The 56,536-nt window shown below is 67.8% G+C and carries 44 protein-coding genes and 2 pseudogenes; 22 read left to right on the top strand and 24 right to left on the bottom strand.

What is annotated here, in order from left to right; genetic code table 11:
- Window positions 1–227, top strand: a pseudogene (locus RBT54_RS14045) (phosphomethylpyrimidine synthase ThiC); the annotation flags it as partial.
- A 187-nt stretch (window positions 228–414) separates the two neighbouring features.
- Window positions 415–1,512: an NAD(P)-dependent alcohol dehydrogenase gene (locus tag RBT54_RS14040; RefSeq protein WP_320367695.1), complete on the top strand. Its 1,098-nt coding sequence runs from the start codon at window positions 415–417 to the stop codon at window positions 1,510–1,512.
- Between the two features lie 71 nt (window positions 1,513–1,583).
- Here RBT54_RS14040 and RBT54_RS14035 read toward each other — a convergent pair whose 3' ends face one another.
- From RBT54_RS14035 to RBT54_RS14015, 5 genes are all read right to left on the bottom strand, one after another.
- Complete coding sequence (locus RBT54_RS14035; RefSeq protein ID WP_320367694.1) at window positions 1,584–3,617, bottom strand: sigma-54-dependent Fis family transcriptional regulator; 2,034 nt, start codon at window positions 3,615–3,617, stop codon at window positions 1,584–1,586.
- Window positions 3,618–4,002: 385 nt separating this feature from the next.
- Window positions 4,003–6,015 carry an AMP-binding protein gene (locus RBT54_RS14030; protein WP_320367693.1) on the bottom strand — a complete coding sequence of 671 codons (2,013 nt, stop codon included), beginning with the start codon at window positions 6,013–6,015 and terminating at the stop codon, window positions 4,003–4,005.
- A 208-nt stretch (window positions 6,016–6,223) separates the two neighbouring features.
- The gene (locus RBT54_RS14025) at window positions 6,224–6,727 is read right to left on the bottom strand and encodes an acetone carboxylase subunit gamma (RefSeq protein ID WP_320367692.1); all 504 of its coding nucleotides are present in this window, start codon (window positions 6,725–6,727) and stop codon (window positions 6,224–6,226) included.
- A 23-nt stretch (window positions 6,728–6,750) separates the two neighbouring features.
- Window positions 6,751–9,075, bottom strand: a complete 2,325-nt coding sequence (locus RBT54_RS14020; protein WP_320367691.1) for a hydantoinase B/oxoprolinase family protein — start codon at window positions 9,073–9,075, stop codon at window positions 6,751–6,753.
- Between the two features lie 11 nt (window positions 9,076–9,086).
- Window positions 9,087–11,237: a hydantoinase/oxoprolinase family protein gene (locus RBT54_RS14015; protein ID WP_320367690.1), complete on the bottom strand. Its 2,151-nt coding sequence runs from the start codon at window positions 11,235–11,237 to the stop codon at window positions 9,087–9,089.
- A 335-nt stretch (window positions 11,238–11,572) separates the two neighbouring features.
- Between RBT54_RS14015 and RBT54_RS14010 the strand changes: the two genes are divergently transcribed.
- Window positions 11,573–14,875, top strand: coding sequence for a DEAD/DEAH box helicase (locus RBT54_RS14010; RefSeq protein WP_320367689.1), 3,303 nt, complete (start codon window positions 11,573–11,575; stop codon window positions 14,873–14,875).
- 108 nt (window positions 14,876–14,983) lie between these two features.
- On the opposite strand, the gene RBT54_RS14005 is transcribed toward RBT54_RS14010, so the two are convergent.
- Window positions 14,984–15,649: an OmpA family protein gene (locus RBT54_RS14005; protein WP_320367688.1), complete on the bottom strand. Its 666-nt coding sequence runs from the start codon at window positions 15,647–15,649 to the stop codon at window positions 14,984–14,986.
- A 123-nt stretch (window positions 15,650–15,772) separates the two neighbouring features.
- On the bottom strand, window positions 15,773–16,156 hold the full coding sequence (gene crcB, locus RBT54_RS14000) for a fluoride efflux transporter CrcB (RefSeq protein WP_320367697.1): 384 nt from the start codon (window positions 16,154–16,156) through the stop codon (window positions 15,773–15,775).
- A gap of 172 nt (window positions 16,157–16,328) precedes the next feature.
- On the opposite strand from crcB, the gene RBT54_RS13995 reads away from it, so the two are divergent.
- The 12 genes from RBT54_RS13995 (at window position 16,329) to mnhG (ending at window position 28,802) form a co-directional block, all read left to right on the top strand.
- Window positions 16,329–18,068 (top strand): glutamine--tRNA ligase/YqeY domain fusion protein, encoded by a 1,740-nt coding sequence (locus tag RBT54_RS13995; RefSeq protein WP_320367687.1) that lies wholly within the window; start codon window positions 16,329–16,331, stop codon window positions 18,066–18,068.
- An 18-nt stretch (window positions 18,069–18,086) separates the two neighbouring features.
- Entirely contained in the window at window positions 18,087–19,232 is a 1,146-nt protein-coding gene (locus RBT54_RS13990) for an efflux RND transporter periplasmic adaptor subunit (RefSeq protein WP_320367686.1), read from the top strand.
- Window positions 19,233–19,259: 27 nt separating this feature from the next.
- Window positions 19,260–19,955, top strand: a complete 696-nt coding sequence (locus RBT54_RS13985; protein WP_320367685.1) for an ABC transporter ATP-binding protein — start codon at window positions 19,260–19,262, stop codon at window positions 19,953–19,955.
- The gene (locus RBT54_RS13980; protein WP_320367684.1) at window positions 19,952–21,160 is read left to right on the top strand and encodes an ABC transporter permease; all 1,209 of its coding nucleotides are present in this window, start codon (window positions 19,952–19,954) and stop codon (window positions 21,158–21,160) included. Before RBT54_RS13985 ends, RBT54_RS13980 begins: the two co-directional genes overlap by 4 nt.
- A gap of 4 nt (window positions 21,161–21,164) precedes the next feature.
- Complete coding sequence (locus RBT54_RS13975; RefSeq protein WP_320367683.1) at window positions 21,165–22,364, top strand: ABC transporter permease; 1,200 nt, start codon at window positions 21,165–21,167, stop codon at window positions 22,362–22,364.
- A 204-nt stretch (window positions 22,365–22,568) separates the two neighbouring features.
- Window positions 22,569–22,784, top strand: a complete 216-nt coding sequence (locus tag RBT54_RS13970) for a hypothetical protein (RefSeq protein WP_320367682.1) — start codon at window positions 22,569–22,571, stop codon at window positions 22,782–22,784.
- Between the two features lie 179 nt (window positions 22,785–22,963).
- Window positions 22,964–25,690: a hydrogen gas-evolving membrane-bound hydrogenase subunit E gene (gene mbhE, locus RBT54_RS13965; RefSeq protein WP_320367681.1), complete on the top strand. Its 2,727-nt coding sequence runs from the start codon at window positions 22,964–22,966 to the stop codon at window positions 25,688–25,690.
- Window positions 25,691–25,692: 2 nt separating this feature from the next.
- Window positions 25,693–26,079 (top strand): sodium:proton antiporter, encoded by a 387-nt coding sequence (locus RBT54_RS13960; protein WP_320367680.1) that lies wholly within the window; start codon window positions 25,693–25,695, stop codon window positions 26,077–26,079.
- Window positions 26,076–27,569 (top strand): proton-conducting transporter membrane subunit, encoded by a 1,494-nt coding sequence (locus RBT54_RS13955; protein ID WP_320367679.1) that lies wholly within the window; start codon window positions 26,076–26,078, stop codon window positions 27,567–27,569. Before RBT54_RS13960 ends, RBT54_RS13955 begins: the two co-directional genes overlap by 4 nt.
- Before the next feature lie 2 nt (window positions 27,570–27,571).
- A complete protein-coding gene (locus RBT54_RS13950; protein WP_320367678.1) occupies window positions 27,572–28,084 on the top strand; it encodes a Na+/H+ antiporter subunit E in 513 nt (170 codons plus the stop codon).
- Complete coding sequence (locus tag RBT54_RS13945; RefSeq protein ID WP_320367677.1) at window positions 28,081–28,452, top strand: monovalent cation/H+ antiporter complex subunit F; 372 nt, start codon at window positions 28,081–28,083, stop codon at window positions 28,450–28,452. Before RBT54_RS13950 ends, RBT54_RS13945 begins: the two co-directional genes overlap by 4 nt.
- Window positions 28,449–28,802, top strand: coding sequence for a monovalent cation/H(+) antiporter subunit G (mnhG, locus tag RBT54_RS13940; RefSeq protein ID WP_320367676.1), 354 nt, complete (start codon window positions 28,449–28,451; stop codon window positions 28,800–28,802). Before RBT54_RS13945 ends, mnhG begins: the two co-directional genes overlap by 4 nt.
- A gap of 9 nt (window positions 28,803–28,811) precedes the next feature.
- Here the strand turns inward: mnhG and RBT54_RS13935 are convergent, their stop codons facing one another.
- The 7 genes and pseudogenes from RBT54_RS13935 to RBT54_RS13905 form a co-directional block, all read right to left on the bottom strand.
- Window positions 28,812–30,062, bottom strand: coding sequence for a pseudouridine synthase (locus tag RBT54_RS13935; RefSeq protein WP_320367675.1), 1,251 nt, complete (start codon window positions 30,060–30,062; stop codon window positions 28,812–28,814).
- Window positions 30,063–30,230: 168 nt separating this feature from the next.
- The gene (locus RBT54_RS13930) at window positions 30,231–30,638 is read right to left on the bottom strand and encodes a Na+/H+ antiporter subunit G (protein WP_320367674.1); all 408 of its coding nucleotides are present in this window, start codon (window positions 30,636–30,638) and stop codon (window positions 30,231–30,233) included.
- Between the two features lie 13 nt (window positions 30,639–30,651).
- Entirely contained in the window at window positions 30,652–30,921 is a 270-nt protein-coding gene (locus tag RBT54_RS13925) for a K+/H+ antiporter subunit F (protein WP_320367673.1), read from the bottom strand.
- A complete protein-coding gene (locus RBT54_RS13920) occupies window positions 30,918–31,445 on the bottom strand; it encodes a Na+/H+ antiporter subunit E (RefSeq protein ID WP_320367672.1) in 528 nt (175 codons plus the stop codon). Before RBT54_RS13920 ends, RBT54_RS13925 begins: the two co-directional genes overlap by 4 nt.
- Window positions 31,445–32,965: a monovalent cation/H+ antiporter subunit D gene (locus tag RBT54_RS13915; RefSeq protein WP_320367671.1), complete on the bottom strand. Its 1,521-nt coding sequence runs from the start codon at window positions 32,963–32,965 to the stop codon at window positions 31,445–31,447. The genes RBT54_RS13920 and RBT54_RS13915 overlap by 1 nt, the downstream gene beginning before the upstream one ends.
- Window positions 32,966–33,066: 101 nt before the next feature.
- Window positions 33,067–33,378, bottom strand: a pseudogene (locus RBT54_RS13910) (Na+/H+ antiporter subunit C); the annotation flags it as partial.
- The gene (locus RBT54_RS13905; RefSeq protein ID WP_320367669.1) at window positions 33,378–36,239 is read right to left on the bottom strand and encodes a monovalent cation/H+ antiporter subunit A; all 2,862 of its coding nucleotides are present in this window, start codon (window positions 36,237–36,239) and stop codon (window positions 33,378–33,380) included. The gene RBT54_RS13905 and the pseudogene RBT54_RS13910, both read right to left, overlap by 1 nt.
- A 260-nt stretch (window positions 36,240–36,499) precedes the next feature.
- Between RBT54_RS13905 and RBT54_RS13900 the strand changes: the two genes are divergently transcribed.
- A complete protein-coding gene (locus RBT54_RS13900; protein WP_320367668.1) occupies window positions 36,500–37,300 on the top strand; it encodes an IclR family transcriptional regulator in 801 nt (266 codons plus the stop codon).
- Window positions 37,301–37,336: 36 nt separating this feature from the next.
- Here the strand turns inward: RBT54_RS13900 and RBT54_RS13895 are convergent, their stop codons facing one another.
- The 5 genes from RBT54_RS13895 to RBT54_RS13875 all read right to left on the bottom strand — a co-directional run bounded on the left by RBT54_RS13895 (window position 37,337) and on the right by RBT54_RS13875 (window position 44,832).
- The gene (locus RBT54_RS13895; RefSeq protein ID WP_320367667.1) at window positions 37,337–37,945 is read right to left on the bottom strand and encodes an indolepyruvate oxidoreductase subunit beta; all 609 of its coding nucleotides are present in this window, start codon (window positions 37,943–37,945) and stop codon (window positions 37,337–37,339) included.
- 11 nt (window positions 37,946–37,956) lie between these two features.
- A complete protein-coding gene (locus RBT54_RS13890; protein WP_320367666.1) occupies window positions 37,957–39,834 on the bottom strand; it encodes a thiamine pyrophosphate-dependent enzyme in 1,878 nt (625 codons plus the stop codon).
- Window positions 39,835–40,036: 202 nt separating this feature from the next.
- A complete protein-coding gene (pbpG, locus tag RBT54_RS13885) occupies window positions 40,037–41,167 on the bottom strand; it encodes a D-alanyl-D-alanine endopeptidase (protein WP_320367665.1) in 1,131 nt (376 codons plus the stop codon).
- Between the two features lie 169 nt (window positions 41,168–41,336).
- Window positions 41,337–42,476 carry a patatin-like phospholipase family protein gene (locus RBT54_RS13880; RefSeq protein ID WP_320367664.1) on the bottom strand — a complete coding sequence of 380 codons (1,140 nt, stop codon included), beginning with the start codon at window positions 42,474–42,476 and terminating at the stop codon, window positions 41,337–41,339.
- Between the two features lie 82 nt (window positions 42,477–42,558).
- Window positions 42,559–44,832: an NADP-dependent malic enzyme gene (locus RBT54_RS13875; protein ID WP_320367663.1), complete on the bottom strand. Its 2,274-nt coding sequence runs from the start codon at window positions 44,830–44,832 to the stop codon at window positions 42,559–42,561.
- 359 nt (window positions 44,833–45,191) lie between these two features.
- Here RBT54_RS13875 and RBT54_RS13870 point away from each other — a divergent pair, with 359 nt between their 5' ends.
- Entirely contained in the window at window positions 45,192–47,039 is a 1,848-nt protein-coding gene (locus RBT54_RS13870) for a phosphoenolpyruvate carboxykinase (GTP) (protein ID WP_320367662.1), read from the top strand.
- Between the two features lie 173 nt (window positions 47,040–47,212).
- Complete coding sequence (locus RBT54_RS13865; RefSeq protein ID WP_320367661.1) at window positions 47,213–48,388, top strand: pyridoxal phosphate-dependent aminotransferase; 1,176 nt, start codon at window positions 47,213–47,215, stop codon at window positions 48,386–48,388.
- 90 nt (window positions 48,389–48,478) lie between these two features.
- Here RBT54_RS13865 and RBT54_RS13860 read toward each other — a convergent pair whose 3' ends face one another.
- Both RBT54_RS13860 and ampD read right to left on the bottom strand, forming a co-directional pair.
- On the bottom strand, window positions 48,479–49,351 hold the full coding sequence (locus tag RBT54_RS13860; RefSeq protein WP_320367660.1) for a transglycosylase SLT domain-containing protein: 873 nt from the start codon (window positions 49,349–49,351) through the stop codon (window positions 48,479–48,481).
- 304 nt (window positions 49,352–49,655) lie between these two features.
- Window positions 49,656–50,210 (bottom strand): 1,6-anhydro-N-acetylmuramyl-L-alanine amidase AmpD, encoded by a 555-nt coding sequence (ampD, locus tag RBT54_RS13855; protein WP_320367659.1) that lies wholly within the window; start codon window positions 50,208–50,210, stop codon window positions 49,656–49,658.
- Window positions 50,211–50,414: 204 nt separating this feature from the next.
- Here ampD and RBT54_RS13850 point away from each other — a divergent pair, with 204 nt between their 5' ends.
- Together RBT54_RS13850 and RBT54_RS13845 are read left to right on the top strand one after the other, a co-directional pair.
- Window positions 50,415–51,698, top strand: coding sequence for an OprD family porin (locus RBT54_RS13850; RefSeq protein WP_320367658.1), 1,284 nt, complete (start codon window positions 50,415–50,417; stop codon window positions 51,696–51,698).
- A 637-nt stretch (window positions 51,699–52,335) separates the two neighbouring features.
- Window positions 52,336–52,719, top strand: coding sequence for a hypothetical protein (locus RBT54_RS13845; RefSeq protein ID WP_320367657.1), 384 nt, complete (start codon window positions 52,336–52,338; stop codon window positions 52,717–52,719).
- A 14-nt stretch (window positions 52,720–52,733) separates the two neighbouring features.
- Here RBT54_RS13845 and RBT54_RS13840 read toward each other — a convergent pair whose 3' ends face one another.
- Window positions 52,734–53,603: an REP-associated tyrosine transposase gene (locus RBT54_RS13840; protein WP_320367656.1), complete on the bottom strand. Its 870-nt coding sequence runs from the start codon at window positions 53,601–53,603 to the stop codon at window positions 52,734–52,736.
- Between the two features lie 182 nt (window positions 53,604–53,785).
- Here RBT54_RS13840 and RBT54_RS13835 point away from each other — a divergent pair, with 182 nt between their 5' ends.
- Window positions 53,786–54,106, top strand: coding sequence for a type II toxin-antitoxin system PrlF family antitoxin (locus RBT54_RS13835; RefSeq protein ID WP_320367655.1), 321 nt, complete (start codon window positions 53,786–53,788; stop codon window positions 54,104–54,106).
- Window positions 54,106–54,558: a type II toxin-antitoxin system YhaV family toxin gene (locus RBT54_RS13830; protein ID WP_320367696.1), complete on the top strand. Its 453-nt coding sequence runs from the start codon at window positions 54,106–54,108 to the stop codon at window positions 54,556–54,558. Before RBT54_RS13835 ends, RBT54_RS13830 begins: the two co-directional genes overlap by 1 nt.
- A 75-nt stretch (window positions 54,559–54,633) precedes the next feature.
- Here RBT54_RS13830 and RBT54_RS13825 read toward each other — a convergent pair whose 3' ends face one another.
- Both RBT54_RS13825 and RBT54_RS13820 read right to left on the bottom strand, forming a co-directional pair.
- A complete protein-coding gene (locus tag RBT54_RS13825; protein WP_320367654.1) occupies window positions 54,634–54,945 on the bottom strand; it encodes a hypothetical protein in 312 nt (103 codons plus the stop codon).
- A 330-nt stretch (window positions 54,946–55,275) separates the two neighbouring features.
- Complete coding sequence (locus tag RBT54_RS13820) at window positions 55,276–56,388, bottom strand: porin (protein WP_320367653.1); 1,113 nt, start codon at window positions 56,386–56,388, stop codon at window positions 55,276–55,278.
- Between the last annotated feature and the right edge of the window lie 148 nt (window positions 56,389–56,536).

Below are 56,536 nucleotides of genomic sequence, written 5' to 3'. Positions count from 1 at the left end.
ACAAGGCGAAGGAATTCCACGACGAGACCCTGCCCAAGGACTCGGCCAAGGTGGCGCACTTCTGCTCGATGTGCGGCCCGCACTTCTGCTCGATGAAGATCACCCAGGACGTGCGCGACTTCGCCGCGCAGCAGGGCATCGACGAAGCCGAGGCGCTGAAGAAGGGCATGGAGGTGAAGGCGGTGGAGTTCGTCAAGAGCGGCGCCGAGGTGTACCGCAACGTGTAAGCCTCATCGGGCACCACATCCGAAAAAACGGGCCCGAGGGGCCCGTTCTCATTGAACGGTCCCACCCCGAAGCAAAGCGCAAGGTGTTGACCTCGATCTGTTGACCTCGATCACTCGAATGTCGGCGTCGCGGGCTAGACTATCCAGGTAGTGAAGTCGTCCTCAGGTTTCCCAATGGAGAGTCGCCATGCCCATGATGAAAGCCACCGTCTTCGTCGCCCCAGGTCGCATCGAACTGGTCGACAAGCCCATCCCCGAGATCGGCCCGAACGACGCGCTGATCCGGATCACCACGACCACGATCTGTGGCACCGACGTTCATATCCTGAAGGGCGAATACCCGGTCAAAGCCGGCCTGACCATCGGCCATGAGCCGGTCGGCGTGATCGAGAAGCTCGGCAGCGCAGTGCAAGGCTACACCGAGGGCCAGCGCGTCATCGCCGGCGCGATCTGCCCGAACTTCAACTCCTACGCCGCACAGGACGGCGCGCCCTCACAGGACGGCAGCTACCTGATCCCGTCCGGCCAGTGCGGCGGCCACGGCTACAAGGCCACCGCCGGCTGGCGCTTCGGCAACCTGATCGACGGCACCCAGGCCGAATACGTGCTGGTACCCGACGCTCAGGCCAACCTCGCACCGATTCCCGACGGTCTCACCGACGAACAGGTCCTGATGTGCCCGGACATCATGTCCACCGGCTTCAAGGGCGCGGAGAACGCCAACATCCGCCTCGGCGACACCGTGGCGGTTTTCGCCCAGGGTCCGATCGGCCTGTGCGCCACCGCCGGCGCGCGGCTGATGGGGGCGACCACGGTGATCGCGGTCGATGGCAATCCGCACCGCCTCGGCATCTCGAAGGTGATGGGCGCGGACGTCACGCTCAATTTCCACGACTGCGATGTCGTCGAGGAAATCATGAAGCTCACCGGCGGCCGCGGCGTCGATTCCGCGATCGAGGCGCTGGGCACGCAGGGCACCTTCGAGTCGGCATTACGCGTCCTGAAGCCGGGCGGCACGCTGTCCAGCCTCGGCGTGTATTCGTCCGACCTGACGATTCCGGTGTCGGCCTTCGCGGCCGGCCTCGGCGACCACCGCATCAACACCGCGCTCTGTCCGGGCGGCAAGGAACGCATGCGCCGGCTGATGAACGTGGTCGCGTCGAGCCGAGTCGATCTCGGCGTGCTGGTCACCCACACCTACAAGCTCGACGACATCGTCGCCGCCTACGACTTGTTCGCCAACCAGCGCGATGGCGTGCTGAAGGTGGCAATCAAGCCAAACTGAACGCCCGCCTCCGAATGGGCGAAGCAGCGGTCGGGCGGGGTGCCCGACCGCTTTTCCTCCCGCGCAGCCTGCTAGCCGCTTCGGATCCGGCTGATGTCGGACTCCAGACCGTACTGCTTCACCTTCTGATACAAGGTGCTCTTGGCGATGTCGAGTTCGCGCGCGGCCTGTGTCAGATTGCCCCGGGTGGCAGCGATGGCGCAACGGATCAGTTCCACCTCGCCGGTAGCGATGCTGCGCACGGCAGGTGCGGCCCCGGCAGACTGCGCCGGACCTGGGCCCGGTACGCCCTGCGCCATCGCCAGCTCGGGCGGCAGGGCATCGAGGCCCAGGCAATCGCCCTCACCCATCAGCACCATGCTCTCGATCACGTTGCGCAGTTCGCGCACGTTGCCCGGCCAGGCGTAGGCATCCAGGGCCGCCAGCAGCGCATTGTCGAGCCTGCGCGGGCCAAGGCCATGGCGGTCGCGGAACAACTCGACAAAGTGCGCGGCGAGCAAGCGCACGTCGCCGCGGCGCTCGCGCAGCGAAGGGATGCGAATCGAGGTCACCGCCACGCGATAATAGAAATCCATGCGGAAGCGGCCGGCCGCCACCTCCTGCCGCAGGTCGCGGTGGGTGGCCGCGATCAGGCGGAAATTGACCTTGCGCGGCGTGTTTTCGCCGAGTCGGTAGATCTCGCCTTGCTCCAGCACGCGAAGGAGGTGCGGCTGCAGGTCGAGCGGCATCTCGCCGATCTCGTCGAGGAACAGCGTGCCGCCATCCGCGGCCTCGATCTTGCCGACCAGGCCGCCCTTGCGCGCACCGGTGAACGCGCCCTCGACATAGCCAAACAGCTCACTCGCCAGCAGCTCGCGCGACAGGCCACCGCAGTTCAACGCCACATAGGGGCCGTCGTGAAAAGGGCTGGCCTTGTGGATGCCCTGCGCGAACTCCTCCTTCCCGACGCCGGTTTCGCCCAGCAGCAGCACCGGTACGCGCGAGCGCGCGAGCTGGTCGGCCTTACGCAGCGCGTCGCACAGGCCCGCATCCGCGGTGACGATCGAGGCGAAGCCGGCCGGCACCTCGGCCGAGCGCAGGCCAGGCGCGACCGCTGGCGCGCCAGCCAGGTCACGCACCGGCTCGCCTGCCCGCGCACGGCCGAGCCGCGGCAAGGGCACGATCAGCAGGGTGCCCAGACGCTCACCGCGGCTACTCACCGGCACCAGCCAGTCGGCGCGCAGCCAGGGCGGCGGGGGCTGGCCCTCGCCATCCAGGGCGAGGGCCGCGATGCGGCGTGGCGCGGCAAGATCGAGATCGGCGCCGAAGGCGGCAATGGCGGCCTGCGCGTTCTCGTTGGCCTTGATCGGATAGCCGCGGCGGTCGAACAGCACGATGCCGTCAGTGCCGCCGGCCCAGTACGGCAGCGCCGCCTCGAGCAGGCGGTAGCGGCGCTCCATCTCGAGCATGGTCAGCCGGCTCTCGATGCGGCTCGCGGTGGTGACGACCAGCGCCAGGCTCTGCCGACTGTAGGTTTCCGACAGGCCGGACACATCCACCACGCCGAGGATCTCGCCGTCGTGGGGATGGCGGATCACGGTCGCCGAGCAGGTCCAGCGCTTGATGCCGGCGCAGTAGTGCTCGGCGGAATGGATCTGCACCGGCTGGCCGACCGCCAGCGCGGTACCTATGGCATTGGTGCCGCAGATGCGCTCGCTCCAGGACACGCCTGGCAGCAGGTGGATGGACTCGGCCGAGCCCAGCGTGGGGTTGTCGCCCTCCATCGTCAGGATGGTCGAGCTGGTATCGGCCAGCGCCATCACCGTGCCGGTTTGGGCGAGGAAATCGCGCGCACAGGCCATGATGGGCGCGCTCGCCTGCAGCAGTTCGCTATGGCGCAGCTTCATCGACGCCAGCGTGGCCTCGGCCACGGGCGGTGGTGCGCGGCGCTTTTCGGGATCGACGTTGAGCTGCTGGCAGCGCTGCCATGAACCGTCGATCAGGCCGCGCAGCGCATCGGACGCCCCTCCTCCGCCATCGAGAAATCGCTCCCATGCGGCCATGACTTCGGCATCATTGCCGGGATCGGAAAACATCTGCCCGTCGGGCGTATGTGATGCGTTCAAGTCTCTCCTCCTCGCGAAACGCGACACGGCGGGTCGCTGTGTGCGACCGGAGGGTTGAGCCCCTGTCAGTTCTGCCGCATCGGTTCCGATGTGCTGCTGTCGCCACGAATGAGGCGACAGTCCGGCGCGATACCTTGCCAGACCGCGGCGGACCCATCGCACCTCGACTTGAAGCATAGCAAAGGGAATGCCAAGAACCCCACTGGGCTCAGGGGGTCGGCAAGACAGTCGCCACAGCCGGCAGACTCGGGCCCTGCGGAGGCATCGCCGTGTGGCCGAGCCGGAAGATGAGCACGGGCGGACGAGCGCCCAGCCGACGACCGTCCGATTTTCGTACGGCCGCCGCGCGGACGGCGTTCGAAAACCGGACGGCTCACCCGACGATTCAGACGACGGCCCCAGCCGGCTCCACGCAGGCATGGATGGCATCCAGCGCGGCGGGGTCCTCCAGCGCGCTGAGGTCGCCCAGGGGTGCGCCGAGGTAGGCGGCGCGCACCAGGCGGCGCAGGATCTTGCCGTTGCGCGTGCGCGGCAGCGCCGTCGTGTAATGCACCCGTGCCGGCGCCAACGCCTTGCCCAGGCACTCGGCGACATGCTCGCGCAGTACGCGCTCGCGCTCTGCCCACGCCTCGGGGCGTGCGCCCCCTGCCGCGGCCGCCAGCGTAACGAAGCACACCGCCGCCTCCCCCTTCACCGGGTCCGGCACGCCGATCGCGACCGCCTCCCTGACCAGCGGATGGCCGACCAGTGCCGACTCGTACTCGGCCGGGCCGACGCGCTTGCCGGCGATCTTGAGCGTGTCGTCGCTGCGCCCCTCGATGAACCAGTGGCCGTCCGCATCCACCCGCGCCCAGTCGCCATGCACCCAGATGCCCTCAAAGCGCGACCAGTAGGTGTCGAGGTAGCGTGCGTCGTCCTGCCAGAAGCCGGCGGCCATGCCCGGCCACGGCGCCCGCAGCACGAGCTCACCGACCTGCGTGGCAGCGCCACGGTCGGTGACCGGACCGGCACGCAGGCTGCGTCCGGCGGCGTCGACCACGTCGGCCGCCATGCCTGGAATCGGCCCGGCAAAGCCGCAAGGCTTCTGCGGCAGGCCGGGAAAGCAGGCGAGAATGCCGCCGCCAATCTCGGTGCCGCCCGAGTAGTTGATGATCGGCGTCCGCCCCTCGCCGACGTGCTCGAACAGCCAGCGCCACGGCGCCTCGTTCCACGGCTCGCCCGTGGAGCCGAACACGCGCAGGCTGGCGAGCGCGCCCGCTGCCGGCAGCCCCGCCTCGCCCTCGCCCATCAGCAGGCGCGCAAGCGTGGGCGACAGTCCGAGGTGGGTGAGGCGATGGCGCTCGACGAGTTGCCACAGCCGATCGGGCCGCGGGTGGTCGGGCGTACCCTCGAACAGCATCAGTGCCGCCCCGCGCAGCAGCGCGCCGAACACCAGCCAGGGCCCCATCATCCAGCCCATATCGGTGATCCAGCCGATGCGCTCGCCGGCCTTCACGTCGAAGGCCATCATCATGTCCTGCGCCGCCTTCAGCGGAAAGCCGGCGTGGGTGTGGACCACGCCTTTCGGTCGCCCGGTGGTGCCCGAGGTGTAGAGGATCAACAGCGGCGCATCGGCCCCATGCGCGGCGGCGCCAGCCTGGGGCGCACTGCGCGCGACGAGACGCCGGTAGTCGATCTCGCTCATGCGGGCTGCGGCGCCGGGCGACGCCGGCTGCACACCGCCGTCGCGTGCCACCACCAACACCTGCGCGATCGAGGCACTGCGCGCGGCCGCAAGCCGCGCCTCGGCGAGCATGTCCACGCGCCGGCCGCGGCGCAGGTAGGCGTCGGCGCACACCAGCAGCTTCGCGCCCGCATCCTGCAGCCGGCTCGCCACCGCGTCGGCCCCGTAGCCCGAGAACAGCGGCATGGCGATGGCGCCGAGGCGGGCGCAGGCGAGCAGCACGACCGCCGCTTCCGGCACCATCGGCAGGTAGATCGCGACCCGGTCGCCATGCCCGATACCCAGGCCGGCGAGCCCGGTGGCGAGCCGGCGCGCCTCATCATCGAGTTCGGCATAGCGGTAGCACCGCGTGCTGCCGTCATCGCCCTCCCACGACAGCGCCGAGCGCTCGGGGTCTTCGCGCGCGACGCGCCCGACGAGGTTGTCATACAGATCGAGCTCGCCGCCGTCGAACCAGCGCGGCCACGCTGGGCCGGCGCTGCGGTCGAGCACCCGGCGGTAGGGCCGCGTCCAGCTCAGCTCGAGGGCCTCGGCGACCTCGGCCCAGAAGCGCTCCGGCTCCTCGGTGGCGCAGGCATGGAGGCCGGCGAGATCGACGTGACCGTAATCGCGGATGAAGCGGGCGAGCGCGGTGTCTTCCCAGCGGCAGCCGCTGGCGAGGACGTGTTCCGACATGTCTGTCCCCTCCCGCGGCTCAGGCCGCCTCCACAATGAGTTCGATCGCCTGCGCGCACGCGGCGCCGGCCTTGCCTTTCCATGCCATGCGGCCAGGCCCCTGATGGACGAGCGCCTTCATCATCTTGTCTTCTCCGTAAAAAATGCCCCCGGGCCCGGGGGTTGAACAGCGGGCCGCGGTAGCCCACGACCCGGGGGGAAGCCTGCCTCAGTCGGCGCGCTCCGGCACCGGCAGGCCAACCCATTCCTTGTAGAAGGCCTCGATGTCTGGCTCGAAGTCATGGATCACCGGGTACCACGGCGTGGGCGCCTCGACATCGTGCATCGTGCCGCAGGTGGGGCAGTAGTACTCGCGGTACACCTGCCACTGCGTGTCCGGCGCCATCAGCTTCGGATACACCTCGGTCATCGCCTCCTCGGTGTCGCGCACGTAAAGGGCGGCGTGCAGCTTCCAGTTCTCGCGGTAGTCGCCGAACACGTGGCCGCAGTCGCACTGGGTGACCCACTGCTTCCGCGCGTTCTGCACGATGTAGAGGTGTGGCCCGAGCGGCAGCACGATGCGCTCCTTGAAGCTCACTTTGGCCTGCAGCGCCGCCAGGTACTGCTCGAAGCGGCTGTTGTCCTTGGGCATGGAGAGCATGCGGAAGGTGGTGTCCCAGTCGAGGCTGCCTTCCACGAGGTGGGCGACCTGCTCATTGGTGTAGGTGCTCATGGTCTGTCTCCTTGATTCCTTGATTACTCTTCGACCTGGACGACGGTGGTCACGTCGGGCAGCAGCGAGAGGTCCATGCGGTGCTTGGCGCCGTAGGACGGCACGCCCAGCTCTTCTTCCAGCAGCTGCCAGTCGTCCGGCAGGCTCCAGAAGTCCTTGAACTGACGGGTGAACTTCTCGGACAGGGCGAAGCTGGTGGCGAACATGTGGCGTACCTGGACGGCGGCGTGCTTGTTGAGGATGCGTTCGCGCTCCTCCTTCATCCATTCGCGCGTTGGCAGGGCACGGGCCAGGCGCTCCTTGCGCACCTCGGCGCGGCGGGCCTGGGTCTTCGCCGCATCCACGGTGAATACGCCCTTGGCGTCCTGGGTGAAGACCGCGCCGTAGACCTTCTGCGCGTATTCCGGCAGCAGGAACTTCTGGTTGAGGTCGTTCTCGATCGCCTTCGGCTCGCGGTCGAGCGGATCGCCGAAGCCGGGGCCGCCGCGCAGGTAGTTCAGGTACAGGTCGTGGTTGGCGTAGCAGTCCTCGGTGGTGATGCACTGCTTGTCGCGCTTGACCACCGCGGTGGCGTCGATGTGGCGTTCGTAGTCCGGAGCGGACGGATCGAGATCACCGCCCAGCGGCAGCGAGTCGCCGATCGCGATGCGCTTCTCGAGCCCGGTCTTGTGGGCCTCGAAGCGATAGCCGGTGGCCGACGGGTAGCCGCCCATCATGCCCCAGTCGCTGTTCATGAAGCCGTTGCCCATGAAGAACATCGTCCAGTCCTGGGCGTTCCAGACCATGCGCAGGGTCTCGAAGCCGCAGCCGCCGCGGTACTTGCCGTAGCCGCCGGAGTTGGCCTTGACGTTGCGGCCCAGATACAGGAGCGGCTCGGCCATCTCCCAGATCTCGATGTCGCCCATGTCGCCTTCGGGGTTCCAGATCGCCGCGGCGTGGTTCAGGCCGTCCTTCACCGCGCAGGCGCCGGTGCCACAGCTCGATGCCTCGAAGCTGTTCACCGCGTGGATCTCGCCGTCCTGGTTGATGCCTCCGCCCTGCAGCCAGTTGGAGGTGTTGGCGTTGCCGGCATTGACCTCTTCCAGGTAGCCGCGGCTGAAGTAGGACTGGGAGAGGCCACGCCACAGCGCCGCCCAGCCCGAGACGAGGAAGTGCCAGGCGTAGGCGTGGCCGGTGCGGCGGTCGTCCGGGTTGCACCAGGTGCCCTTGGGCAGACGGAACTCGGTGGCAAAATAGGCGCCGTCGTTGATGCGCTGGGTGGGCACCAGGGTCTGGCACATCATCACCCAGATGCCGGAGGTAAAGGCGACCTGGTGGGCGTTGAAGGTGTGCCAGCCCCAGCGGCTCGCGCCTTCGAAGTCCAGCCGCCACTTGCCGTCCGGGCGGATCGTCATCTCGCACGGCGAGTGCATGATCGAGTCGAGCTTGGCGAAAGCGTTGGACACCTGTACGTCCTCGTGCTTGTAGGGCACATCGACGAAGGACACCTTGCGGTACTTGCCCGGCAGCGTCATCGCCTTGATGCGGCTCATCAGGCCGCGGCGGCCTTCCTCGATGACTTCGAAGGCGAACTTCTCGTAGGCCTCGATGCCGTCGGCACGGATCACTTCCTCGACCAGTTCGCGGATCATGTGGCAGCCGGCGATGCGGGTCTTCTCGTCGAGGATCCAGTACTTGGGCGTACGCACCGAGCGCTGCGATTCGTGCAGCCAGTCGCGCAGCGGCTCGTCTTTGATGCCGGTCTTGCGGCAGGTGATCATGTAGCCGTCACCGAAGCGCTGCGTCTGGCCGGTGGACATCGAGCCCGGCGTCACCGCGCCGGTGTCGATCACGTGGGTGACGCCGCCGACCCAGCCGATCAGCCGACCTTCCCAGAAGATCGGGACGATCGTCGCGATGTCGCAGGGGTGAACGTTGCCGATCGCGCAGTCGTTGGTCGTGAACATGTCACCGGGGTTGATGCCAGGGTTGCCCTCCCAGTTGTTCTCGATCATGTACTTGATCGCAGCGCCCATCGTGCCGACGTGAATGATGATGCCGGTCGACGTCAGCACGCAGTCGCCCGCGGCGTTGTACAGCGTGAAGCACAGCTCGCCCTCCTGCTCGACGATCGGGCTGGCGGCGATCTTCTTCGCCGTTTCGCGCGCGTGCACCAGGCCGCCGCGCAGCTTGGAGAACAGCTTCTCGTAGCCGATCGGGTCGCTGTCGCGGAACGCCAGTTTCTCCAGCCCGTTGTAATGGCCGCTGGCCTGGGTCCGCTCGATGATGCCGTCGCGGAACTGCTTGAGCGTCTGGCCGTTCTTGAGCAGGTCGGCAAAGCCGACTTCCTTGCTTGTCATCATGTTCATGTCGGGTCTCCTCACTTCACTTCTTTGAGATGGAAAAGGCGGTGCTTGTCGACCCGGGTCTCGAAGCCGTCGGGCACGACGAAGGTGGTGGCGTCGGATTCGATGATCGCGGGGCCGACGATGTGGTTGCCGGCCTTGAGGGCCTCCATCTTCCACAGCACGGCATCGACCCACTTCTTGTGGCGGTAGAACGGACGGGTGCCGAGGCAGGCCTCCTTCGGCGGCGTCGGGCCGCAGTCGACGTCTTCCGGCAGCACCGGCTTCTGCGTCACCACCATGCCGCGCAGGATCGCGCCGGTGACCGAGAAGCCCAGTTCCGGCGAACGCGCCGAGTTCGCATAGACGCGACCGTAGGTGTTCTCGAAGGCCTCGATGATCTGCTCCCAGTCGGCCGCAGTCGCCGCGGTCGACACCGGCGACACGATCTCGAGGTCGTTGAGCTGCCCCATGTACTGCATCTTGTAGCCGGGGATCAGCAGCACGTCTTCCGGCTTGTAGCCGTTGATGACGAACTCGTCGATGACCTTCACCGCCAGCTCTTCCCACGCTTCCTGCAGGCTCGCGCAAGCCGCCGCCTTGTCCGCGTCGGCTGCGAACTGGGCGACGCCGAGGTCCACCGACTTGTCGTAGCGATACTCGAAATCGGCGCAGGCGCAGCCGAAGGCCGAGAAGCCCGCCGCCCAGGCCGGCACCACCACGTCCTTGAAGCCCACCCCTTCGGTGTATCCATAGGTGTGCACCGGGCCGGCGCCCCCGTAGGAGAAGCAGGTAAAGTCGGCCGGGTTGTAGCCCTTGGCGCTGATGTTGGCGCGCAGGTACTCGGACAGCGTGAGGTCGAGCAGCTCGATGACGCCGGCGGCGGCATCCTCCACCGACAGGCCCAGCGGGTCGGCGATCTGCGCCTTGATGTGGTCGCGCGCGCGCTGCACGTCGAGCTTGATCGCGCCGCCGAGGAAGTTCTCCGGATTCAGGTAGCCGAGCACCACATGGCAGTCGGACACGGTGACGGTATCCAGCCCGCTCTCCGGCCAGCAGGTGCCGACGCGGTAGCCGGCGCTATCGGGACCCAGCTTGATCGACTTGCTGTAGGGATCCAGGCGCACGAAGCTGCCGGCGCCCGCGCCCACCGAGTCCATCGCCACCAGCGGCAGCGACAGCACCAGGCGGGCCATGTCGGGGTCGGACTTGATGGCGAAGTTGCCCTTGGTGATCAGCGCCACGTCGAAGCTGGTGCCGCCGATATCGGAGCAGGCGATGTTCTCGTCGCCCAGCGCCTCGCCGAGCAGCTTGGAGCCGATGACGCCGCCGATCGGGCCGGAGACGATGGTGCGGGCCAGCTCCTTGGCCTTCCAGCTGATGGTGCCGCCGTGGGTAGCCATCACCCGCAGGTCGAACTTGGCGCCGTGCTTCTTGAAGCGGTCGCTCACCTTCTTGAGGGTCTGGCGCGAGGGCTCGGCGCCGTAAGCTTCCAGGATGGTGGTGTTCATGCGGTGGCTTTCCTTGCGCGACGGGTAGTAGTCCACCGAGGCGAACACAGGGATATCGACGCCGAGCCGCTGCAACTCGTCCTTCACCAGGTCGCGCGCACGCTGCTCGCTGATCTCGTTCTTGTGCGACTGCAGCAGGCAGATCACGATCGCCTGCGAGCCGGCCTCGACCAGTTCGCGGGCGGCCTGGCGAACCTCGTCCTCGCGCAGCGGAATCACGACCTTGCCCTGCACATCGGTGCGCTCGGTCACGCCGCGGGTGCGCGACACCGGCACCAGGGGCTCGTCGTAGCGGTGGGTGTTCAGATGGATGCGGTCCTCCAGCGCATAGCCGAGATAGCTCTGCAGCGCGCGGCCCATGGAGTGGATCTGCTCGAAGCCGCGGTTGCAGATCAGGCCGACGTCGAGGCCCTTGCGGCTCAGGATGCGGTTGAGCATCGCGGTGCCGGAATAGACGCAGGTCGCCAGCTCCGGATAGACCTCGTCGACGTCACGCCCCCAGTGGGCGAGCGCGTCCTGCGAGGAATTGAAGATGGCGAGCGATTCGTCCGCCGGATTGCTCTGCGCCTTGCCGACGACGAAGCGGCCGTCGTCGCGCACGAAGAAGGTGTCGGTCATCGTGCCGCCGGCATCGATGCCCATCACCTGTACGCGTGCTGCGGTCTGTACTTGCATGGTTGTCTCCGTTCCTTCTGGTTGGATGAACGCCTGGTGCATCTGGCACCGAAGGATTCATTGCAACCACCGTGCCACCGTGGCGGCTGTGCACCGCAGCACGCCTCCAAGGCTCACCAAAACGGCGCGGAAGGGCTTGAAACGCCGCGTCGCAACATGAAGATCCGCAGAGAAGCGGCGACCGGAAACGATATGGAGTCCGGTTTTCGGACGTTCGGAACGGCTTCCTGGCGGATCGTGGAGCCCCGGGATATCGGCGTCTGCCGGCGTACTGCGCGCGCAGGAACGTGTAGACTTCCGGGTTTTGCCCGCGCGTGCGCCCTCTCGATCCGCCCATGACCCCGCTCGACCGCTTCACCCAGGATGACCTGATCGCCCAACTCGGCATGGAAACCGTCGCCAAGGGCCTCGGCTATCTGAGCCGGGTGAGCGCGCTGTCGTGCGATGGCAGTTCGGTGTCGGCGCTGGTCAAGGGACGGCAGCGCACACCCTACGACGTGCTGGCCGACGTCATCGACAAGGGCGAGCGGCCAACCCTGGTCAGCGAATGCACCTGCCCGATGGGCTATGACTGCAAGCACGTGGCGGCGATGATGCTGTTGCTGCTGCACCAGCGCCGCCGACCGGACCGACCGCGCGAGCAGGTGCTGGCCTGGGTGGAAGGCTTTCGCCATGCCGCCACCGCGCTGAGCCCGACCGCCGGACGCACACGCAAGCCCGCCGCCAGCGTCCATGCGCTGCGCTATGTGATCGAAGCCGACGGCTACAACGGAGATCTGCGCGTCGCCTGTTACAAGGTGCGCCTCGATCAGCACGGGCAGATCCGCCAGCGCGAGAGCTGGAGCAACATCGAGCGTGCGCTGCAGGCACCGCCGGCCTTCGTCGATGAGACCGACCTCGAGATCCTGCGCCTGCTGTGGGCGCACCGCCCACGCGGCCGCGCCGTCACCGGCGACGGGCTGCCACTGGACGGACGCAACAGCGTCGAGCTGATGATCAAGCTGCTCGCCAGCGAGCGCATGCATCTGGCCAGCCTCGCCACTCCAATACTGCGCGCCGGTGAGCCGCGTGTGGGCACGCCCGACTGGACCCTGACCGCCGACGGCCTGCGTGCGCCGGTACTCAGGGTAGAGCCCGCCGCCGAGCGCATCCTGCCCCTGCTCCCGCCCTGGTACGTGGACACCGCGAAGTCCGAGGCTGGCCCGATCACGCTGGAGGTGCCTGCCGAGCTCGTGCAGCGCCTGTTATGGCTGCCGCCGCTGACCCAGGCCGAATCCGAGCTCGTCGCCGCGACCCTGACCGAAGTGGCGCCCACCCTGCCTGTCCCCACCCAGCGCGGCGAGCCCCCGATCGAAGTCGGCGGCGTGCCGGTACCGGTGCTGCGGCTCGCCACCCTGCCGGTCCATCACGTGCGCTTTCGCAGCTACGCGGCTTACGGCACCTACGAATTCGACTTCGCCCTGCTCGCCTTCCGCTACGGCCCGGTCACCGTCGAAGCCGGCGACGGCAGGCTCTTCCACCCCCTGGCCGACGGCCGCAGCGCCCGCCTGACCCGCGACGAAGGCGCCGAACGCGCCGCCGCACAGAAGCTCACCGCGGTCGGCTTCACCCGCGTGCCGCTGGGCGCGGTGCAGGCGAGCTTCGGCATGCTGCCGCCCGAGGCCCTCGGCCTGGCGAGCGAAGCGGCGTGGCCGGGCTTCATGTCCGACACCCTGCCGGCACTGCGCGAAGAAGGCTGGGTCGTGGAGTTTCCCAACGACTTCCGCCACCACGCGATCGACATCGACGAGCTCATGCTCGACATCGACGAGGGCGAGGACGGCTGGCTGGGCCTGTCGCCCGGCATCGAGGTCGACGGCAAGGCCTTGCCGCTCGCGCCGCTGCTCTCCGGCCTGTTCGCGCAGGATGCGCGCTGGCTGTCGGGGCGGCTCGACGACATCGCCGACAACGAGGCGCTGATCCTCGAGGACGATACGCTCGGCCGCCTGCGCATCAGCGCCGCGCGCCTGAAGCCGCTGGTGCGCGCACTGGTCGATCTGTTCGATCGCCCTGACCAGGACCTGCGCCTGTCGAAACTCGACGCCACCCGCCTCGCCGACCTAGACCTGCCGGGGCGCGGCAGTGCGCGCGTTGCCGAGATCGCCGCTCGCCTGCGCAACGCCGAAGGCATCCAGGCCGTCACCACGCCCAAGGGCTTTCGCGCGGAATTGCGCCCCTACCAGCTCGAAGGCCTGGCCTGGCTGCAGCACCTGGTACGCCACGACCTCGCCGGCATCCTTGCCGACGACATGGGCCTGGGCAAGACCGCGCAGGCGCTCGCCCACCTGCTCACCGAGAAGCAGGCCGGCCGGCTCGATGTGCCCGCGCTGGTGATCCTGCCGACCTCGCTGGTGTTCAACTGGCAGGCCGAGGCCGAGCGCTTCGCCCCCGACCTGAAGGTGCTGAACCTGCACGGCTCCGATCGCCACGCCCGCTTCGACGAACTGGACGCGGGCGACGCCAGCGGCGAGAAGGTGGACGTCGCGCTCACCACCTACCCGCTGCTGTGGCGCGACGCCGAGGCGTTGCAGGCGCGCGAGTGGAGCCTGTTGATCCTCGACGAGGCGCAGACGGTGAAGAACGCCGCCAGCAAGGCGGCGCAGGTGATCCGCCGGTTGAAGGCCCGTCATCGGCTGGGCCTCACCGGCACACCGCTGGAAAACCACCTCGGCGAGCTGTGGGCGCAGTTCGACTTCCTGCTGCCGGGCTTTCTCGGCACCCATAAGCAGTTCACCCAGACCTGGCGCACGCCGATCGAGAAACACGGCGACAGCGTGCGCCGCGACCTGCTCGCCGCCCGCCTGCGCCCCTTCATCCTGCGCCGGCGCAAGGAAGACGTCGCCACCGAGTTGCCGCCGAAGACCATCATCGTGCGCAGCGTCGGGCTGGAGGGCAGCCAGCGCGACCTCTACGAGACGGTGCGCGCGGCAATGGACGAGAAGGTGCGCGCCGAGATCGCCGGCAAGGGCTTCGCGCGCAGCCAGATCGTGATCCTCGACGCGCTGCTCAAGCTGCGCCAGGTGTGCTGCGACCCGCGCCTGTTGAAGTCGCCCGCCGCCGCGCGCGTCAAGGAGCGCGCCAAGCTCGACATGCTGATGGACATGCTGCCCGAACTGATCGACGAGGGCCGCCGCATCCTGCTGTTCTCGCAATTCACCAGCATGCTGAGCCTGATCGCCGCCGAACTCGACCGCGCGAAGATCGGCTGGGTGGCGCTGACCGGCGACACGCGCGATCGCCGCATCCCGGTGGAAGACTTCCAGAAGGGCCGGGTGCCGGTGTTCCTGATCAGCCTCAAGGCCGGCGGCGTCGGCCTCAACCTCACCGCCGCCGACACCGTGATCCACTACGACCCGTGGTGGAACCCGGCGGCCGAGAACCAGGCCACCGACCGCGCCCACCGCATCGGCCAGGACAAGCCGGTGTTCGTGTTCAAGCTGGTGTGCGCGGGCAGCATCGAGGAGAAGATCCTCGCCCTGCAGGAGAAGAAGGCGGCGCTGGCCGAGAGCGTGCTGTCGGAAGACGCAAACGCGCTGGCGAAATTCGGCGAGTCGGACATCGCGGCGCTGCTGGCACCACTGCCTGCGCCGGCACGCTGACCGCAGGCGGCATGGCACAGTCTCCGCCGGAGCGGGAGACACGCCGTCCGCAGCAACAAAAAACCCGGCACGGGACAACCCCGGCCGGGCTTGCAGTTAAGCGAGGTATTACCGTGCCGGTTCGGCGATGAAGATCTCGACGCGGCGGTTCATCGCACGGCCAGACGCCGTCGAGTTGTCCGCAACCGGCTGCCGCGAGCCGCGACCGTCGACCGCGATGCGCTGGGCCGAGACGCCGCGCTGCACCAGATAATCGCGGGTGGACGCAGCGCGGTTGATCGACAGCGGGTCGTTGACCGCATCGGAGCCGGTGCTGTCGGTGTGGCCGACGATGGTCACCGTGGTCACCGGGTGCTGGTTCAGCGTGGAGGCGAGGCGGTCGAGCACCGGGCGCATGTTGGGCTTGATCGCGTAGCGGCCGACGTCGAAGGAGACGTCTGCGGGGATGTCCACCTTGAGCTGGTTGTCGGTGGTCTGGCTGATGCCGATGCCGGTGCCAGCCGTCGCCTGCTCCATCTCGGCCCGCTGCTTCTGCATGTTCTGCGACCACAGGTAGCCGCCGCCCGCGCCCAGTGCAGCACCAATCGCGGCCCCGGTCGCGGCGCTCTTGCCCTTGTTGCCGCCGGCGGTCGCCGCGCCGATCAGGCCACCGGCGATCGCACCGATGCCGGCGCCCATGCCGGTGTCACGCTGGGTCTCGTTCATGTTGGCACAGCCGCTGAGGCCCGCCATCGAGAGCGAGATTGCGGAAAGGGTGACGATGATTTTTTTCATGTTTTTTACCTCCGTTGCGTTTCGAGTCTGCGGGTGCCGACAAAGTATGCGTGTGCAACGTCTTTACTCTAGCCCATCGGAGTGAAACAGAAAATGACACTGCTGCCCGCAAAGCGCCGCGATTCATGCCCGCAGCGCGTTGAAAAGGGTAAAACCTGCCCACGTCATCAGCACCGAGCCGACCACATGCAAGACCAGGTGGGCACCCAGCCAGCCGATCGCACCGCGCTGCAGCAGATGGAAGGCCTCGGCGGAAAAGGTCGAGAAGGTGGTCAGCCCGCCGAGCAGACCGGTGGTGAGCAGCAACTTCAACGCGGGCGACATCGCCGGCCAGGCCTGCACCGCAGCCAGCGCCACCCCCATCAACAGGCCGCCGAGCAGGTTCGCCACCAGCGTGCCGAGCGGCACCAGCGCGAACACCGGGTTCAGCCACACCCCGAGCCCCCAGCGCAGCCAGGCCCCGCAGGCCGCCCCCGCCCCCACCGCTGCAAACGCCGCCAGATTCACCAGTCCGCCCCCCCGCACGCAGGTCGAATCACCGCCGCCCTCTCTTGATCGATCAGTACCGCGATTCTAACCGCGCCGGCCGTCGCCTCCGAGCCGTCGGAGCGGATCGGCTACAATCACGGCATCCCGCATCTGGCCCGCCAGGGCCGTCCACACCCGATCCGCACATCCGATGAAACCCGAAAAAAACGTCGCCACCGAAGCCCCTGTCCTAGTTGCCTCCAACTTCATCCGCAACATCATCGACGAGGACATCCGCACGGCGAAATGGGCGGGGCGCGTCGAGACGCGCTTCCCGCCCGAGCCCAACGGCTACCTGCACTACGGTCACGCCAAGTCAATCTGCCTGAACTTCGGGCTGGCCGAAGCCTACGGTGGCGTCTGCCACATGCGCTTCGACGACACCAACCCCGAGAAGGAAGAGCAGGAGTACGTCGACGCCATCATCGAGGCGGTGCAGTGGCTCGGCTTCGAGTGGGGCGAGCACCTGTATTTCGCCTCCGATTACTTCGACAAGATGTACGCCTGCGCGGTGAGCCTGATCAAGGCCGGCAAGGCCTACGTCGACTCGCAGTCGGCCGAGGAGATGCGCGCCAACCGCGGCACGCTGACCGAAGCCGGCAAGGACAGCCCCTTCCGCAACCGCAGCGTCGACGAGAACCTCGCGTTGTTCGCCGGCATGCGCGCCGGCGAATTTGCCGAGGGCACGCACATCCTGCGCGCCAGGGTCGACATGGCGAGCCCCAACATCAACCTGCGCGACCCGGCGATCTACCGCATCCGCCACGCCACCCACCATCGCACTGGCGACGCCTGGCACATCTATCCGATGTACACCTTCGCCCACCCGATCGAGGATGCGATCGAGAACATCACCCACTCGGTGTGCACGCTCGAGTTCGAGGACCAGCGCCCGTTCTACGACTGGCTGCTCGACGCGCTCGCTACCGAAGGCCACTTCCCGCGCCCGCTGCCGCAGCAGATCGAGTTCGCCCGCCTCAACCTCACCTACGTCGTGCTCTCGAAGCGCAAGCTGATCCAGCTCGTGAACGAAGGCCACGTCGCCGGCTGGGACGACCCGCGCCTGCCCACGCTGATCGGCGCGCGCCGCCGCGGCTTCACCGCCGCGGGCTTCCGCCGCTTCGCCGAGCGCATCGGCGTATCGAAGGCCGACTCGTGGATCGACATGAGCGTGCTGGAAGAATGCATGCGCGACGACCTCAACGAGGCCGCCGAGCGCCGCGTGGCGGTGCTCGATCCGCTGAAGCTGGTCATCACCAACTACGCTGAAGGCGCCTCCGAACTGTGCCAGGCGCCCAACCATCCCTTGAAGCCCGAGCTGGGAAAACGCGACATGCCGTTTTCGCGCGAGCTGTGGATCGAGCGCGAGGACTTCATGGAAGCGCCGGTCAAGGGCTTCCACCGCCTCTACCCGGGCAACATGGTGCGCCTGCGCTACGGCTTCGTCGTCAAATGCACCGGCTGCGAGAAGGACGCCGCCGGCAACATCACCGCGGTGCTCGCCGAGTACATGCCCGATTCGAAATCCGGCACCCCCGGGGCCGACAACTACAAGGTCAAGGGCAACCTGCACTGGGTGTCGGCGGCGCACGGCTTTGAAACCGAGGTCCGCATCTACGACCGCCTCTTCGCCCATCCCCACCCCGGTCAGCGCCGCGAGGGCGACGCACCCGACTTCGAGCGCGACTTCCTCACCGACATCAACCCGGACAGCAAGCGCATCATCACCGCATACCTGGAGCCCGCGCTCAAGGACGCGCGACCCGAAGACCACTTCCAGTTCGAACGCCACGGCTACTTCGTCGCCGACCGCGTTGATTCGAAGCCCGGCGCGCCGGTGTTCAACCGCACGGTCACGCTGAAGGATTCGTGGGCGAAGGGCGGGAAGTAGGTCCACCCCCATGAAGCCATGAAAACCCTCCGCCGCCTGCTGACCGTAGTCCTCGTCCTCGCTCTGCTGGGGGCGGCAGGCTGGTGGTTCACGCGGCCCAAGCCGATCGAAGTGGTGGTGCATGAGGTCGGCCGCGGCCTGGTCGAGGCGACGCTGTCGAACACCCGCGCGGGCGAGATCGAGGCCTGCCAGCGCACCAGGATGGCGACCATCGTCGGCGGGCGCATCGAATGGCTCGGCGTCAAGGAAGGCGATCGGGTGGAAGCCGGGCAGGTGCTGATGCGGCTGTGGCATGGCGACCTGGAGGCGCGCCTGGCGATCAACCAGGCGCAGCTTGCCACCGCACGCCAGCGCGTGCAGGAGGCGTGCACCGTGGCCGACAACGCCGAGCGCGAGGCGGCGCGCCAGGCGCAACTGGTCAAGCGCGGCTTCGTCTCCGCCAGCGCCGAGGAGAAGGCCCGCACCGAGGCGCGCGCGCGCCGCGCCGCCTGTGACACTACGCGCGCGGAGATCACCACTGTCCAGGCGCAGCTCGCCGCCACCGAGACCGACCGCCAGCGCCTGGTGCTGATCGCGCCCTTTGCCGGCACCGTGGCCAGCATCAGCGGCGAACTCGGCGAAATCTCCATCCCCTCCCCGCCCGGCGTGCCGACGCCGCCGGCGATCGATCTCATCGACGATTCATGCCTGTACGTGAAGGCGCCGATGGACGAGATCGACGCCCCCAAGATCCGCCCCGGGCTGCCGGTGCGGATCACGCTCGAGGCGATGGCGGGCACGGTGTTCGAGGGCCGCGTCAAGCGCGTGGCGCCCTACATCACGGCGGTGGAGAAACAGGCCCGTACCGTTGAAGTGGATGTCGATTTCGTCCGCCCGGACGAGGCCCGCGGCATGCTCGTGGGCTACAGCGCCGACGTCGAGATCGTGCTCGACAGCCGCGCCGATGTGCTGCGTATCCCGACCTCGGCGCTGCGCGAGGGCCATCGCGTGCTGGTGGAGGAAAACGGCGTGCTGATCGAGCGCGACCTGCGCACCGGACTGTCGAATTGGGAACAGACCGAAGTCGTGGAGGGGCTGCAGGCGGGCGAGCGCATCGTCACCTCACTCGAACGGGCCGGCGTCGCCGCGGGCGCGCGCGTCAGCGTCGAATCCGTCATGCGCTAGCGCGCAGAGCAGGAATCGAGAGCGAACATGGCCCAGATCGAACTCGACGGCATCAACCGCATCTTCCAGCTCGGCGACAGCCAGGTGCATGCGCTGCGCGACGTCTCCCTGCGCATCGAGGCCGGCGAATACGTCGCGGTGATGGGTCCCTCCGGCTCCGGCAAATCCACCCTGCTCAACCTGCTCGGCCTGCTCGACCGCCCCAACGCCGGCCACTACCGGCTCGAAGGCCGCGACGTCACCACGCTGTCGGCGGATGAGCAGGCCGCGGTGCGCAGCGCACGCATCGGCTTCGTGTTCCAGAGCTTTCACCTCGTGCCCCGCCTCACCGCCGCCGAAAACGTCGCCCTGCCGCTGATGCTCGCCGGCATCCCGCCCCAGGAGCGCACCAGCCGCGTCACCCAGGCGCTGAAGGACTTCGGCCTCGAACCGCGCGCCCACCACCGCCCCGAAGAGCTCTCCGGCGGCCAGCGCCAGCGCGTGGCGATCGCGCGCGCCACCATCATGCGCCCCGCCCTGCTGCTCGCCGACGAACCCACCGGCAACCTCGACCGCGCCACCGGCCAGGAGGTCACCGCGCTGCTCGAGGACCTCAACGCCGCCGGCATGACGCTGATCGTCGTCACCCACGACCCCACCATGGGCGAGCGCGCCCGGCGTCGCGTACTCATGGAAGACGGCGCCATCCGCGAGGACCTGCGCCGCAGCGCGCAGCCGGCATGAGCCCCGCCGACACCCTGCGCTTCGCCACCGGCGCCGCGCTCGGCTACCCGCTGCGCACCGCGCTGATGGTGCTGGCGATGTCGATCGGCGTGGCCGCGGTGGTGATGCTCACCGCGCTCGGCGACGGCGCGCGGCGCTATGTGGTGGACGAGTTCTCGGCGCTCGGCGCCAACCTGCTCATCGTGCTCCCGGGGCGCACCGAGACCGGCGGCGTCAACCCGGGCAGCTTCGTCAGCAGCACGCCGCGCGACCTCACCAACGACGACGCCACCGCGCTGCAGCGCCTGGCGCTGGTGCAGCGCGTGGCGCCGCTGACGATGGGCAACTCCGAGATCTCGGTGAGCGGGCGCCTGCGCGAGGTGCTGGTGCTGGGCACCAGCGCCGACTATCTCGACATCCGCGGCTTCAAGGTCGCCAGCGGCCAGTTCCTGCCGCGCGAGGACTTCGGCCGCGCCACCGCGGTGGCGGTGATCGGCGAGACCATCCGCGCCGAGCTGTTCGGCACCCAGAACGCCATCGGCCGCATGATCCGCCTCGGCGACCGCCGCCTGCGCGTGATCGGCATCATGGGCCCGGCCGGGCGCGGGCTGGGCATGAACTCCGACGAGCTGGTGCTGGTGCCGGTCGCCACCGCGCAGGCCATGTTCAACACCAACGCGCTGTTCCGCATCATGGTCGAGACCCGCAGCCGCGAGGCGCTGGCGCCGGCGCAGCGCCAGGTCGAGGACCTGCTGCAGGCGCGGCGCGACGGCGAACTCGACTTCACCGTGATCACCCAGGACGCCGTGCTCGGCACCTTCGACCGCATCCTCGGCGCGCTCACCCTGGGCGTGGCCGGCATCGCGGCGATCAGCCTGGCGGTGGCCGGCATCCTGGTCATGAACGTGATGCTGGTGGCGGTGACCCAGCGCACCGGCGAGATCGGTCTGCTCAAGGCGCTCGGCGCCAGCGCACGCGCGATCCGCCTCGCCTTCCTCGCCGAGGCCGGCCTGCTGTCGCTCGCCGGCGCGGTGGCGGGCTTTGCGCTCGGTCACGCCGGGGCATGGGGCATCCGGCTGGCGTTTCCCGTCCTGCCCGCGTGGCCGCCGGACTGGGCCGTGGCCGCGGCGGTGGGCACCGCGCTCGTCACCGGCCTGCTGTTCGGCGTGATGCCCGCACGCCGCGCCGCTGCCCTGGACCCGGTCCAGGCGCTGATGAAGCGCTAGCGCCATGCGCTGGGCCGACTTCCTGCAGCTCGCACTGCGCTCGATCACCGCCCACCGCATGCGCAGTGCGCTCACGCTCGGCGGCATCGCGGTGGGGATCGCCGCGGTGATCCTGCTCACCTCGATCGGCGAAGGCCTGCACCGCTTCGTGCTGCAGGAGTTCGGCCAGTTCGGCACCAACGTCATCGAGATCACCCCCGGCCGCCAGGGCCCGCGCGGCGGCCCGCCCGGCCTGCCGTCCACCGCGCGCGAGCTCACGCTCGACGATGCGGCGGCGCTGGCGCGGCTGCCGCACGTGCGCCACGTCACCGGCAACGTCAGTGGCAATGCCGAGGTGCGCGCCAACGGCCGCGTGCGGCGCACCATGGTGCTGGGCGTCGGCGCCACCATGCACGAGGTGTATGCGATGCGGGTGCGCGTGGGCCAGTTCCTGCCACCCGACGACAGCGCGAGCGCGCGCGCCTTCGTGGTGCTCGGCCCCAAGCTCAAGCGCGAACTGTTCGGTGCCGGCAATGCGCTCGGCGAGCGGGTGCAGATCGGCGACGAGCGTTACCGGGTGATCGGCATCATGGAGGAGAAGGGCCAGTTCCTCGGCATCGACCTCGACGACACCGCCTTCATCCCCAGCTCGCGCGGGCTGGCCCTGTTCAACCGCGACGGGCTGATGGAGATCGGCCTCGCCTACGAGGAGAGCGTCCCGGCGGCGCGCGTGGTCGAACTCGTCAAGCGCAGCCTGATCGCACGCCACGGCCGCGAGGACTTCACCATCCGCACCCAGGAAGACATGCTCGCCACGCTGTCGAACATCCTCGGCATCCTCACCGCGGCGGTGGGCGCACTCGGCGGCATCTCGCTGCTCGTGGGCGGGGTCGGCATCGTCACCATCATGACCATCGCGGTGGCCGAGCGCACCAACGAGATCGGCCTGCTGGTGGCGCTCGGCGCGCGGCGGCGGACCATCCATGCGCTGTTTCTCGGCGAGGCGGTCGTGCTCGCGGGCGTCGGCGGCGCATTGGGGCTGGCGATCGGGATCGGGCTGGCGCAGCTCGTGAGCCTGGTGGTGCCGGCGATGCCGGTGGCCACGCCGTGGCACTTCGTCGTCATCGCCGAACTGCTCGCGCTCGGTATCGGGCTGCTGGCGGGCGTGCTGCCCGCGCGGCGCGCGGCGCGGCTCGATGCGGTGGAAGCGCTGCGTGCGGAGTGATCGCCAGAGGCCGGCGTTGCGGCATTCAAACACCCTGTTGCGCCCGCGCAAAAACCCTATAAAGGTTGACCTAGGTCAACACTTCGTCACTTACAACAGCATTTTCTGCCCAAGAAACTAGATTGAAACCAAGATCACCGTGAAATCAATCACGGAAAGAGACAGAAAACGCAGTACCAGAAGGCAATACCAAAGGAGACCATCATGTGCACGTTCGACGCCCCCATCGCCCGCTGTGAAACCATGCATCAAATGGTGCTGCTGGACGAAACCCGCAAGGAATGCGCTTGCGAACATGGATGCCCGCCGGGTCAGATCTGCCCGCTTGCCGCGGACTTCGCGCGCCAGAGCGGCCTGTACGAGGCACACCCCGAGATCGGCGCCCGCAGCCAGCCGCGCGTGCACGCCACGATGCACTGAACCCCTTGCAAATGCCGTGAAAATCAGAGCAGGAGGAGATCAGCCGAAAACGGGTTCAGGAACCTGAAGCAGGTAAGGCGGTCAGTTTTCCGTAAATAGAATCAGGGCGCCCCGCGCAAAGCGGCTGGCGCCCGTTCTTTCGGGGAGACCACCATGAAACCAACCTGCCGGGGTGACGCGTGCTGGCGAGCATAGGCCTGATCGCGCTCGCCATGCTGATCGCACCGCCGCTGGCTTGTCGCATGGATCAGCGCGCGGGCTGGCTGCTGGCATTGGCGCCGCTGGCAGCCTTCGTCCATTTCCTGACCCAGATGCCCGTCGTCGCCAGCGGCGGCGTCATCACGTCGAGCCTTGCCTGGGTGCCGGCGCTCGGCGTTGAGTTGTCCTTCCGGCTGGATGGTCTGTCGCTGTTGTTCGCGCTGCTGATCACCGGCATCGGCACGCTGATCGTGCTCTACGCCGGCGCCTACCTCTCCGAACACCGCCACCTCGGCCGCTTCTACGCGTACCTCCTCGCCTTCATGGCGGCCATGCTCGGTCTGGTGCTGGCCGATGACCTGATCGCGATGTTCGTGTTCTGGGAGCTGACCAGCGTCACCTCCTTCCTGCTCATCGCCTTCCAGCACGACAAGGCGGAGTCGCGCCGGGCGGCGCTGCAGGCCCTGCTGATCACCGGCGGCGGTGGGCTGGCCCTGCTCGCGGGGCTGATCCTGCTCGGCAACGTGGGCGGGAGCTGGCAGTTCTCGGGGCTGTCGCCACAGGTCATCGCCGACCACGCCCTCTACCCGGCGATCCTCACGCTGGTGCTGATCGGCGCCTTCACCAAGTCGGCGCAAGTGCCCTTCCACCTCTGGCTGCCGAACGCGATGGCGGCGCCCACGCCGGTGTCGGCGTATCTGCATTCGGCGACGATGGTGAAAGCCGGCGTGTATCTGCTCGCCCGCCTCAACCCGGCGCTCGGCGGCTCCACGAGCTGGAGCACGATCCTGATCACGGTGGGCGCGGCCACCGCGCTCGTCGGCGCGGTGCTGGCGATCCGCCAGACCGACCTCAAGCGCGTGCTCGCCTACACCACGGTGGTGGTGCTCGGCCAGCTCACCATGCTGCTCGGCACCAACACCCACTACGGCTTGCAGGCCTTCGCGATCTACCTGGTGGCGCACGCTTTCTACAAGGCGGCGCTGTTCATGGCGGTGGGCGCGGTCGACCACGCCACCGGCACCCGGCAGATCTCGCAGCTCGGCGGGCTGATGCGCCACATGCCGCTCACCGGCGTCGCGGTGGCGCTCGCCGCCTTCTCCAACGCCGGCCTGCCGCCCTTCTTCGGCTTCATCGCCAAGGAGTTCAAGTACGCCGGCCTGATCGAGCTGGGCCTCGCGGGCTGGATCACCACCGCGGTGATGATCCTCACCAACGCGCTGCTGCTGGCCGCCGCCGGCCTGGTGTTCGTGCGCACCTTCCTGGGCAAGGAGGGGCGCTACCCACGCGCGCCGCACGAGGTCGGCATCGCGATGTGGATCGGGCCGATGCTGCTCGCGGTCGGCGGCTTCGTGTTCGGCGCGTTCAACAACCTGGCCGAGCTGTGGCTGATCGACGCCGCGGTGCAGGCGGTGTCGGGCGCCACGGTGCCGGTGAACCTCTATCTGTGGGGCGGCTTCACGCCCGCGCTGCTCGCCAGCCTGCTCACGGTGGCGCTGGGCGTGTTCTTCTACCTGCAGCGCACCCGGCTGCGGCGCCGGCTCTCGCTGTGGCGGGTGCTGTGGCGGGTGAGCGGCGACATGATCTGGGACCGCCTGCTCAAGCGCGTGTTTGCGTTCGCCACGCGGATCGCCGACCGCTTCCAGCACGGCTCGCTGCGCCAGCACATCAGTTGGCTGGTGCTGGCGATCGCAGGTTTCGCACTGATCGGTGTCGTCGCCTCCACCGGGGACGAGCTCGTCTGGCCAGATGTCACCAGCCCGGTGAACGTGGCTGCCCTGCTGGGCTGCCTGCTCGCAGTGGCGGGGGCCACGGGCGCCGCGGTGATGCCGGGTCGCGTCGCGCTGGTCGCCACGCTCGGCGCGAGTGGCCTCGGCCTGGCAATGGTGTTCCTGGCCTCGCGCGCGCCGGATGTGGCGATCACCCAGCTGATGGTGGAAACGCTGACGGTGATCTTCCTCGCGCTGGTGCTGCGCCGGCTGCCTCCCACCAAGCTGGTCGGCTCGCGCAAGCCTGCAGCCAAGCGCTTTCATGCCGTGATCGCGATCATCATCGGCACCGTGGTCAGCGCGATGATGCTGATGACGGTGAGCCAGCCACTGCCCGGCGACATCGCGCAGTGGTACCTGGACAACAGCCTGCCCGGCGGCAAGGGTGCCAACGTGGTCAATGTGATCCTGGTCGACTTCCGCGCACTCGATACGCTCGGCGAGATCCTGGTGGTGGGCCTCGCCGGTCTGGCGGCCGCCACCCTGCTCGGCGCCGGAAAACCGGGCAAGGGCGCGAGCGAGGGCAGCTCGGACTTCGGCTCGGTGCTGCTGCGCCAGGGCATCCTGCCGCTGTCGGCGCTGCTCGCGCTGATCTCTCTGGTGCTGCTGTGGCGCGGCCACAACCTGCCCGGCGGCGGCTTCATCGGCGGCTTGGTGGCGGCCTGCGCGGCGGTGCTGCTGGCGCTGGCCTTCGGCGTCAATCGTGCGCGCGCCGTGCTGCGCGTGCCGCCGGTGGCCATGCTGGCGATCGGGCTCGCGCTGGCGGCGGGCGCGGGCGTGATCGGCCTGCTGCAGGGCCAGCCCTTCCTCACCGGCAACTGGATCTTCCCCGCCGGGCTGCCGCTCGGCACACCGCTGCTGTTCGACGTCGGCGTGTTCCTCACCGTGCTCGGCGCTGTGCTGCACATGCTGCTGTGTCTGCTCGAGCGGGAGGCCTGAACATGGAAATCATCCTCTCCATCACCGTCGGCCTGCTGGTCGCCATCGGCATCTGGATGATGCTCGATCGCGGCCTGCTGCGCGTGGTGCTCGGCGTCGTGGTGCTCGGCAACGGCGTGAACCTGGCGGTGTTCACCGCCGGCCGCGTCGACGGCCGCGCCGCCGCCTTCGTCACCGAGGCCGGCGCCCCGGCGCTCGCCACCAACCCGCTGCCGCAGGCGCTGGTGCTGACCGCGATCGTGATCGGCTTTGCGCTCTTCGTGTTCGCGCTCGCGGTGCTCAAGCGCAGTTGGGAACTGCACGGCAACGTCGAGACCGACCGCATCACCGCGGTAGCCGAGGAGCCGGCGCCAGATCTGCCGGCACCGGCGAGGGAGGACAAGGCATGAACACGCTGATCGTCTCCCCGCTGCTGATCCCGCTCGCCACCCTGGTGCTGACCCTGCTCGCACGTCGGATTCCACGCGCGGTGAGCGCACTCAGCCTGGCGGGCGCGCTCGCGCTCACGGCTGCCGGCCTGGCGTTGGTCGTGATCGCCGCACAGGGGCAGATCCTCGCCGTCCAGGCCGGCGGCTGGGCGGCGCCCTACGGCATCACCCTGGTCATCGACCGGCTGTCGGCGGCGATGGTGGCGATCACCGGCATCGTCGGCACGGCGACCATCGTGTTCGCCATGGCGCGCGACGAAGACCCGGCGCGCGGGCGCGACTTCCACCCGCTGGTGCATGGCCTCCTGGTGGGCGTGTGTGGCGCCTTCATCACCGGCGACGTATTCAACCTCTACGTGTGGTTCGAGGTGCTGCTGGTGGGTTCCTTCGCGCTGCTGGTGCTGGGCGGCGGCAAGCGCCGGCTGGCGGGCACGGTGGTGTATGTGGTGCTGAACCTGGTGGCGACGATGATGTTCCTGCTCGCCGCCGGCATGCTCTACGGCGCCAGCGGCAGCCTCAACATGGCGCTGCTCGCCCAGGCCTTCGCTGCCGACGAGGTGCCGGCCAGCGCGCACGCCGCGGTGGTGCTGATGCTCACCGCGTTCTCGATCAAGGCCGCGCTGTTCCCGGTGTTCGGCTGGCTGCCGGCGTCCTACCACGTGGCGTGGACGCCGGTGTCGGCGCTCTTTGCCGGCCTGCTCACCAAGGTCGGCGTGTATGCGCTGATCCGCATCGTCACCCTGCTCTGGCCCGACGCGGGCGTCGCCCACGAGGTGCTGCTTTGGGTGGCGTGCGCCACCATGCTGATCGGCGTGCTCGGCGCCGCGGCCCAGGTCGAGGTTCGGCGCATCCTGTCCTTCCACATCGTCAGCCAGGTCGGCTACATGATCCTGGGGCTGGCACTGGCCACGCCGCTGGCCCTGGCCGGGGCGGTGTTCTACCTCATCCACCACATCGTGGTGAAGGCGAACCTGTTCTTCATCGGCGGCATCGCCGCACGCCTGACCGGTTCGGAGCGCCTGGCGGCGATGGGCGGGCTGTATGCGCGTGCGCCCTGGCTGGCGGTGCTGTTCGCGATTCCGGCGCTGTCGCTGGCCGGCATTCCGCCGCTGTCGGGCTTCTGGGCCAAGTTCGTGCTGGTCAAGGCCAGCCTGGACGCGAGCGCCTGGATCGCCGCCGCGGTGGCGCTGGTCACCGGCATCTTCACGCTGCTGTCGATGAGCAAGATCTGGAACGAGGCCTTCCTCAAGCCCCACCCCGCAGGCCGTGCGGGCGAGCGCAGCGCGGCGGGCATGCGCCCGGCAGTGTGGGCGGTGAGCGCGCTGGCGGCGATGACGGTGGCGATCGGCCTCGGCGCCGGGCCGGTCATGGACTACGCGATCGCCGCCGCCGATCAGCTCGGCGCCCCTGCCGGTTACATCGCCGCCGTTACTGCCAATGGAGGACGCTGAACATGCTCGGACTGCACATCCTGCTCGCGGTCGGCCTGGCCGCATTCGCCGGCGCGCTGAGTCCGCTCGGTGTGGTGGCGGCCTTCGTGGTCATCTACGTCGCGCTGCGCCTGGCGATCGATCTGCTCGGCATCCGCCGCTACGTGCGCCGGCTCGAGCTCGGCACCGCCTTCGGGCTCTGGTTCCTGGCCGAGATCTTCAAGGCGACGATCGACGTCGCCCGCATCGTGCTCGCCCGCAAGGTCGTGCCGGAGCCGGCCGTGGTGCGGATGCGGCTGGCGCGCCGTGACGACCGCATCGCCACCCTGCTCGGCTGCCTGCTGACGCTGACACCGGGCACCATGGCGCTCGACTACGCGCCCGCATCCGGGCTGATGTACATCCATGCCATCGACGCCCGGGACGCGGACGCCGTGGAAGCAGGCGTGCGCGAAATCGAACGCCGGCTGCTGCGCTGGATCGACGCCGGCGAGCCGCCGGGGTCACCGTCCCGATCCGAGGAGAACGCAGCATGATGATTGAAATTGCCGGCGCCGCCTGGGTGCTGCCGCTGACCTTCGCGCTGCAGGGCATCAGCGCGGTGCTGATCCTGACGCGGCTGGTGCGCGGGCCGCGCGCAACCGACCGCGTGGTGGCGATCGATGCCCTCACCATGATCGGTATTGGCGTCATCGCCCTGCTCGCGCTCGCCGCCGCACAACCGATGCTGCTCGATGCCGCGGTGGTGCTGGCGCTGGTGTCCTTCCTGAGCACCACCGCATTCATCCTGATGTTCCGCCGCCGCGGGCGCGGGCCGGACGAGGCGGTGGCCTGGCCGGACGAGCGCCCTGCGGCAAGCGCGCCGGCTGCGCTCGACCCCCGTCCGCTGGAGGACCAGCCATGAGCGCCGGATTCCTGCCCTGGTTGTCGTCGCTACTGCTGCTGGCCGGCGCCCTCATCGGGCTGATCGGTGCCATCGGCGTGCTGCGCCTGCCCGACAGCTACACCCGCATGCACGCCGCCAGCAAGGCCGGTGCGCTCGGTGCCGCGCTGGTGCTGGGCGGTGTTGCCGCCGCGAGCAGCGGCGCCTTCGCCCTTGCCGCCGTGTTCGCACTGGTGATCCTGCTCGCCACCGCACCGCTTGCCGCGCATGCGATGGCGCGCGCCGCACACCGCGCGGGCATCACGCCGAAGACCGGACCCTTGGGCGACGAACTGGCGCGCGACAGCCAAGCCTCGCGCGCGCCCGACTGAGCCCCCCGCTCAAAAGCGCTCGTCCTCGCGCAGATAACGCCATTGGCCAAGCGGCAGGTCGCTGAGCTTGACCTGGCCGATGCGCACGCGCTTCAAGCCCACCACCTGCAGCCCGACCAGTTCGCACATGCGGCGGATCTGGCGCTTGCGCCCTTCGCGCAGAACGAAGCGCAACTGATCGTCGTTGATCCATTCGACCTTGGCCGGGCGCAGCGGGCGGTCGTCCAGCCACAGGCCATGGTTGAGCAGCGCGAGACCGTTCTCGGCCAGCGTGCCCTCGACGCGGACGAGGTATTCCTTGTCGATCTCCGAATCCGCCCCGATGAGCTGGCGGGCGATGCGGCCGTCCTGGGTGAGCACCAGCAGGCCAGTGGAGTCGATGTCCAGGCGGCCCGCGGGAGCCAGGTTCTTGAGCTGGCTGGGATGGAAGCGCTGCGCGGTGTCGCGGTCGAACTGGTTGTCGCCGCCGATCAGGCCGACCGCCGGCGCGTAGCCCGGCTCGGGCTGGCCGGAGACGTAGCCGACCGGCTTGTGCAACAGGATGGTGACGCGCTGCTGCTGGGTGCGGGTGGCTTCGGCAGCCAGCGTGATGCGCGCGTCGGGGTCGATGCGCACGCCGAGCTCCGACACGCGCTTGCCGTCGACGAAGACCCAGCCGCGCTCGATGAACTCGTCGGCCTCGCGGCGTGAGCAGATGCCGCGCTCGGCCATGATCTTGGACAGGCGCACGCCCTCGGGCGGCACCTCGCCCGCGGCGGGCACCCGCGCAGGGTGCTCGACGTTCGACGCCACCGGATGCGGGGCGTCCGCTTTACGGCGCTCGGGCGCCGCGCGCGGCGCGTCGGTTCTGCTGCTGCGCGCAGGTGCGGAGCGGGGACCGCGATCGGCTGATTCCGAACGCGGCGTGCGCGTACCGTCGTCGCGACCCGGCCCGCGTGCGCCGCGAGAGCCGTCACGCTCGGCGCGACCGGCGCGCTCAGCACGCGGTTGATCCCGCTCTGTTCGCCGCGGCTCGCGGTCCGCGCGTCCGGGCTCGCGCTCGGTGCGCGCCTGACCCCGCTCGCCACGCCCCGGCTCACGCGCAGGACGGCCTTTCGGCGCGGGCTTGTCGGCGCGCGCTGCGGCGGGCTTGCGCGCCGGTTCGCCGTCCTCACGGGCTGTGGGCTCGGCCTGCTCGGTGGTGTCGCGAGTGCGCGCCTTGAGTGTGCCGCTGATGCGCGAGGGCGCGGGTTTGGGCGGGTTTCGGCGAATCGTGTTCAAAGGGGGCCCCTGGCTGGTCGAGCCGGCATTATCCCCCAATCGCACGCGCCGCGACCCAAGGCGATCGCGTCGCGCGCCGCAGGCGCGACTGCGAGAGGCCTGCATCGAGCAGAAACGGGGTCGCCGTATGCACGTTTCCCGGAGCAGGCGCCGTCTGCACGCGCCGGGTCAGTGATGTGCGGCGCGCGCGTCGTCGCCGTCCTCGTCCTCGTCCGTATCAGGCACGCTTTCGAATGTGCTCCAGCCCTGCGGACGACCGGTCGGCGGCAGGTCGTCGCGCAGTTCTGTGTGCTCGTGGAGATGCGCCTTGGCGATGAAGTGCGCACTGATCGGCGCGGTCAGGAACAGGAAAGCGGTGATCAGCACCTCGTGGATGGAGAGGTCGTCCTCGAAGGCGGCGAAGAACACCATCGAGGCTGCGAGCGCGCCGCCGACCCCGAGCGTGGTGGCCTTGGTGGGCGCATGCAGACGGGTCAGCAGGTCGGGCAGCTTGACCATGCCGATCGAGCCCACCAGCGCAAAGGCCCCGCCAAACACGATGAGCGCGGAAACGATCAGTTCGAGCAGGAATGTCATCTCGTCGCCCCTGTCACTCGATCACGTCGCCGCGCAGCACGAAGCGGCAGTAGGCGACCGTGGAGATGAAGCCGAACATCGCGAACAGCAACGCCGCCTCGAAGAAGATCGTGGTGCGCTGCTGGATGCCGAACAGGATGATCAACGCGATGATGTTGATCACCATGGTGTCGACCGCCAGCACGCGATCCATCAGCGAGGGACCGCGCAGCAGTCGCCACAGGTTGAGCAGCACGGCGAGCGAGAGCGCAAAAAAGCCGAAGTTGAGCGCGTATTCGATCACGGGAAGATCTCCTTGAGGCGGGCCTCGTAACGGTCCTTCATGGCGCGCACCGCGTCCTCGGCGTCGGGTGCGTCCAGGCAGTGCACCAGCAGGCTGCGGCCGTCGGCTGCCAGGTCGCAGGACACCGTGCCCGGGGTCATGGTGATGGTGCCGGCGAGAACCGAGATCGCCTCCGGCGAACGCAGCTCGAGCGGCAGCACGACCCAGCGCACGTTGAGCGCGTCCGCGCGGCGGAACAGGATCAGGCGTGCGACCTGCAGATTGGCGACCACCACGTCCCAGGCCACGAGGCCCAGGTAGACAACTGCCTTGCGATAAGACTTGATCGGCGGCCGCTCGGGCCAGAACTGGCTGGTGAGGTGCGAAATCACGACGCCGAGGAGCACGCCCATCAGCAGCCCGCCGACGCTGAAGCTGTTGAGCAGCAGCATCCACAGCACCACCAGCATCAGGGTCAGCCAGGGATGCGGCAGCCAGCGCTCGAAGCGGCTGCGGGTATCGGTGTCCGTGCGTGGAGAGTCCATCACCGCAGCGCTCCTGCGGTGCCGAGCACCGCCTCGATGTAGCCAGCCGGCGCATAGAGCTGCGCGGCGGTGAGTTCCAGCCAGGCATGGGCCGGTCCGGCGAACGCGGTCAGCAGCGCCAGGCAGGCGAGCATGCCGCCCACGGCGACGAAGGGCAGCACATCCGCGCGATGCGCCACGGCCGGCGCCACCGGCAGCGCGTGGGCCTTCCAGAACAACATGCTGCCGCCGCGCGAGAACCCGACGATGGCGATCAGCGAGGTCGACAGGATCAGCACCCACAACCAGACCGCATGCGCCGAGGCGCGCACGCCGTCGAGAATGAGCAACTTGCCGACGAAGCCCGAGAGTGGCGGCATGCCGGTGATGGCGATCGCGGCGATGAAGAACAGGCCCGCGATCAGTCCACCCTGCGCAATGCGCGGCGCCAGCACCAGCCGGTCGCGTAACAGGCCGCGGCGCTCGGCGACGAGGTCGGCGATCAGGAACAGGGCGCCCGCAGCCAGCGTGGAGTGGATCAGGTAGTACAGCGCGGCGCTCGTGGCCTGCTCGGTGAACACCGCCACCGTGGACAGCAGCATGCCCATCGAGCCGATCACCGCGAAGCTCGCCATCTGCCCCAGGCTGCGCGCGGCCAGCACGCCGGTCATGCCCAGCACCAGGGTCAGCAGCGCTGCGGGCAACAGCCAGGGCGCGGCCAGCCAGGCGGCCTCGCCCGCGTCGGCGCCGAAGGCGAGCACATACAGGCGGATGATCGAGTACGCACCCACCTTGGTCATGATCGCGAACAGTGCCGCCACCGGACCCGGTGCGTTGGCGTAGGTCCCCGGCAGCCAGAAGTGCAGCGGCACCAGCGCGGCCTTGACCGCGAACACCAGCAGCAGCAGCACCGCGCCGGTCTGCAGCAGCGCCTGATCGCCCGCCGGCACCTGCGGCACCTTCACCGCCAGATCGGCCATGTTGAGCGTGCCGGTGACGCTGTAGATCAGGCCGACCGCGATCAGGAACACCGAGGAGCCGACCAGGTTGGTGACCACGTACTGCACGCCCGCCTTCACCCGCAAACCGCCGCCGCCATGCACCATCAGGCCGTAGGAGGCGATCAGCAGGATCTCGAAGAACACGAACAGGTTGAAGAAGTCGCCGGTCAGGAAGGCACCGTTGATGCCCATCAACAGGAACTGGTAGAGCGGGTGGAAGTGCTTGCCGCGCTGGTCCCAGCCGTTGATCGCGTACAGCAGCACACCGAGGCCGAGCACGGCGCCGAGCAGCAGCATCAGCGCCGCCAGGCGGTCGAGCACGAGCACGATGCCAAACGGCGCCGGCCAGGCACCCAGCGCGTAGGTGCGCACGCTGCCATCGCTGGCGAGCACGAACAGGCCGACCGCGATCGCCAGCATCAGCAGCATCGACGCCACCGAGAACACGCGCGCCAGCACCCGGTCGTAGCGCGCGGCGATGACCAGCACCGCCCCCACGACCGCGGGCAACAGGATGGGCAGGATCAGGGCGTGATTCATGTGCGTACGCCCCCCTTCTTCGCCCCTGGCCCGGCGGCCTGCTTGTGACCGCGCTGCTTCCAGTCGTCGTCGCTCGCCTCGGGCGACGCGTCGCCGGGCAGGTCGACGTGGTCGTTGCCGGTCTCGAGGTAGGCACGCAGCGCCATGACCACGATCACCGCCGTCATGCCGAAGGAGATCACGATCGCGGTCAGCACCAGCGCCTGCGGCAGCGGATCGATGTAGGCCACGGCGTCAGCCGCAATCACCGGCGGCCGATTGATCGCCAGCCGGCCGGTAGCGAACAGGAAGAGGTTGGTGGCATAGGTGAGCAGAGACAGGCCGATCACCACCGGGAAGGTGCGCGCGCGCAGCACCAGGTAGACCCCTGCGGCGGTCATCACACCGATCGCGCTGGCGACGAGAAACTCCATCAGGCGTGCTCCTTGTGCGGGGACGCGCTCGGATCCACATCCATCGCGGTCTTGTTGATCGAATGCGGATTCGTCCACCGCCCCATGCGCGACAGATTGGCCAGCGCCAGCATCACCGCGCCCACCACGGTCAGGAACACACCGGTATCGAAGGCCATCGCGCTCGCGAGCTCGAAGTCGCCCACCAGCGGCAGGTGGAAGTGACCGAAGGTCGAGGTCAGGAAAGGCTGGTCGAGCACCATCGCGGCAACGCCGGTGGTCGCCGCGACGAGCACTCCGACGCCGATCATGGCGTGGTAGTTCACCTTGACCCGGTGCGCCGCCCAGCCAAAGCCGCTCGCCATGTACTGCATGATCAGCGCGATCGACACCACGAGCGCGGCAATGAAGCCGCCGCCAGGCTGGTTGTGGCCGCGCAGGAAGATGTAGGCGCCCACCAGCATCGCCAGCGGCAGCATCACGCGGGTAGCGACCACCATGATCATCGGGTGGCGGTCGGCCGACTGCGGCAGGTCGGGCGACCAGGCGCTCAGGCGGCGACCGACGCGACCACTCAGTGCGCCGTCGAGCAGCGCGTAGATGGCCAGCGCAGCAATGCCGAGCACGGTGATCTCGCCGAAGGTGTCGAAGCCGCGGAAGTCGACCAGGATCACGTTCACCACGTTGGTGCCGCCGCCGCCCGACACCGCGTTCTCGAGGTAGTAGTGCGACAGCGAGGTGCCGTCGCGGGTCAGCATCGCCCAGCTCGCCCCGGCCATGCCGAGGCCGGCAGTGACCGCCAGCACGCCGTCGCGCAGGTGGCGCAGCGGGTCGGCACGCACCGACGAACTCTGCGGCCCATACTTGGGCAGGAAGTAGAGCGCGAGCAGGATCAGGATTACCGTGGTCACCTCCACCGAGATCTGGGTCAGGGCAAGGTCGGGCGCGGAGAGATAGATGAAAGCCACGCACACCATGAGGCCGACCGTCCCCACGATCAGCACCGACAGCACGCGTCTGCGGAACAGCGCCACCGTGAGCCCGCAGCCGCCGACCAGCAGCACCCAGCCCACGATCGCTGCGGGCGCCGCCGGCAGCAGTTCGCGCGTGCCCGGCGCATACGGCGCGTTGAAGAAGGCGACGAAGCCGGCGGCGGTGACCGCGGCGAGGGCAAACGCCAGGTAGCGCTGCAGCGAACCATTGTGCAGGCCATGGGTGAGGCCCGCCGCCATCGCCACTGCAGCGGCGATGAAGCCGTCGAACATTGCCTTCGCCTCGGGGTGCGGTCCGGCCTGCCACACCGCACGCACGCGCACATATGCGGCCAGGGCGGTCAGGCCAACCACCACCGCGATCGCCGACAAGCCGAGTGCCGGCGTGAAGCCGTGCCACAGCGCCAGGTGGTAATCCATCAGCGCACCGCCGGTCACCGCGCGCGCCACCACCGCCACCAGGGGGCCGGCGACCGCGTCGGGGAACAGGCCGATCGCCACCACCAGCACCACCAGCAGCGCCGGCGGCAGCCACATGCCGGCGGGCGGATCGTGCGGCTTGTGCGGGTAGTCGTCGCGGCGCGCACCGAAGAACACGTGCACGATGTAGCGGAACGAGTAAGCCACCGAGAAGCACGCCGCCAGCGTCGCCAGCGCGGCGACGACCCAGCCGTTGCCCAGCCAGGTGGTGTCGACCGCCTCGTGCAGCATCATTTCCTTGGACAGGAAACCGTTGAAGGGCGGCAGACCCGCCATCGACGCAGCCGCCACCATGGCCATCGTGGCCGTGATCGGCATCAGATGCAGCAGGCCGCCCAGGCGCTTGATGTCGCGCGTGCCGGCCTCGTGGTCGACGATGCCGGCGTTCATGAACAGCGCCGCCTTGAAGGTGGCGTGGTTGAGGATGTGGAACACCGCCGCCACTGCGGCCAGCGGCGTGCCGAAGCCAAGCAGCATGGTCACCAGCCCGAGGTGGCTCACGGTGGAATACGCCAGCAGCCCCTTGAGATCGTCCTTGAACAGCGCGATGCCCGCCGCCACGAGCATCGTCACCAGGCCGGTGGTGGCGACGAGGTAGAACCATTCGGTGGTGCCGGCGAGCACCGGCCACATGCGCGCCATCAGGAACAGGCCCGCCTTCACCATCGTCGCCGAGTGCAGATAGGCCGACACCGGCGTGGGCGCGGCCATCGCATGCGGCAGCCAGAAGTGGAAGGGGAACTGCGCGCTCTTGGTGAAGCAGCCGGCGAGGATCAGCACCAGCGCCGGCAGATACAGCGGCGAGGCCTGGATCGCATCCTTCTCACGCAGGATGTCGGTGAGGTTGTAGGAGCCGGCAATGTCGCCGAGGATCAGCATGCCGGCGATCATCGCCAGCCCCCCTGCGCCGGTCACGGTGAGCGCCATGCGCGCGCCCTGGCGGCCTTCGGGCAGGTGCTTCCAGTAGCCGATGAGCAGGAAGGACGACAGGCTGGTCAGCTCCCAGAACACCAGCAGCAGCAGGATGTTGTCGGACAGCACCACTCCCACCATCGCCCCCTGGAACAGCAGCAGGTAGCTGTAGAACGCGCCCATCGGGTCGTCCTTGGCGAGGTAGAAGCGCGCGTAGACGATGATCAGCACGCCGATGCCGAGGATCAGGCCGGCGAAGAACAGCCCCAGTCCGTCCAGGAAGAAGCTCGCCTGCAGCCCCAGCGCCGGCAACCAGTCCCAGCTTGCGGTCACCACCTCGCCGCGGAACACCGCCGGCACATGAGACATCAGGAGAGCGAAGGCGAGCAGCGTGAACGCCAGGGTGCCGGTGGCGCAGACACTGCGACCCGAGCGGATCATCAGCGCCGGAAACAGCGCGCCGATGAAGGGCAGCAACACGATCAGGACGAGACTCATCGAGACATCCGGCAGGGGTCAGGGTAATCGGGGGGCTTGGTGAAAAACATCGCGAGGGGCACGGAACGGCCGGGGAACCGCGCGGCGCAAACAAACGCACCTGCGCAGAGGCCCGCCATTCAGCGCACGCCCTGTGTTTTGGCCAAAGTATACAGGGAAGCCAGCCAGCCGCCGCACGGCACGCAATTTCACTAGGCGAAATCAAGGCGGCCAGTTACCATTTCATCAGGTGATATAGCCTGCATCATTTCGAGTCCGCCGTGCCCACAAAAAAGCCCGAATCCAGCGCAACACCCGAAGCCAAGGCGTCGATCCAGGTGATCGAACGCATGATGAAACTGCTCGATGTGCTCGCCCAGCATGCCGACCCCGTTCCGCTCAAGCAACTCGCGCTCGAGACCGGGCTTCACCCGTCGACCGCGCATCGCATCCTGGGGGCGATGACCCACAGCGGATTCGTCGAGCGCGCAGACGCGGGCATCTACCGCCTGGGCATCCGTCTGCTCGAGCTGGGCAGCATCGTGAAGTCGCGCATCTCGCTGCGCGAGACGGCAATGCCCTTCATGCTCAAGCTGCACGCTGCCACCGGCGAGAGCGTCAATCTGGGCGTGCGCGCCGGCGACGAGATCGTCTATGTCGAGCGCACCTCGAGCGGTCGCTCCTCGGTGCGCGTGGTGCACATCGTCGGCGCACGCGCGCCGCTGCACACCACTGCCACCGGCAAGCTGTTTCTGGTCGAGGCCGGGCTGGAGCGCATCCGCGAGTACGCGCGCCGCACCGCGCTCCCCGCATCCACGCCAGCCTCCATCACCACCCTGCCCGCGCTCGAAAAGGAGCTTGACCGCGTGCGCCGCCACGGCGTGGCCTTCGACCTCGACGAGGTGGAAACCGGCGTGCGCTGCATCGCTGCGGGCATCCGCGACGACGATCGCGCACTGATCGCCGGCCTGTCGCTATCGACGCCTTCCGAGCGTTTCAATCCCGACTGGGCGCCGCTGGTCAAGGAAACGGCCGACGAGATCTCGCGCGCGCTCGGCTACCTCGCGCCGCGCGCAGCCTGACGAGGACGCCAGCGCCCAGCGTGAAGGGCACGCGGCTCAGGCTGCGGCCGGGCTTGCCGCCGCGACCGCGGCACGACCGAGCTCGAAGGCCTGGCGGTTGAGTTCCAGCAGTTCCGGCTTGCGCGCGCCAAAGCGCGCCAGCACGGCCTCGCGCAATACGCCCGCCGGAAACGGCAGGCGCTCGGACATGGCGCCCAGCATCACCGTGTTGCCCAGGCGGATGTTGCCCAGTTGCTGCGCGAGCGCGCTGGCGTCGAAGTCGAACACCGCAAGGCCGAGCGCGCGCATCTGGGCGATCGGATCGTCCGGGTAATCGTAGAGGCCGATGTTCACCACCGGCGGCACCAGGCGCCCCTGGTTGACGAGCGCGCTCCCGCCCGGCTTGAGCATGTGCGCCCAGCGCAGCGCCTCGGCGGCCTCGAACCCGACCAGCAGGTCGGCGTCGCCCGGCATGATCTGCGGCGACAGCACCTCGGGGCCGAAGCGCAGGTGCGAGGTCACCACCCCGCCACGCTGGCTCATGCCCGCCACTTCGGTCTTCTTGACGTCGAAGCCGAGCGACAGCGCCGCCTCGGCAAGGATCTCGGTGGCGGTCATCACGCCCTGGCCGCCGATGCCGCAAACCGCGATGTTGGTGATGGTCATTGCGGGCCTCCTCAGATCTTGGCGTGCAGGAACTTCACCGGATGCTCCGGCGGGGCATGGACGATGGCCTCGGGTGCGCACGGCTGCACGCACAGCCCGCAGCCGGTACAGGCCGAGGTCTCGATGCGCACGAAGGAGAGCTCGACCTCCTTGCCCGAGGGCTTGACCTCGGTGCCGCGCCGGGTGACGTGGATCGCCGGGCAGCCGACGTCGAGGCAGTTGGCGCAGCCGGTGCACTTGTCGTCGATGACCTTGTAGGGCTGGGTCGGCTTGTAGTCGCCGATCAGCACGCAGGGCCGGTCGGTGATGATCACCGAGGGCTCTGGGATCCTGGTCTCCTCGCGCAGCGCCTTGAACAGCACCGGAAGCTGGTAGGGGTCGAGGACGTGGATGCGCTCCTTCTTCACGCCGAGCGCCTCGCACAGCTTGGCGAAGTCGATGCGCGGCGCCTCTTCGCCATGGATATCGCGGCCGGTGCCGGGGTTGTCCTGGCCGCCGGTCATGCCCACCGCGCGGTTGTCCAGCAGCAGCACGGTGACGTTGCCGCGGTTCCAGGTGATGTCGAGCAGGCCCTGCATGCCCATGTGCAGGAAGGTCGAGTCGCCGATCACCGCCACCACGGACTTCTTCGCGTCGGCCTCGCCGCGGCCCTTGTCCATGCCGAGCGCCACGCCCATCGACGCACCCATCGAGATGCAGGTGTCGAGCGCGTTCCAGGGCTGGCCGGCGCCGAGCGTGTAGCAGCCGATGTCGCCCGAGATGGTGAGGTTGCGTAGCTGCGCCAGGGTGTAATAGATGCCCAGGTGCGGACAGGCCACGCACATCGTCGGCGGGCGCGGGAAGACCTGCTGCGGCACCAGGCGGGTGGCCTGGGCCTCGGCGGCCACGGTCTCGCCGCGCAGGCGGGCGACCGCCGGGCGCAGGCGGTCGGGCGAGAGTTCGCCGACGCGCGGCAGCACGTCCTTGCCGGCGCAGGCGATGCCGGCGGCGCGCAGCTCGTTCTCGACCAGGGGCTCGGTCTCCTCGACCACCAGCAGTTGATCGACGCTGGCGGCAAGCTCGCGCACGCGCTCGAGCGGCAGCGGCCAGGACTGGCCGAGCTTGAGCACCGGCGCGTCCGGGAAGGCCTCGCGCACGTGCATGAAGGCCGGGCCCGAGGTCACGAAGCCGACGCGGCGGTCAATGCCCGCGACCAGGGGGTTGAAGGCGCTCTCGGCGGCGGCGGCGCGCAGCGCGTCCTCGCGCTCGTACATCAGCGCCACGCGCGGCTTGGCGTTGCCGGGCACCATCACCCAGCGCTGCGGATCCTTGACGAAGCCGGCGGGCTCGTGCGCCTCGCGCCCGCCCGCGAGCACGCGCCCCTTGACGTGGCAGATGCGGGTGGTCAGGCGCAGCAGCACCGGACAGCGGAAGCGCTCGGAGAGCGCGAAGGCCGCGCGCGTCATGTCGTAGGACTCCTGCGCGTCGGCCGGCTCGAACATCGGCAGGTGCGCAAAGCGCGCCCAGAAGCGCGAGTCCTGCTCGTTCTGCGACGAGGACATGCCCACGTCGTCGGCGACTGCGATCACCAGGCCGCCTTCGGTGCCGGTCACGGTCATGGTCATCAGCGCGTCGGCGGCGACGTTGAGGCCGACGTGCTTCATCGCGCAGAAGGCGCGCGCGCCCACCATCGAGGCCCCGAGCGCGACCTCGAGCGAGACCTTTTCGTTCACCGACCACTCGGTGTACAGATCGGGAAAGCGCGACACCTCTTCCAGGATCTCGGTGGACGGCGTTCCGGGATAGGCGGCGGCGACACGGCAGCCGGCGTCGCGCACGGCCAGGGCGACGGCCTCGTTGCCGGACAGGAACAGGCGGTTCGGTGCGGTTTCAGGCAGGGCAGCACCCATGGGCGGATCCTCTCGTGGAGTCGGTTCGCGATCGAAGCTTTTGAGCTTAGTCAGCGTCCCGACACCCCCCATTGACAAAGGTCAACCGCAGGACAGTCGCCATGCAGGGGTGCTGCCCGCCACGGGCGTGGAGCCAGCGCGCGGATACGCGCTCTGAGAACACGGCACGGCGGCGAGCCGCCGCCAGCCGCGTCTGGAGAAATCAGCCGCCGATGCGCTGCGGCGCTGCCGCCATGCGCTGGGTGACGGTCTGCTCGAGCCACTTGCGCACGCGCTTGGCGTCGGCAGTGCGGGTGTAGCGGCCATACGAGTCCATCAGCACCATCACCACCGGCTGCTGGTGCAGCCAGGTCTGCATGACCAGGCAACGCCCCGCCTCGGAGATGTAGCCGGTTTTCGACACGCTGATCGCCCACTCCGGACTGCGCACCAGGCTGTTGGTATTGCCAAAGCGCAGCATGCGGCCGTTGATGTCCACATAGCGCTCATGCGCAGTCGAGAACTCGCGAATCAGCGGAAAGGACGCCGACGCCGCAACCAGCTTGGCCAGGTCGCGCGGGCTGGAAACGTTGCCGGGATTGAGGCCGGTGCTGTCGTGGAAGCGGGTGTTCCACAGCCCGAGCAGGCGGGCCTTGACGTTCATCGCCTCGACAAAGGCGGCCTCGCCACCCGGGTAGTTGCGCGCCAGCGCCGAGGCCGCGCGGTTCTCGGACGACATCAGCGCCAGATGCAGCATGTCCTCGCGCGTCAGCGTGGTGCCCAAGGACAGGCGTGAGCCCGTGCCCTTGAGGCGGTCGATGTCGCCCTCGGTGATCTCGATCGGTTCGGACAGGCGCTGCCCGGACTCGAGCACGACCATTGCGGTCATCAGCTTGGTGATCGAGGCAATCGGCAGCACGGCTGCGCCGTTGCGCTCGAGCAGCACCTCGCCGGTGTTCTGATTGATGACATAGAAAGCGCTCGAACCCAGCACCGGCATGCCGCTGGCGTCGAGCGCGAGCGCCTCGTCGGCCAGCAACGCCGCCGGCGCCACCGCAAGCGCAGGCGCCGCCGCCGCCTTGCGCAGCGTCACCCGCATGGGGGCCGCCTTCGCCCTGGCAACGGTCTTCCTGGTCGGCTTCGCCTTGCTCGCCACCTTGCTCTTGACTGCCGGCTTGGCAGCGGCCTTCTTTGTCGCCACCGTCTTTTTCGCCGACTTGGTCGCCACAGCCTTCGGCTTGGCCACCGACACCGTCTTGCCAGAGGTGCGGCTGGTGGTGGTGGCGGCAGCAGCCACACCGGATTGCAGCGCGAACAGCGCAGCGAGGGCAGCAATAAGGACTCTGAGCTTCATGGTGGTGGCAGGCAGGCAGAAAGGGGAAACGACGGGAGTGGCGCGGTCTTTTGTTTTAAAAATAAGCAGATACAAAACAGATTTCAAGTCGTTTCGAAGAAGAGCGTGAAATTTTCCCACATTCGCCACGAAAGCGGCCGAACGACGCCCAAGAATCGCGCCGCCCCACTCAGTCCAGGCGCAGGAAGCGTCTCAGTTCAGGCGCGCGCGCCATCGCGTCATGGTACCCAAGCTCGATCAGCGCACGCGTGTAACTTGGCTCGAAGAGCAGATAGGAAAGCAGGGTCGAGCCTTCACGGCGCAGTGTCCCGAGGCCGCGCAATACGGTTCTCAGCAGCGCAGGCAGGCTGGCGGCGTGACGGCCCGCTATTGTATCCAGTCGTTGCGAGGGTTGGATGACCAGGGTCTCGATGGGCCGGAAAGGAATACCTGCGGCCTTGCGCTGCGTGGAGTCGAGCCGGCCGACGGTATCGTTGATGCGCGCGAGGCTCTCGAGATCCACCTCGAGCGTGTCGAGGAAGATGCTCGACAGCGCGTGGCCGGCGATCTGCGCCGGCGACGGATAGCGTTCCACCCGCACCCGCCCCTCGTCCGCCGTGCGCCCGGCACCGATGACCAGGATGCGATCCGCCCCAAGGTGAATCGCCGGACTCACCGGCGCAAGTTGGCGCATCGAACCGTCACCGAAGAATTCGCGATGGATCCTGACCGCGGGAAAGACGAAGGGCAGCGCCGAGCTGGCCATGAGGTGCTCGATGCGCAGTTCGCTGCGCACGCCCAGGCGCTGCGCGCGCCGCCACGGCAGGATGTCGATCGCCCCCTGGAAGAAGGCGAGGCTCTCGCCGGTGCTGTAGCCGGATGCGGTGACGCTCACCGCGTGGAGGTCGCCGCGCTTGATCGCCGGCTCGATCGCGGCGAGGTCGAGCACGCGCCCGAGCAGATCCTGCAGCGGGGCGTTGTCGAGCAGCGCACGCGGCGTCTGCCGCACCATCCAGCCGGAGAACAGGGCCGATCCCCAGCGCACGCCACTGCCGAGCAGCGCCGCCGGGTCCACACGATAGACATCGTGGACGTGCAGGCCGCGCCAGATGCGATCGATGTGGCGCACGGCACGGCCGAAGTCGCCCGCGTGCACGGCGAGCGCGGCGGCGTTGATTGCCCCCGCCGAAGTGCCGCACAGGATAGGAAACGGATTGCCCGTGCGCTTGCCGCGCAGCTCGCGGATGGCATTGAGGACGCCGACCTGGTAGGCCGCACGCGCCCCGCCCCCGGTCAGCACCAGCGCCGCGTGCCCTTCATGCCCGTCCATCGCCCCGTCCCCGCTCACACCCGGCCGCCAGCATGGCGCAGGGCGTGACCGGGGGGCAAGGGCAAATGTCGCAACGCCCGGCTCAGCCGGCCTGGCCCGCCTCGACCACCGTAAGCGCGGTGATGTTGATGATGCGGCGCACGGTCGCCGACGGCGTGAGGATGTGCACCGGCTTGGCCGCGCCGAGCAGGATCGGCCCCACCGTCATGCCGCCACCGGCCGCATTCTTGAGCAGGTTGAAGGCGATGTTGGCCGCATCCAGGGTCGGGAAGATCAGCAGGTTGGCGTCCTCGCGCATCTTGGCGTTGGGGAAGATCTGCAGGCGGTGCTTGGCGTCGAGCGCCGAGTCGCCGTGCATCTCGCCCTCGACCTGCAGCTCGGGATGACGCTCGTGCAGCAGGCGCAGCGCGGTGCGCATCTTCTCGGCGGTGGGCGAATCGGCCGAACCGAAGGACGAATGCGACAGCAGCGCCACGCGCGGCTCGATGCCGAAGCGCTTCATCTCCTCGGCGGCGAGCCGAGTCATCTCGACCACCTGCTCCGGCGTCGGATCGTAATTGACGTAGGTGTCGGCGAGGAACAGCGTGCGGCCCGGCAGGCTCAGCAGGTTCACCGTGTACAGGTTATCGACCCCCTCGCGCCGGCCGAGCACGGTCTCGACGAATTCGCGATGCATGCGGTGCATGCCGTAGGTGCCGCAGATCAGTCCGTCGCCATAGCCGAACTTGAGCAGCAGCGTGCCAATCAGCGTGGTGCGGCGACGCACTTCCTTCTTCGCGTACTCCACCGACACGCCGCGGCGCTCCATCAGGCTGTGGTAGTGCTGCCAGAGCTCGTTGAAGCGCGGATCGGAGTCGGGGTTGACCAGTTCGTAGTCACGCTCGGCCGCCATGCGCAGACCGAAGCGCTCGATGTTGCCCATCACGATGTCGGGGCGGCCGATCAGGATCGGGCGCGCCAGGCCCTCGTCCACCACCTGCTGCACGGCGCGCAGCACCTTCTCGGATTCGCCCTCGGAGAAGATGATGCGCTTGGGCGCCATCTTCGCCGCCGCGAACACCGGCTTCATGATCAGGCCGGAATGCCACACGAAGTTGTTGAGCTGCGCGCGGTAGGCATCCCAGTCGGTGATCGGTCGCGTCGCGACCCCGGAGCTCATTCCCGCCTCGGCAACGGCGGGGGCGATCTTGACGATCAGGCGCGGGTCGAAGGGGCGCGGGATGATGTATTCGGGGCCGAAACCGGCGACCTTCTCGCCATAGGCAGCGGCGACGATGTCGCTCTGCTCGACGCGCGCGAGTTCGGCGATCGCCTTCACCGCGGCGAGCTGCATCTCGTCGGTGATGGTGGTCGCGCCGACATCGAGCGCGCCGCGGAAGATGAACGGGAAGCACAGCACGTTGTTGACCTGGTTCGGGTAGTCCGACCGGCCGGTGGCGATGATCGCATCGCTGCGCACCGCCTTGACCTCTTCCGGCAGGATCTCCGGCGTCGGGTTGGCGAGCGCGAGGATCAGCGGATTGGGCGCCATCTTCGCCACCATCTCGCCCTTGAGCACGCCGCCGGCCGACAGCCCCAGGAACACGTCGGCGCCCTCGATGATCTCGGTGAGCTTGCGCGCCTCGGTCTTCTTCGCGTAGCGCGCCTTGATCGGGTCCATCAGCGTGGTGCGGCCCTCATAGACCACGCCCTCGATGTCGGTGACCCAGATGTTCTCGACCGGCACGCCGAGCTTGACCAGCAGGCCGAGGCAGGCGAGCGCCGCGGCGCCGGCGCCGGAGGTGACCAGCTTGACCTTCTTCAGATCCTTGCCCTGCAGGTGCAGGCCGTTGAGCACCGCCGCGCCGACCACGATGGCGGTGCCGTGCTGGTCGTCGTGGAAGACCGGGATCTTCATGCGCTCGCGCAGCTTCTGCTCGATGTAGAAGCACTCGGGCGCCTTGATGTCCTCGAGGTTGATGCCGCCAAACGTGGGCTCGAGCGCGGCGATCATGTCGATCAGCTTGTCGGCGTCGGGCTCGTCGATCTCGAGGTCGAACACGTCGATCCCGGAAAACTTCTTGAACAGCACGGCCTTGCCTTCCATCACCGGCTTGGCGGCGAGCGGGCCGATGTTGCCCAGGCCAAGCACCGCGGTGCCGTTGGTGACCACGCCGATCAGGTTGGAGCGCGCGGTGAGCTCGGCCGCCTGCGCAGGGTCCTCGACGATCGCGTCGCAGGCCGCGGCCACACCGGGGGAATAAGCCAGCGACAGATCGCGCTGGTTGGACAGCACCTTGGTGGGCGTCACCGAGATCTTTCCGGGACGCGGATAGCGGTGGTAGTCGAGCGCAGCCGCGCGGATCAGTTCGTCCATGTTTATCTTCCCCTCTCGTCTCGTGTGTTGTTGGCCTTGCGCGCCGACGCGGGCGCATCAGGCCCAAAAGGATACCGCGGAACAGCTAATTACCGCATTACGAAAAGTAAATCTGCGATGTGAAAAATACGCATATAGCCCGCATTGATCTTTCTGATAGTCAGATCGGCCCTGATCGAAAGCGCCCGACCATGGCATAATTATGGGCTATTGCGGTGCACGCTTCGCCCCTGTGCCGCACCAGTCGCAAGATCAGGCGCCACGCGCCTTTCGCAGCCCGCCGGCCAGGCAGCACCCTGCTTCAGCGATGGCCGACCGACGGGGATGGTTTCGCATCACAGCACGGGAGAGCTGTACACATGTCTCAGAACCACGCCCAGGCGGCCATTGCCGCTGCCCCCGATTACGTCCGCCACGAAGGCCTCAAGCAGTGGGTCGGCGAAATTGCCGCCCTCACCGAGCCCGACCGTGTCGTCTGGTGCGACGGCTCGCAGGAAGAATACGACCGCCTGTGCGCCGAGATGGTCGAATCCGGCATGCTGATCAAGCTCAACCCGGAAAAGCGCAAGAACTCCTTCCTCGCCTGGTCCGACCCCTCGGACGTCGCCCGCGTCGAAGACCGCACCTTCATCTGCTCCGCGCACAAGGACGACGCCGGCCCGACCAACAACTGGGAAGAGCCGGCAGTGATGCGCGAGACCTTGAACAAGTTGTTCAAGGGCGCGATGCACGGCCGCACCATGTACGTGATCCCGTTCTCGATGGGCCCGCTCGGCAGCCCGATCGCCCACATCGGCGTCGAGATCTCCGACAGCCCCTACGTGGTCACCAACATGCGCATCATGACCCGCATGGGCCGGGGCGCCATCGACGTGCTCGGCACCGATGGCGAGTTCGTGCCCTGCGTGCACAGCGTCGGCGCCCCGCTCGCCCACGGCGAAAAGGACAGCCGCTGGCCGTGCAACCCGACCACCAAGTACATCGTGCACTACCCCGAAACGCGCGAGATCTGGTCCTACGGCTCGGGTTACGGCGGCAACGCCCTGCTCGGCAAGAAGTGCTTCGCGCTGCGCATCGCCTCCAACATGGCGCGTGAAGAGGGCTGGCTGGCCGAACACATGCTGATCCTCGGCGTCGAATCGCCCGCGGGCGAAAAGACCTACGTCGCGGCGGCCTTCCCCTCGGCCTGCGGCAAGACCAACTTCGCCATGCTGATCCCGCCCAAGTCCTTCGGCGGCTGGAAGATCACCACCGTCGGCGACGACATCGCCTGGATCAAGCCCGGCCCGGACGGCAAGTTCCGCGCCATCAACCCCGAATACGGCTACTTCGGCGTCGCCCCCGGCACGTCCGAAAAAACCAACTTCAACGCCATGGCGACGCTGAAGGAAAACATCATCTTCACCAACGTCGCGCTCACCGACGACGGCGACGTGTGGTGGGAAGGCATGAGCAAGGAAGCACCCGCCCACCTCGTGGACTGGCAGGGCAAGGACTGGACGCCCGAGATCGCACAGGAAACCGGCCGCAAGGCGGCGCACCCCAACGCGCGCTTCACCGCCCCCGCCAGCCAGTGCCCGTCGATCGACCCGGCCTGGGAAGACCCCGCCGGCGTGCCGATCTCGGCCTTCATCTTCGGCGGCCGGCGCGCCACCACCGTGCCGCTGGTGTACCAGGCCTTCAACTGGAACTTCGGCGTGTACATGGCCTCGACCCTGGGCTCGGAGACCACCGCCGCCGCGTTCGGCGCGCAGGGCGTGGTGCGCCGCGACCCGTTCGCGATGCTGCCCTTCTGCGGCTACCACATGGGAGACTACTTCAACCACTGGCTGCGCATGGGCCACGTCGTTGAAGACACCCCGAAGATCTTCTGCGTGAACTGGTTCCGCATGAACGAGAAGGGCGAGTTCATGTGGCCCGGCTTCGGCGAGAACATGCGCGTGCTGAAGTGGATCGTCGAACGCTGCCAGGGCAAGGTCCAGGCCAAGGAAACCGCGCTCGGCTGGATGCCGCGCTTCGAGGACCTCGACTGGACCGACGCCGAGATCACCCGTGCAGACTTCGACGCCCTCACCGAGGTCGACGCCGACGCCTGGCGCACCGAGCTCAATTCGCACAAGGAATGGTTCGACAAGCTGCAGGACCGCCTGCCGCGCGAGCTGGTGTTGAAGCGCGAGCTGTTCGAACTGGCGCTCAACACCGACTGAACCCGGGCCGCGAGCGCGGGCTGGCCTCGTTCGCGGGCAAGCCCGCTCCCGCCCCGGATCTCTTCACCACCTCGTCTGCTACGCAGCACCCGTGGGAGCGGACTTGCCCGCGAATGCTTTCCCGAAAAGCGCCCCTCCGGCGCTTTTCTGCTTTTGAACGCCGGAGTTCCGCCATGTACCGCTCACGCCGCCTTGGCGACATCCAGCCCTTCCACGTCATGGAGCTGCTGCGCCGTGCGCGTGAGCTTGAGGCGCAGGGCCGCGACATCATCCACATGGAGGTCGGCGAGCCCGACTTCCCCACCCCGCAGCCGGTGATCGACGCCGCCACGCGCTTCCTCGCCGGCGGCGACGTGCATTACACGCCCGCGCTCGGCCTGCCGAAGTTGCGCGAGGCGATCGCGCGCTTCTACGAGGACCGTTTCCGCGCCGACGTGGCGCCCGAGCGCATCATCGTCACCGCCGGCGCCTCGGGCGCGCTGATGCTGGCGCTGGCCGCCACCACCGACCCGGGCGACGCCTGGCTGCTGCCCGACCCCGGCTACCCCTCCAACCGCCACCTGGTGCGCGCCTTCGAAGGCGTCGCCCAGGCGCTGCCGGTGGATGCGGCGTCGCGCTACCAACCCACCGCGGCACAGGTCGACGCCGCGTGGATGCCCGACACCTGCGGCCTGATGGTGGCGACACCCTCCAACCCGACCGGCACCCTGCTCGACATCGACGAGACCGCCGCGCTGCACCAGGTCACGCGCCGCCGCGGTGGCGTGCTGCTGGTCGACGAGATCTACCAGGGCCTGAGCTACGGCGTCGAGGCCGAAACCGCGCTCGCACATCCGGCGCTCAACGCCGCCGACGACCTGTTCGTGGTCAACAGCTTCTCGAAATACTTCGGGATGACCGGCTGGCGCCTGGGCTGGCTGGTGGTGCCGTCCGGCTTTGCGCGCGAGATCGAGAAGCTCGCCCAGCACTTCTTCATCTCGCCGTCGACGCCCGCCCAGCACGCCGCACTCGCCGCCTTCGCACCGGAAACGATCGACATCCTCGAGGCGCGCCGCCACGAATTCGGCGAGCGCCGCAACGTGCTGCTGCCCGCGCTGCGCGAACTCGGCTTCACCATCGCCACCGAGCCACAGGGCGCGTTCTACGTCTATGCCGACATCTCGCGCCTGGCCGAGGACTCGGAGGCCCTGGCCCGACGCATGATCGAGGAGGCCGGCGTGGCCGCCACCCCCGGGCTGGACTTTGGCTACCACCTGCCGCGCAAGCATCTGCGCATCGCCTACACCACGCGCAGCGCGCGCCTGCTCGAGGCCGCCGAACGCATCCACGCCCTCGGGCTCGGCGGCTGAAACGTAAACGGCGATGGGCGGCGTGGATCTGCATCCACCCGCCCATCGCCAATCTTCACGTCGCCGCCTGCCGCAGCAGGCGCGCGCGCGTCAGCCTGCCAGCTCGATGCTCGTGCGCGTGTCGGTACGCCCGGCGATCGTCATCAGCCGCTTCTTGAGCGCCATCACCTTGCGCGTGTAACGCGCCTTCGGGTCCTTGAGCGCGCCGTTGTAGTACTGCAGCGCGCGCTGCATGGTGCCGTAGCGCTGCAGGCCTTCGTGCAGAACCAGCGCGCCGACGCGCACATTCACTTCGGGATCGAACAGGGCATTACGGCCACGATTGGCGCCGATCTTGTCCTTGTGGTAGCGCGGGATCACCTGCATCAGGCCCTGTGCGCCCATGTTGCTGACCGCGCGCGTGTTGAAGCTCGACTCCACCGCCATGATCGCCACGATCAACAGGGGATCGAAACCGAGTTCCTCGGCATGGGCTTCTGCAGCAGCGAGCGCAGGCTCGATGGCGTTTTCCGAAACGCGATAGGTGTCGGTGATCCAGTCACGGACGCGCACCATCTCGGTCGAGAGTTCGCCGTCGTCCTGCGCGAAGGGATCCGCACCCAGAGCTTCCACGCCCTTCACCACCGCCTTGGCCAGCTTCAGGGCCGGCGCGGGCGCAGGCTGGGAGACCGGCGCCAACGTGACCGGCGGCGTATAAAGCTGCTCGGCTTCCACCAGCGGCAGGCTCATCGGCGGTGTGACCCGCAGGCCCAGACCGGATGCCATCGCCAGTTCGGACACCGTCGGTTCGACGGCAGTCTCGACGAAGGTGTCGCTGAACTGGACCCGAGTCGGCCCGTCACCCGCGTTTGCCACATACGCCATGCCCATGAGGCCGGCCGACATTGCCACGCCGTGCGCGAGACTGAGCGCAATACCGCCCAGCTGACGCGCAAGCGCGTTGAATCGAGTTGCTTGCTTCATGGTGTCCTCCATGCTGTGGCCTGAGTCGCTGCCATGCCCTGCCCCGGATGTGGGGCTCGGCTCGCACCGCCGTTTCGGGCAGTGCTCGCATCGCGCGGCCGGTGGGCCACGACGATGGGCTAACGAACTCGGTCGCCAGTAGGTGTTAAGGCCCGCCGTCGCAACATGACGACAGACCCCGCGGTGCGAGCGTCCATGAAACTGCGTCCACCCCAGGATGGGGAGGCGCCGCACCGAATTCAAAGTAAAATTAAAATGTTGCGTTGCAACACGAGACGAATTCTATTCGCAGCCAAGCATTTTGTCAAAACTTGACATGCGGGTGAGCGTCGGCCCGGATGTCATTGCGCCGCGCAAGCAGCACATTCAGGCGGTTCCAGTCGAAAAACGGCCCCGGATCGGTCTTGCGGCCGGGCGCAATATCCGAGTGCCCCACCACGGCCTCGATCGGGTAGCGCCGCTGCAATTCGGCGACCAGCGCCGCCAGACGCTCGTACTGCACCGGCTCGAACGGCCGCGTGTCACTGCCCTCCAGCTCGATGCCGATCGAGAAGTCGTTGCAGCGTTCGCGCCCGTTCCAGCACGACGCCCCGGCGTGCCAGGCGCGCCGATCCGGATCGACGAAGCAGATCGTCTCGCCGTCGCGGCGGATGAAGTAGTGCGCCGACACGCGCAGGTGATGAATGGTCGCGTAATAGGGATGCGCCTCGGGATCGAGGGCGTTGGTGAACAGTTGCTCCACGCCCGGGCCGCCGAAGTCGTCGGGCGGCAGGCTGATGGCGTGGATGACGATGAGGCGCACGGACTCGCCCGGGGGGCGGTCGTCGTGGTTGCAGCAGTGCGGGGTCAGGTCTTTCATCTGCTCATTCTTGCACGGCGGCGGCTCACCCGCAGGCAACGCCCCCTGTGTTGCAGCCAGGCCGCAATGTACTGCCGGCAGGGGCGGGAAATTTCGATCTACGCGCAGCCCGGGCCGATGAGGAGTGAGAGAATCGCGCGCCCGGGCGCAGCGGTGTCGTGCGTCCTGTCTTGTTCAAACAACAATCAGCTTCGAGGAAAGAGCATGCAGTCAAAGCAGTGGGTCGGTTTGATGGTGCTGGGCCTGGCAACCGCCACGCCCGCAGTTGCGGCCGGGCAGGCCGACGCCAAGGGTTTCGTGGAAGACAGCTCGCTGAACGTGCTGCTGCGTAACGCGTACATCAATCGTGATTACAGCGACGGTCGCCAGGACAGCTCCGAATGGGGCCAGGGCGTCATCGCCAATTTCGAGTCGGGCTTCACCCAGGGCACGGTCGGCTTCGGCGTCGACGCGTTCGCGGCTTACGGCCTGCGCCTGGACAGCACCCGCCGTCGCAGCGGCAACGGTGGCATCGACTTCTTCATCAAGGACAGCAACGGCAATCCGGAACACGATGTCGCCAAGGGCGGCGCCTCGCTCAAGGCCCGTCTGTCCAACACCGTGCTCGCCTACGGCGACCTGCGCCCGTCGCTGCCGGTGCTCAACCATGACGACTCGCGTCTGCTGCCGGAAAGCTTCACCGGCACGATGCTGACCTCGAACGAGATCGACGGCCTCGAGTTCGTCGCCGGCACCTTCCACGCCCAGTCGCGCAAGAGTGACGAGGGCCGTGACAGCGGTGGCCTCAAAGGCATCGACGTCATCGGCGCGAGCTATGTTTTCAGCGATGCACTGCGCGGTGCGCTGTACGCGTCGGACGTCGACAATGTCGTGCGCGAGAACTCCTTCAAGCGCCAGTACCTCAACCTGAACTACGTGATGCCGATCGCCAGCAATTCGCTGGCCTTCGACTTCAACGGCTACAACACGAAGTACGACGTCACCGACAACAAGAACCGCATCTGGAGCCTGGCCGGCACCTACACGACCGGCCCGCACGCCTTCACGCTGGCGTACCAGCGCAGCAGCGGCGACGTCGGCTACGACTACGGCTGGTACCAGAACGCGGGCGGCACCGGCAACGGCGGAAGTTCGATCTGGCTGGCCAACTCCTACTGGTCGGACTTCAACGCCAAGGACGAGAAGTCGTGGCAGCTCGCCTACACGATCGACTTCGCGCAGTACGGCCTGCCCGGCCTGACCTACCGCGTCGCCTACGTCCGCGGCAGCGACATCGACGCCGTTGCTGACGGCGGCCCGAGCACCACCGACGGCAAGGAGCACGAGTTCTTCAACCTGCTCTCGTACACGGTGCAGAGCGGTGCGGCCAAGGATCTGAACGTCCGCCTGCGCGCCTCGTCGCTGCGTGTGTCGAGCGACGCCATCGGCTACAACAACAGTGGCAAGGAAGTCCGCGTCTTCATCGACTACCCGTTCAGCGTGTTCTGATCGGCAGCACGCGGAGCCCGGCTGTTTCGGGCTCCGCGGCTTTCACTTGACCTGCATCGTCGATCACGCGGCAGACCGGCGCCGACCCGGAAATCGCCTGATCGACCGCGCGACAGGCCGAGGGCTCAGCACGTCACTTGACGTGTACACACCGTTCACTTGCCGCATGCCGCGCGCGAGATTCGCTTCGGCGGTCGCTACGACGACAGCGCAGTGGTTGCCCATCTGGCACCGCGCGTGACAGCGCCAGTTGAAGCGCTCGCAGACCTCTCCGAAGAGATCGACCCACGCCCGCCGGTCGCCCGAATCAAGGTCGAAACACACCCTCCCCGCGATCCGCCGCCGCGAGGACCTCTGCCGTGTGCAAGCGTAAATCTCTGATCGTCGCCTCCATGTCTTACGCTCCTTGTTTCACAAACAGGAGAACACTGGAGCAGGAAGCGCAGTCGCACAAGGAATGGGCAATGGAAGACCTGAAGCCGGTGCTTGGGCGCGGCTGTCCGGAGCAGGCGGGCGGAGTTGGTTCGCCGTCGGCGTTGACATGCGCGCTGATCGGCCGCAACTATCCCAGCCTGCGGATCTGAAAGAATCTTACGACCGCCGTCTGACCGAAGCCCACCGCAACGGAGGAACCCCCATGCCAATCAAGAAACTCCCCGGTCTCGGCCGCCTTCTCGGCACCCTGCTCACCGCCATGTTCTGCGCCTCCGCCGTGGCCGCCCAGCCGCCTCTCGACGAAGCGGAAAAGGCCAAGGCGGCAGAGACAGCGGCGCGGAACGCCTGGGCTGCACGGGTGGACGCGTATCAGCTATGCAAGTCGCAGGACGCCGTGGCTGCCAGATATTTCGCCGAGATGGCGCAGGCGGGCAAGCAGGTTCCCCCGCCAGTCGCGACCGGCGAATGCCCCGACCCCGGCCCTTACGCCGGGCCGACACCGCCGCTCGAAGCCGCAGGCGCGCACTCGCCGCCCAAAGACGCAGCGCAACCGCCCAGCAGCGAGGTTCCGCAAGCCGAGCAGTAGTGGGGTCAGGTCTTTCATTTGCTCACAGTCCGTTGAGGCCGGCGTGCCGCGCGGCCCTTGGCGACGATGCGGCTGATCGAACTGTAATGCAGGCCAAAGAAAGCGGCGAGTTGGGCGTAGGTAAACTCGCCGGAATCAGCCGCCTCGAGGATGGCGTGGTCTCGTGAGGGGCAACGCTCGACGTAGGCGCCGAGGGCCACACCCTTCGGGCGACGCTGCATTTTGGGCACCTCGCTCAAGCCTTCATCGTCGGCGAACCTGCTCGCCATACGCCCCGCAAAGTCTTCGCTGCCCAGGTAGATCTGCGCATTCAGGCCCTCCCAGATCGGTGGCAGGCCAACCCCGGCGCGCACGAAGTCTTCGTAACGGCCGATGGCGCGGGCGCGCAGCTCACCGAACTGGCCCAGGACCCAGTCCGTCGCCAACCAGGAGGGCGCCTCGACGCGACCGAGAAGCGCGCGATGACTGCTCCACGACCAGTCCGCCGCATCGTTGCACAGCCCGGCGCGTACCGGATTGAGCACGACATAGCGGGCGAGCTCCACAAGGTAGGCCTCCGCCTCCACGAGGATGGCCTTGTAGCGCCCTTGAAACACGTGCCCGACACGGCCATAGCGGCGATTGACTGCCTGCGTGTAAACCCCGTTCATCTGCCGCATGCCACGCGAAAGGTTTGCTTCGGCGGTCTCCACGACCACATGGTAGTGGTTGCCCATCTGGCACCACGCATGACAGCGCCAGTTGAAGCGCTCGCAGACCTCTCCGAAGAGATCGACCCACGCCCGCCGGTCGGCATCATCACCATAGATCATCTCGCGCCGATCGCCGCGCGATGTCACGTGATACACACCTCCCGCAAGCTCGATTCTCAACGGCCGCGCCATGATGCCCCTCCAATGGAAGAAGAGCGCCAATTATGCCTTTGACATTTTCAGCCTGCAAACCACCCCAGGCCCTCTCGACACGGGATGAGCAAATGAAAGACCTGACCCCGACCCCCCGCCCTTGACAAAGAAAGGAATATTCCTTACTTTACGCTTCAATGCTGATTCCCCAGAGGCTCACCATGCCGGCAATTCGCGAAGTCGCAACCATCACATCCAAAGGTCAGATCACGCTACCCAAGCCCATTCGTCAGGCCTTGGGGGTGGATGTAGGAGGCAAGGTCGCCTTCGACCTCACCGGCGACCGAGTGATCGTGACGCGCGCAACCGAAATCGCGCACGAGGATCCCGCAATCGGCAGCTTCCTCGCAATCCTCGAAGAAGATATCCGATCCGGCCGGCACATCACGACGCTACCGGACGATCTGACGCGCTCGATGCTCGCTGCGCTCGGTAAACGCGTGGATCTGCGCGAAGACATCGAAGGCGACGTCGCGCTGTGATCCAGCGTCACGGATGGAATCTGCTCTTCCACGATTGCCTGATAGCGCAGCTCCAGAAACTGGATGCCGCTGCCGCGCGCGTGCGGGCGCAGGATCCAGCGCGCTACGAATCCAACGCAAACACCAAGCTGTTTGCCGCGCTGGCGAATTTGATTTTCGAGACCGTTCCAGGCGATCCGAACAGGGAAGAATACCGACAAGGCAATACCATGGGGCCGGCGTTCAGGCACTGGCGCCGCGCCAAGATCGGCCGGCGCTTTCGGTTGTTCTTTCGCTTCGACTCCAAGACCAGAATCATCATCTTTGCCTGGGTGAACGACGAGAACACCTTGCGCTCGGCAGGCGCCAAAACCGACCCTTATGCGGTCTTTCAGACGATGCTCAAGTCGGGCCACCCACCTGATGACTGGGACGCGTTGCTGAGGGCCAGCAAGTCTGACTGGAAGGCGTGAGGCCGCGCGCCCCACGGCGTCGCGACAGGGCTGCAGCGACACCTCCCGCGGGCAGCCAAGTGGTGAAAGCGCCCCCTACTTCACCGTATCCACAAAACCGATGCTGGCCTGGGGCGCGCTGTTGATCACATCCCAGCTCACCGTCGCCGCACCGTTCTCGAACGTGCGTCCAACGCCGACATCGAGCCCGACACGGTTCATCATGGGGTAATAGCTCGCCCCGACCGAGGCCACGGTACGGTCCTCACGATCGCTCGACAGCACCTTGACCGACAGACCCGGCCCGCCGCCGCCAAAATTGTAGTTGATGCCGAACATCACGGCGGGATCGGCCTGCGCCGTCGTGGCGGCAAGCGCAAGGATCGAGGCGGTGAGCAGTTTCTGCATGAGTTTCATCTCCTGATCGGTTCTCGGCAAAGCTGCGCAGGATGCGCACCCACTGGAGTGACCACGGAGACAAAGAAAAGTTGGCCACGACGCCGCACCCGATACCCAGGCGGCCGCCCCGCTCCACCACCATAACCGGGGATGTGCGGCGCATTCCTGCCGCAGGCGATGACTGTCCTAGCGAAGCGAGTTCCGCCGCCTGCATAGGGGATGCCCAAGCATCCCCGGCGGATTACGAACGTAGCGGAAAAAGCACACGCATCCGGGGACCACGCGTGAGCAAATGAAAGACCTGACCCCAGAGCTCTCACAGAGCTCTCACCAGAGCTCTCAGAAACTGTGCCGCACCCCGAGGTTGACGGCCCGCTGGTAGCCATCTCCCCCCGCAACGCCACCGGCCATCGCGTCGCCGATCGAGGCGTACAGCCCGCTATCCTTCGCGGCGTCGTCATTGTCGATGTCCGCATACACCGCGTAGAGGGCCGTGCGCTTCGACAACGCATGCTCGTAGCCGAGCGCCCACTGGCTGACTTTTGCATCGCCCCCGCCGGAAACGACCTCGGTCTCGCGCTCCACGTAGGAAGCGCGTACGGTGCCGGCCGCGCTGACCGGCACGGTCACGCCGACGAACCACTGCCTGGAGTGCTTTCCGTTCACCGCCGCGGAATCGGGGCTGAAGTCGGCAACACTGGCGCGACGCAGGCCGTAGGAGCCGGCGAGCTTGGCGACACCGAAGTCGTAGGTGGCGGCGACGTCGTACACACGAACGGTCTCGCCGTCGTACAGACCGGTGGACTTGGCCCGCATCTCCTGGAGGTGGATGCCCGCGAAGAGCGGACCGTTCACGTACTGCGGCACGATCGACCAGGCTCGGACATCCCCGACGTCACCTTGCCCACGGTTGTCAGGCGACTCGTCGCCATTGACGTTCTGCGTGAATGCCGCGGAGACCGAGAAGCCGCCCCACGTCGGGGAGACATAGGTCACTGCGTTGTCCCAGCGGTATTCAGTCAGATAGACGCTGTTGTACTGCCCCGCGGTACCGCTGCCGAAGGGATCGACCGTCGCCGTCAGCAGGTAGCCCGCCGGATACTGGCGTCCCAGCGCGACGGTGCCGAAGCCGCCGCTGAGGCTGACGAAGGACTGCCGACCGAAGACCCGGCCGCCCTGGCCCAGTGTCCCGGTGTCGAGATTGAAGCCCTGCTCGAGCACGAAGCCGACTTTCATGCCGTTACCCAGATCCTCGGTGCCCTTGAAGCCGAGGCGGCTTCCGGCGCTCATGCCCGAGTCGAGCGCCGAACGGCTGGATACGCGATGGTCGATATTGTCGTCAGACCATTTGTAGCCCATATCGACTAGGCCATAAATCGTCACATTGGTCTGCGCAAAGGCCGGCATGGCGACGAGGCCTGCAACGGCAAGGGCGATCAAGTTCTTCTGCATCTGCTTCTCCTACGATCGAAAGTAAGCGCTCCACGAACCCCATCCTTCCGGGGCTCGCTACGCTGTGATCAACTGCTCAGCCTTGAGACTCCAGGGCAGGAGGGCCTCGAAGTGTTCGACGGTGGTCGCGGTAGGCAAGGCGCGCAGT

The sequence above is a fragment of the Thauera sp. genome (genome assembly GCF_034003485.1).
Lineage (GTDB): Bacteria > Pseudomonadota > Gammaproteobacteria > Burkholderiales > Rhodocyclaceae > Thauera.
The sequence above is the reverse complement of the archived record's forward strand: the minus strand, read 5'-3'. Positions and strand labels throughout refer to the sequence as shown.

Bases quoted from the DNA above. Each gene is read 5' to 3' on its own strand.
- RBT54_RS14040 (WP_320367695.1), top strand. From the start codon at position 415: ATGCCCATGATGAAAGCCACCGTCTTCGTCGCCCCAGGTCGCATCGAA.
- RBT54_RS14030 (WP_320367693.1), bottom strand. From the start codon at position 6,015: ATGTCGGAACACGTCCTCGCCAGCGGCTGCCGCTGGGAAGACACCGCG.
- RBT54_RS14025 (WP_320367692.1), bottom strand. From the start codon at position 6,727: ATGAGCACCTACACCAATGAGCAGGTCGCCCACCTCGTGGAAGGCAGC.
- RBT54_RS14020 (WP_320367691.1), bottom strand. From the start codon at position 9,075: ATGAACATGATGACAAGCAAGGAAGTCGGCTTTGCCGACCTGCTCAAG.
- RBT54_RS14015 (WP_320367690.1), bottom strand. From the start codon at position 11,237: ATGCAAGTACAGACCGCAGCACGCGTACAGGTGATGGGCATCGATGCC.
- RBT54_RS14010 (WP_320367689.1), top strand. From the start codon at position 11,573: ATGACCCCGCTCGACCGCTTCACCCAGGATGACCTGATCGCCCAACTC.
- RBT54_RS14005 (WP_320367688.1), bottom strand. From the start codon at position 15,649: ATGAAAAAAATCATCGTCACCCTTTCCGCAATCTCGCTCTCGATGGCG.
- RBT54_RS13995 (WP_320367687.1), top strand. From the start codon at position 16,329: ATGAAACCCGAAAAAAACGTCGCCACCGAAGCCCCTGTCCTAGTTGCC.
- RBT54_RS13990 (WP_320367686.1), top strand. From the start codon at position 18,087: ATGAAAACCCTCCGCCGCCTGCTGACCGTAGTCCTCGTCCTCGCTCTG.
- RBT54_RS13985 (WP_320367685.1), top strand. From the start codon at position 19,260: ATGGCCCAGATCGAACTCGACGGCATCAACCGCATCTTCCAGCTCGGC.
- RBT54_RS13980 (WP_320367684.1), top strand. From the start codon at position 19,952: ATGAGCCCCGCCGACACCCTGCGCTTCGCCACCGGCGCCGCGCTCGGC.
- RBT54_RS13975 (WP_320367683.1), top strand. From the start codon at position 21,165: ATGCGCTGGGCCGACTTCCTGCAGCTCGCACTGCGCTCGATCACCGCC.
- RBT54_RS13970 (WP_320367682.1), top strand. From the start codon at position 22,569: ATGTGCACGTTCGACGCCCCCATCGCCCGCTGTGAAACCATGCATCAA.
- RBT54_RS13960 (WP_320367680.1), top strand. From the start codon at position 25,693: ATGGAAATCATCCTCTCCATCACCGTCGGCCTGCTGGTCGCCATCGGC.
- RBT54_RS13955 (WP_320367679.1), top strand. From the start codon at position 26,076: ATGAACACGCTGATCGTCTCCCCGCTGCTGATCCCGCTCGCCACCCTG.
- RBT54_RS13950 (WP_320367678.1), top strand. From the start codon at position 27,572: ATGCTCGGACTGCACATCCTGCTCGCGGTCGGCCTGGCCGCATTCGCC.
- RBT54_RS13945 (WP_320367677.1), top strand. From the start codon at position 28,081: ATGATGATTGAAATTGCCGGCGCCGCCTGGGTGCTGCCGCTGACCTTC.
- mnhG (WP_320367676.1), top strand. From the start codon at position 28,449: ATGAGCGCCGGATTCCTGCCCTGGTTGTCGTCGCTACTGCTGCTGGCC.
- RBT54_RS13930 (WP_320367674.1), bottom strand. From the start codon at position 30,638: ATGACATTCCTGCTCGAACTGATCGTTTCCGCGCTCATCGTGTTTGGC.
- RBT54_RS13920 (WP_320367672.1), bottom strand. From the start codon at position 31,445: ATGGACTCTCCACGCACGGACACCGATACCCGCAGCCGCTTCGAGCGC.
- RBT54_RS13915 (WP_320367671.1), bottom strand. From the start codon at position 32,965: ATGAATCACGCCCTGATCCTGCCCATCCTGTTGCCCGCGGTCGTGGGG.
- RBT54_RS13905 (WP_320367669.1), bottom strand. From the start codon at position 36,239: ATGAGTCTCGTCCTGATCGTGTTGCTGCCCTTCATCGGCGCGCTGTTT.
- RBT54_RS13895 (WP_320367667.1), bottom strand. From the start codon at position 37,945: ATGACCATCACCAACATCGCGGTTTGCGGCATCGGCGGCCAGGGCGTG.
- RBT54_RS13890 (WP_320367666.1), bottom strand. From the start codon at position 39,834: ATGGGTGCTGCCCTGCCTGAAACCGCACCGAACCGCCTGTTCCTGTCC.
- pbpG (WP_320367665.1), bottom strand. From the start codon at position 41,167: ATGAAGCTCAGAGTCCTTATTGCTGCCCTCGCTGCGCTGTTCGCGCTG.
- RBT54_RS13880 (WP_320367664.1), bottom strand. From the start codon at position 42,476: ATGGACGGGCATGAAGGGCACGCGGCGCTGGTGCTGACCGGGGGCGGG.
- RBT54_RS13875 (WP_320367663.1), bottom strand. From the start codon at position 44,832: ATGGACGAACTGATCCGCGCGGCTGCGCTCGACTACCACCGCTATCCG.
- RBT54_RS13870 (WP_320367662.1), top strand. From the start codon at position 45,192: ATGTCTCAGAACCACGCCCAGGCGGCCATTGCCGCTGCCCCCGATTAC.
- RBT54_RS13865 (WP_320367661.1), top strand. From the start codon at position 47,213: ATGTACCGCTCACGCCGCCTTGGCGACATCCAGCCCTTCCACGTCATG.
- RBT54_RS13860 (WP_320367660.1), bottom strand. From the start codon at position 49,351: ATGAAGCAAGCAACTCGATTCAACGCGCTTGCGCGTCAGCTGGGCGGT.
- ampD (WP_320367659.1), bottom strand. From the start codon at position 50,210: ATGAAAGACCTGACCCCGCACTGCTGCAACCACGACGACCGCCCCCCG.
- RBT54_RS13850 (WP_320367658.1), top strand. From the start codon at position 50,415: ATGCAGTCAAAGCAGTGGGTCGGTTTGATGGTGCTGGGCCTGGCAACC.
- RBT54_RS13845 (WP_320367657.1), top strand. From the start codon at position 52,336: ATGCCAATCAAGAAACTCCCCGGTCTCGGCCGCCTTCTCGGCACCCTG.
- RBT54_RS13840 (WP_320367656.1), bottom strand. From the start codon at position 53,603: ATGGCGCGGCCGTTGAGAATCGAGCTTGCGGGAGGTGTGTATCACGTG.
- RBT54_RS13835 (WP_320367655.1), top strand. From the start codon at position 53,786: ATGCCGGCAATTCGCGAAGTCGCAACCATCACATCCAAAGGTCAGATC.
- RBT54_RS13825 (WP_320367654.1), bottom strand. From the start codon at position 54,945: ATGCAGAAACTGCTCACCGCCTCGATCCTTGCGCTTGCCGCCACGACG.
- RBT54_RS13820 (WP_320367653.1), bottom strand. From the start codon at position 56,388: ATGCAGAAGAACTTGATCGCCCTTGCCGTTGCAGGCCTCGTCGCCATG.